The sequence below is a fragment of the Rhodococcus sp. Z13_19A genome, assembly GCF_058133575.1.
Genome location: NZ_JBYUNN010000004.1, coordinates 279280 through 336950, shown reverse-complemented (window position 1 = coordinate 336950; position 57671 = coordinate 279280). Strand labels below are relative to the sequence as shown.

44 protein-coding genes, 1 tRNA gene and 1 pseudogene (2 of these 46 only partly in view) are annotated in these 57671 nt (G+C 70.6%); 21 read left to right on the top strand and 25 right to left on the bottom strand.

All coding sequences use genetic code 11. From position 1 onward, the window contains the following. The 4 genes in view from AC3YNX_RS16555 to AC3YNX_RS16540 are tightly spaced (at most 37 nt apart) and all read left to right on the top strand, a layout consistent with a single transcriptional unit that may run on beyond the window. Positions 1-1673 carry the 3' portion of an SDR family oxidoreductase gene (locus AC3YNX_RS16555; protein WP_489996185.1) on the top strand. Its footprint begins 346 nt before the window's first position, so only the last 1673 of its 2019 coding nucleotides appear in the window; the start codon falls outside the window, past its left edge; its stop codon occupies positions 1671-1673. 37 nt (positions 1674-1710) lie between these two features. Continuing rightward, positions 1711-2826: a LolA family protein gene (locus AC3YNX_RS16550; protein ID WP_206518003.1), complete on the top strand. Its 1116-nt coding sequence runs from the start codon at positions 1711-1713 to the stop codon at positions 2824-2826. After that, on the top strand, positions 2823-3791 hold the full coding sequence (locus tag AC3YNX_RS16545) for an ABC transporter ATP-binding protein (protein ID WP_489996184.1): 969 nt from the start codon (positions 2823-2825) through the stop codon (positions 3789-3791). The genes AC3YNX_RS16550 and AC3YNX_RS16545 overlap by 4 nt, the downstream gene beginning before the upstream one ends. Then, the gene (locus AC3YNX_RS16540; RefSeq protein ID WP_127783519.1) at positions 3788-4594 is read left to right on the top strand and encodes an ABC transporter permease; all 807 of its coding nucleotides are present in this window, start codon (positions 3788-3790) and stop codon (positions 4592-4594) included. Before AC3YNX_RS16545 ends, AC3YNX_RS16540 begins: the two co-directional genes overlap by 4 nt. A 97-nt stretch (positions 4595-4691) precedes the next feature. Here AC3YNX_RS16540 and AC3YNX_RS16535 read toward each other — a convergent pair whose 3' ends face one another. Beyond that, complete coding sequence (locus AC3YNX_RS16535; RefSeq protein WP_164860642.1) at positions 4692-5474, bottom strand: lipase family alpha/beta hydrolase; 783 nt, start codon at positions 5472-5474, stop codon at positions 4692-4694. Between the two features lie 109 nt (positions 5475-5583). Here AC3YNX_RS16535 and orn point away from each other — a divergent pair, with 109 nt between their 5' ends. From orn to AC3YNX_RS16515, 4 genes are all read left to right on the top strand, one after another. Beyond that, positions 5584-6222, top strand: a complete 639-nt coding sequence (orn, locus tag AC3YNX_RS16530) for an oligoribonuclease (protein WP_489996183.1) — start codon at positions 5584-5586, stop codon at positions 6220-6222. Positions 6223-6271: 49 nt separating this feature from the next. Then, positions 6272-6347, top strand: a tRNA-His gene (locus AC3YNX_RS16525). A gap of 145 nt (positions 6348-6492) precedes the next feature. Next, positions 6493-7917: a tyrosine-type recombinase/integrase gene (locus tag AC3YNX_RS16520; protein ID WP_489996182.1), complete on the top strand. Its 1425-nt coding sequence runs from the start codon at positions 6493-6495 to the stop codon at positions 7915-7917. A gap of 69 nt (positions 7918-7986) precedes the next feature. Continuing rightward, the gene (locus AC3YNX_RS16515; RefSeq protein ID WP_489996181.1) at positions 7987-8280 is read left to right on the top strand and encodes a hypothetical protein; all 294 of its coding nucleotides are present in this window, start codon (positions 7987-7989) and stop codon (positions 8278-8280) included. Positions 8281-8749: 469 nt separating this feature from the next. On the opposite strand, the gene AC3YNX_RS16510 is transcribed toward AC3YNX_RS16515, so the two are convergent. The 5 genes from AC3YNX_RS16510 to casB all read right to left on the bottom strand — a co-directional run bounded on the left by AC3YNX_RS16510 (position 8750) and on the right by casB (position 13074). Then, the gene (locus AC3YNX_RS16510) at positions 8750-9589 is read right to left on the bottom strand and encodes a hypothetical protein (RefSeq protein WP_489996180.1); all 840 of its coding nucleotides are present in this window, start codon (positions 9587-9589) and stop codon (positions 8750-8752) included. A 154-nt stretch (positions 9590-9743) separates the two neighbouring features. Beyond that, a complete protein-coding gene (locus AC3YNX_RS16505; RefSeq protein WP_489996179.1) occupies positions 9744-10166 on the bottom strand; it encodes a hypothetical protein in 423 nt (140 codons plus the stop codon). A gap of 5 nt (positions 10167-10171) precedes the next feature. Beyond that, positions 10172-10597 (bottom strand): hypothetical protein, encoded by a 426-nt coding sequence (locus AC3YNX_RS16500; protein ID WP_489996178.1) that lies wholly within the window; start codon positions 10595-10597, stop codon positions 10172-10174. An 816-nt stretch (positions 10598-11413) separates the two neighbouring features. Further along, positions 11414-12529 carry a type I-E CRISPR-associated protein Cas7/Cse4/CasC gene (gene cas7e / locus AC3YNX_RS16495; protein ID WP_489996177.1) on the bottom strand — a complete coding sequence of 372 codons (1116 nt, stop codon included), beginning with the start codon at positions 12527-12529 and terminating at the stop codon, positions 11414-11416. Continuing rightward, positions 12526-13074, bottom strand: a complete 549-nt coding sequence (casB, locus tag AC3YNX_RS16490; RefSeq protein WP_489996176.1) for a type I-E CRISPR-associated protein Cse2/CasB — start codon at positions 13072-13074, stop codon at positions 12526-12528. Before casB ends, cas7e begins: the two co-directional genes overlap by 4 nt. Before the next feature lie 328 nt (positions 13075-13402). Between casB and AC3YNX_RS16485 the strand changes: the two genes are divergently transcribed. Continuing rightward, positions 13403-13675, top strand: a complete 273-nt coding sequence (locus AC3YNX_RS16485; RefSeq protein WP_489996175.1) for a hypothetical protein — start codon at positions 13403-13405, stop codon at positions 13673-13675. Positions 13676-13844: 169 nt separating this feature from the next. Here the strand turns inward: AC3YNX_RS16485 and AC3YNX_RS16480 are convergent, their stop codons facing one another. The 3 genes from AC3YNX_RS16480 to AC3YNX_RS16470 all read right to left on the bottom strand — a co-directional run bounded on the left by AC3YNX_RS16480 (position 13845) and on the right by AC3YNX_RS16470 (position 17705). Next, positions 13845-15857 carry a hypothetical protein gene (locus tag AC3YNX_RS16480; RefSeq protein ID WP_489996174.1) on the bottom strand — a complete coding sequence of 671 codons (2013 nt, stop codon included), beginning with the start codon at positions 15855-15857 and terminating at the stop codon, positions 13845-13847. A gap of 175 nt (positions 15858-16032) precedes the next feature. Continuing rightward, positions 16033-17337, bottom strand: coding sequence for a hypothetical protein (locus AC3YNX_RS16475; RefSeq protein ID WP_489996173.1), 1305 nt, complete (start codon positions 17335-17337; stop codon positions 16033-16035). After that, positions 17334-17705: a hypothetical protein gene (locus AC3YNX_RS16470; protein WP_489996172.1), complete on the bottom strand. Its 372-nt coding sequence runs from the start codon at positions 17703-17705 to the stop codon at positions 17334-17336. The genes AC3YNX_RS16475 and AC3YNX_RS16470 overlap by 4 nt, the downstream gene beginning before the upstream one ends. Before the next feature lie 520 nt (positions 17706-18225). Here AC3YNX_RS16470 and AC3YNX_RS16465 point away from each other — a divergent pair. Next, positions 18226-21264, top strand: a complete 3039-nt coding sequence (locus tag AC3YNX_RS16465) for a hypothetical protein (RefSeq protein WP_489996171.1) — start codon at positions 18226-18228, stop codon at positions 21262-21264. Positions 21265-21480: 216 nt separating this feature from the next. Here the strand turns inward: AC3YNX_RS16465 and AC3YNX_RS16460 are convergent, their stop codons facing one another. Together AC3YNX_RS16460 and AC3YNX_RS16455 are read right to left on the bottom strand one after the other, a co-directional pair. Continuing rightward, entirely contained in the window at positions 21481-22320 is an 840-nt protein-coding gene (locus AC3YNX_RS16460; protein ID WP_489996170.1) for a hypothetical protein, read from the bottom strand. Between the two features lie 276 nt (positions 22321-22596). Beyond that, positions 22597-23529: a hypothetical protein gene (locus tag AC3YNX_RS16455; protein ID WP_489996169.1), complete on the bottom strand. Its 933-nt coding sequence runs from the start codon at positions 23527-23529 to the stop codon at positions 22597-22599. A gap of 649 nt (positions 23530-24178) precedes the next feature. Here AC3YNX_RS16455 and AC3YNX_RS16450 point away from each other — a divergent pair. Both AC3YNX_RS16450 and AC3YNX_RS16445 read left to right on the top strand, forming a co-directional pair. Beyond that, a complete protein-coding gene (locus AC3YNX_RS16450; protein ID WP_489996168.1) occupies positions 24179-24751 on the top strand; it encodes a hypothetical protein in 573 nt (190 codons plus the stop codon). Between the two features lie 284 nt (positions 24752-25035). Next, a pseudogene (locus tag AC3YNX_RS16445) lies at positions 25036-25125 on the top strand (integrase core domain-containing protein); the annotation flags it as partial. A gap of 12 nt (positions 25126-25137) precedes the next feature. Here AC3YNX_RS16445 and AC3YNX_RS16440 read toward each other — a convergent pair. From AC3YNX_RS16440 to AC3YNX_RS16415, 6 genes are all read right to left on the bottom strand, one after another. After that, a complete protein-coding gene (locus tag AC3YNX_RS16440) occupies positions 25138-26172 on the bottom strand; it encodes a serine/threonine-protein kinase (RefSeq protein ID WP_489996167.1) in 1035 nt (344 codons plus the stop codon). Positions 26173-26177: 5 nt separating this feature from the next. Further along, the gene (locus tag AC3YNX_RS16435) at positions 26178-26627 is read right to left on the bottom strand and encodes a hypothetical protein (RefSeq protein ID WP_489996166.1); all 450 of its coding nucleotides are present in this window, start codon (positions 26625-26627) and stop codon (positions 26178-26180) included. 112 nt (positions 26628-26739) lie between these two features. Then, positions 26740-29868 (bottom strand): type I restriction endonuclease subunit R, encoded by a 3129-nt coding sequence (locus AC3YNX_RS16430; protein ID WP_489996165.1) that lies wholly within the window; start codon positions 29866-29868, stop codon positions 26740-26742. Next, positions 29868-31115: a restriction endonuclease subunit S gene (locus AC3YNX_RS16425; protein ID WP_489996164.1), complete on the bottom strand. Its 1248-nt coding sequence runs from the start codon at positions 31113-31115 to the stop codon at positions 29868-29870. Before AC3YNX_RS16425 ends, AC3YNX_RS16430 begins: the two co-directional genes overlap by 1 nt. Then, complete coding sequence (locus tag AC3YNX_RS16420) at positions 31108-32856, bottom strand: type I restriction-modification system subunit M (protein WP_489996163.1); 1749 nt, start codon at positions 32854-32856, stop codon at positions 31108-31110. Before AC3YNX_RS16420 ends, AC3YNX_RS16425 begins: the two co-directional genes overlap by 8 nt. A gap of 554 nt (positions 32857-33410) precedes the next feature. Beyond that, complete coding sequence (locus tag AC3YNX_RS16415) at positions 33411-33995, bottom strand: TetR family transcriptional regulator (RefSeq protein ID WP_489982819.1); 585 nt, start codon at positions 33993-33995, stop codon at positions 33411-33413. Positions 33996-34145: 150 nt separating this feature from the next. Here AC3YNX_RS16415 and AC3YNX_RS16410 point away from each other — a divergent pair, with 150 nt between their 5' ends. Then, on the top strand, positions 34146-35699 hold the full coding sequence (locus tag AC3YNX_RS16410; RefSeq protein WP_127783523.1) for an MFS transporter: 1554 nt from the start codon (positions 34146-34148) through the stop codon (positions 35697-35699). 39 nt (positions 35700-35738) lie between these two features. On the opposite strand, the gene AC3YNX_RS16405 is transcribed toward AC3YNX_RS16410, so the two are convergent. Continuing rightward, entirely contained in the window at positions 35739-39617 is a 3879-nt protein-coding gene (locus AC3YNX_RS16405) for an nSTAND1 domain-containing NTPase (protein WP_489996162.1), read from the bottom strand. A gap of 161 nt (positions 39618-39778) precedes the next feature. On the opposite strand from AC3YNX_RS16405, the gene AC3YNX_RS16400 reads away from it, so the two are divergent. The 5 genes from AC3YNX_RS16400 to AC3YNX_RS16380 all read left to right on the top strand — a co-directional run bounded on the left by AC3YNX_RS16400 (position 39779) and on the right by AC3YNX_RS16380 (position 43806). Next, positions 39779-40084 (top strand): helix-turn-helix domain-containing protein, encoded by a 306-nt coding sequence (locus AC3YNX_RS16400; protein ID WP_241248916.1) that lies wholly within the window; start codon positions 39779-39781, stop codon positions 40082-40084. Then, positions 40081-40425 (top strand): hypothetical protein, encoded by a 345-nt coding sequence (locus tag AC3YNX_RS16395; protein ID WP_489996161.1) that lies wholly within the window; start codon positions 40081-40083, stop codon positions 40423-40425. Before AC3YNX_RS16400 ends, AC3YNX_RS16395 begins: the two co-directional genes overlap by 4 nt. A gap of 242 nt (positions 40426-40667) precedes the next feature. Next, positions 40668-41708 carry an Atu2307/SP_0267 family LLM class monooxygenase gene (locus tag AC3YNX_RS16390; protein ID WP_489996160.1) on the top strand — a complete coding sequence of 347 codons (1041 nt, stop codon included), beginning with the start codon at positions 40668-40670 and terminating at the stop codon, positions 41706-41708. Between the two features lie 52 nt (positions 41709-41760). Continuing rightward, complete coding sequence (locus AC3YNX_RS16385; protein ID WP_489996159.1) at positions 41761-43125, top strand: DNA polymerase IV; 1365 nt, start codon at positions 41761-41763, stop codon at positions 43123-43125. Between the two features lie 366 nt (positions 43126-43491). Beyond that, positions 43492-43806: a hypothetical protein gene (locus AC3YNX_RS16380; protein WP_489996158.1), complete on the top strand. Its 315-nt coding sequence runs from the start codon at positions 43492-43494 to the stop codon at positions 43804-43806. 54 nt (positions 43807-43860) lie between these two features. On the opposite strand, the gene AC3YNX_RS16375 is transcribed toward AC3YNX_RS16380, so the two are convergent. After that, positions 43861-45315 carry an MFS transporter gene (locus tag AC3YNX_RS16375; RefSeq protein WP_489996157.1) on the bottom strand — a complete coding sequence of 485 codons (1455 nt, stop codon included), beginning with the start codon at positions 45313-45315 and terminating at the stop codon, positions 43861-43863. A 119-nt stretch (positions 45316-45434) separates the two neighbouring features. Here AC3YNX_RS16375 and AC3YNX_RS16370 point away from each other — a divergent pair, with 119 nt between their 5' ends. Continuing rightward, positions 45435-46013 (top strand): TetR/AcrR family transcriptional regulator, encoded by a 579-nt coding sequence (locus AC3YNX_RS16370; RefSeq protein WP_489996156.1) that lies wholly within the window; start codon positions 45435-45437, stop codon positions 46011-46013. 36 nt (positions 46014-46049) lie between these two features. Further along, the gene (locus AC3YNX_RS16365) at positions 46050-47195 is read left to right on the top strand and encodes a winged helix DNA-binding domain-containing protein (RefSeq protein ID WP_489996155.1); all 1146 of its coding nucleotides are present in this window, start codon (positions 46050-46052) and stop codon (positions 47193-47195) included. A gap of 9 nt (positions 47196-47204) precedes the next feature. Here AC3YNX_RS16365 and AC3YNX_RS16360 read toward each other — a convergent pair whose 3' ends face one another. Then, a complete protein-coding gene (locus AC3YNX_RS16360; RefSeq protein ID WP_489996154.1) occupies positions 47205-48413 on the bottom strand; it encodes an MFS transporter in 1209 nt (402 codons plus the stop codon). Between the two features lie 228 nt (positions 48414-48641). Here AC3YNX_RS16360 and AC3YNX_RS16355 point away from each other — a divergent pair, with 228 nt between their 5' ends. Continuing rightward, positions 48642-49517 carry a hypothetical protein gene (locus AC3YNX_RS16355; protein ID WP_489996153.1) on the top strand — a complete coding sequence of 292 codons (876 nt, stop codon included), beginning with the start codon at positions 48642-48644 and terminating at the stop codon, positions 49515-49517. Here AC3YNX_RS16355 and AC3YNX_RS16350 read toward each other — a convergent pair. The 5 genes from AC3YNX_RS16350 to AC3YNX_RS16330 form a co-directional block, all read right to left on the bottom strand. Next, the gene (locus AC3YNX_RS16350) at positions 49514-50650 is read right to left on the bottom strand and encodes a zinc-binding dehydrogenase (RefSeq protein WP_489996152.1); all 1137 of its coding nucleotides are present in this window, start codon (positions 50648-50650) and stop codon (positions 49514-49516) included. The genes AC3YNX_RS16355 and AC3YNX_RS16350 overlap by 4 nt on opposite strands. 81 nt (positions 50651-50731) lie before the next feature. Beyond that, positions 50732-52597, bottom strand: a complete 1866-nt coding sequence (locus AC3YNX_RS16345; protein WP_489996151.1) for a S9 family peptidase — start codon at positions 52595-52597, stop codon at positions 50732-50734. A gap of 1 nt (position 52598) precedes the next feature. Beyond that, entirely contained in the window at positions 52599-54383 is a 1785-nt protein-coding gene (locus AC3YNX_RS16340; protein ID WP_489982806.1) for an N-acetylglutaminylglutamine amidotransferase, read from the bottom strand. Positions 54384-54455: 72 nt separating this feature from the next. Continuing rightward, positions 54456-57044 carry a glutamate--cysteine ligase gene (locus tag AC3YNX_RS16335; protein ID WP_489996150.1) on the bottom strand — a complete coding sequence of 863 codons (2589 nt, stop codon included), beginning with the start codon at positions 57042-57044 and terminating at the stop codon, positions 54456-54458. A 96-nt stretch (positions 57045-57140) separates the two neighbouring features. Continuing rightward, positions 57141-57671, bottom strand: partial view of a DEAD/DEAH box helicase gene (locus AC3YNX_RS16330; protein ID WP_489996149.1) — the final stretch only. The gene runs 1182 nt beyond the window's last position; 531 of the gene's 1713 nt are visible here — the last part of the coding sequence; its start codon lies off the right edge, out of view — the gene reads right to left on this strand; the stop codon is at positions 57141-57143.

Below are 57671 nucleotides of genomic sequence, written 5' to 3'. Positions count from 1 at the left end.
GCGCGCGGCTGCACCACGTGTCCTCGGTGGCAGTGGCTGGCGACCACCCGGGCACCTACACGGAGGACGACTTCGACCTCGGCCAGGACCTGCCCTCGCCCTACCACGCCACCAAGTTCGAGGCCGAGAAGCTGGTGCGCCAGACCGCCACCACGCCGTGGCGGATCTACCGTCCCGCCATCGTGGTGGGCAACTCCGTCACCGGGCAGATGGACAAGATCGACGGGCCGTACTACTTCTTCGGTGCGCTGGCCAAGTGGGCGTCGGTGCCCTCGCTGCTGCCGATCGCGCTGCCTGACCTGGGGTCGACCAACCTGGTGCCGGTGGACTACGTGGTGGCGGCGCTGGACCACCTGATGCACCGCGAGGAGGGCGACGGCCAGGCGTTCCACCTGGTCAACCGCCGTCCACAGCCGCTGCGCGAGGTCTACGGCGCCCTCGCCTCGGCGGCGGGAGCACCCATGGCGGTGGCCACCCTGCCGCGCGAGGTGCTGGCGCCGCTGTCCCTGCTGGGCCGGCTGCCCGGCGCCACCGTCGCCCGCGACCTGGTGCTCAACCAGCTGGAGATCCCGCCGGAAGTGATCGACCACACCACCTTCAGCGCCGACTTCGCCAGCCACAAGACCCGCAAGGCGCTGCGCGGCACCGGGATCGCCGCACCCGACCTGACCACCTACGCGGCGGCGCTGTGGAGCTACTGGGCCGACAACCTCGACCCGCAGCGCGCCCGCCGCGACGACCCGGCCGGCAAGCTGGTGGACCGCGTCGTGGTCGTCACCGGCGCCTCCTCAGGCATCGGCAAGGCGCTGGCCATGGCCCTGGCCCGGGAGAACGCCATCAGCCTGCTGCTGGCCCGCCGGGCCGAGGAGCTCGACGAGGTGGTGGAGGAGGTCCGGGCCATCGGCGGCCGGGCACACGCCTACCCCTGCGACATCACCGACCCGGAGTCGGTGAGCCAGGTGGTCAAGCACATCATCGACGAGCACGACCACGTGGACGTGCTGGTGAACAACGCCGGCCGCTCCATCCGCCGGTCGGCCTCGGCGTCGGTGGAGCGGATGCACGACTACGAGCGGACCATGGCGGTGAACTACTTCGGCGCCGTCCGCCTGGTGCTGGCCGTGCTGCCGCACATGGAGCGGCGCCGGCACGGCCACGTGGTCAACGTCAGCTCCATCGGCGTGCAGGCGCTGCCGCCCCGGTTCAGCGCCTACGTGGCCAGCAAGGCCGCCCTGGACGCGTTCAGCGACGTGGTCGCCAGCGAGACCTGGCACGACGGCATCACCTTCACCTCGGTGCGGATGCCCCTGGTGCGCACCCCGATGATCGCGCCGACCTCGCTGTACGACGCCTTCCCCGCGGCCACCCCGGACGACGCAGCCCAGCTGCTGCTGCGGGCCATCAAGGACCGGCCCAAGCGGATCAACACCCCGCTGGGCACCCTGGGCGAGGTGGCCGGCACGCTGGCACCCAAGCTCAAGGACGCGATCCTGCACCAGGCGTACCAGGTGTTCCCCGACTCCGCGGCGGCCCGCGGCGACAAGCCCACGCCCGATCCCGCTGCCACACCGGCCCAGCAGCAGGCCGCGGCGTCCGGCAACGCGATGGGCACCAAGCAGCTGTCCCGGGCGGCGATGGCCTTCGCGCGGCTCATGCCGGGCGTGCACTGGTAGCGCGCGGGCGGGCGGGTTTCTCCGTACCGTCGTGACGGTGCCCACCCCCGCCGTGCTGAACCGCGGTGCGCGCTGGGCGGTGCTCGCCGTCGTGGTGGGCGTGCTGGTGGCCACGCCGTCGCTGGTGGCGCGGCTGCCTGCCCGCGACTCCCCCGCCACCGCCCCCGAGCTGCTGAGCGCGGTGCGTGCCTCGGCCGAGCTGCCCTACTCGGGCTACGCGGAGTCGGTGGGCGGGGTGTCGCTGCCCCAGGCCACCCAGCTCAGCTCGCTGACCGACCTCTTCGGCGACACCACCCGCACCCGCAGCTGGTACCGCGGGCCGCAGCAGTGGCGGGTGGACACCCTCAGCGCCACCGGGGAGACCGACTTGTACCGCGACGCCGGAGGCACCTGGAGCTGGGACTTCGAGAGCGACACCGCGGTGCGCTCGGTGGACCTGGCGGTGCGCCTGCCGCGGGCGGCCGACCTGGTGCCGCCCGCGCTGGGCCGGCGCCTGCTCAGCGAGGCCACCGACGCCGAGGTGACCCGCTTGCCCGCCGCGCGGGTGGCCGGGCGGGACGCCCCGGGGCTGCAGCTGCACCCCGCCGACCCGCGCAGCACCATCGCGGCGGTGGACGTGTGGGTGGACCCCGGCACCGGCATTCCGCTGCGCGTGGTGGTGCACGCCGTGGGTGCGCAGCGGGCGTCACTGAGCAGCTCGTTCCTGGAGTTCACCCCCGCCGAGCCCGCCGCCGGTGTCACCACCTTCACCCCGCCACCGGGAGCCACCGTGCGCACCGAGCAGCCTGACGACCTGGTGGCCGCCGCCCAGCAGGCCGGAGTGCGCACCCCCGACCGCCTGGCCGGGCTGCCGCGCCGCACCGGCCTGTCCGGGGTGGGCGCCGACGGCGGGCTCGGCGTCTACGGCCGCGGCGTCACCACCGTCATCGCGGTGGCCGTGCCCGGGCGGACCGCGCGGCAGCTGCGGGCGGAGCTGACCACCGCGCCGGGCGCGCTCACCGACTCCACCGGCACCACCCTGGCCGTGGACCCGCTCACCGTGCGCCTGACCGCCCCCGGGCCGCGCGGGCTGGCCTGGCTGCTCGTCGGCACGGTGACCGCGGACCCGCTGGCGGCCGCCGCCGCCGAGCTCGCCGCGGTGCGGCTGCGATGACGACCGAGGTGCTCGAGCGGCCGATGATCCAGACCCACGCGCTGACCAAGCGCTACGGAGCGGTGCACGCGGTGCAGGGGGTGGACCTGCAGGTGAACAGCGGCGACATCTACGGCTTCCTCGGCGCCAACGGCTCCGGCAAGACCACCACGGTGCGGATGCTGCTGGGCCTGGTGCTGGCCACCTCCGGGCAGATCGAGCTGCTGGGCGAGCCGATGCCGCGGCGGCGCCGGCACGTGCTGCCCCGGGTGGGCACGCTGGTGGAGGGTCCGGCCGCCTACGGCCACCTCTCCGGGCGGGCCAACCTCACCATGCTGGACGCCGCCGGACCGGGCGGCTCGCGGTCCACCCGCCGCCGCCGGGTGGAGGAGGTGCTGGAGGAGGTGGGCCTGGCCACCGTGGGCCGGCGGCCGGTCAAGCACTACTCCCTGGGCATGCGCCAGCGACTGGGCCTGGCCAACGCCCTGCTGCGCGCGCCGGAGCTGCTGGTGCTGGACGAGCCCACCAACGGCCTCGACCCGCAGGGCATCCGGGAGATCCGCGAGCTGCTGCTCAAGCTGCACGCCGGCGGCACCACGGTGTTCCTCTCCAGCCACCTGCTGGCCGAGGTGGAGCAGCTGTGCACCCGGGTGGGCGTGCTGGACCGCGGCCGCCTGGTGGTGCAGGACTCGATGGCGGCGATGACGTCGTTCACCGGCCGGGTGCTGGTGCACACCCCCGACGCTGCGTGGGCGGTGACGGTGCTGCAGGCCGAGCCCGGCGTGGTGGTGCACGAGCGGGTGGCCGACGAGCACGACGAGTGCCTGCTGGTGGCGCACCCCAGCGCCGAGGAGCTCAACGCGACGCTGGTGCGGGCGGGGGTGCGGGTGCGGGAGCTGCGGCCGGAGCGGCGCAGCCTGGAGCAGACGGTGCTGGCCGCCACCGAGGCCCACGGCGCCCGCGAGCAGCAAGGCGGCGTGCGGTGATCCTGGTGGAGCTCAAGGCGCTGCTGCGGCGCCCGCGGACGTGGGTGATCATCGCGCTGCTGGACGCGCTGCCCACCCTGGTGGCGGTGCTGCTGGCCTACACCGGCATCGGGCCGCGCCCCGGGCAGGGGCCGGCGTTCCTGTCGGCGGTGCTCACCAACGGTCAGCTGTTCCCGCTGGCGGCGCTGGCCATCGTGCTGCCGCTGTTCCTGCCGGTGGCGGTGGCGGTGGTGGCCGGCGACGCCATCGCCGGGGAGGCCCAGGCCGGCACGCTGCGCTACCTGCTGACCCGGCCGGTGGGGCGCACCAAGCTGCTGGTGGCCAAGCTGGTCTCGGTGGTGGTGTTCGTGGTGCTGGCCGTGCTGGTGGTGGCCGGCACCGCGTACGTGGTGGGGGTGAACCTGCTGGGCAGCACCTCCCTGGCCACCGGGCTCTCCGGCACCTCGCTGACCCAGGAGGACATCACCCTGCGCACCGCGCTGGCCATCGGCTACGTGGCCATCTCCATGCTCGGCGTGGCGGCCACGGCGCTGTTCTTCTCCACCGTCACCGACTCCCCGCTGGCGGCCACGCTGGGCGCGCTGGCGCTGCTCATCGCCTCGTCGCTGCTGCTCACCCTGGAGGCCGCCGGCGCGCTGCAGCCGTACCTGCCCACGCGGTACTGGCTCGCCTTCGTCGACCTCTTCCGGGACCCCATCCCGTGGCGCGACCTGGTGCGTGGCATCGGCCTGCAGGCGGTGTACGTCGCCGTCTTCCTGGGCGCGGGCTGGGCCAACTTCTCCACCAAGGACGTCACCAGCTAGGTCCCGCTGGGGGCGTTCAGGTCCCGCTGGGGGCGTTCAGGTCCCGCTGGGGGCGTTCAGGTCGCGCAACGCGCCCACCGGTTGGACGGGGGCGGGCTCAGCCGCGCAGCGCCGCGCAGTCGGTGGCGCCGAGCGTGCGCGGCGGCCCGGGGTCGAGCTGGAGCAGCACGATGCCGCTGCTGACCGGGTCGGTGGGCAGCGCGTCGTGCGCCACGGCGGAGTCGCTGCAGACGCTCTGCACGGTGAGGTTGAGCGCGCCGTCCAGCTCCGCCGAGCTCGGCGGCGTCACCACGCGGTCAGCCGTGGTCCACACCGACACCACGCTCGGGCCCGCCGGTGCGCTCGCGTTGAGCCGGCGCAGCAGGTCACTGTCGGGGTCGAGCTGCTGGCAGGCAGTGGGGCACAGCGACGGCAGCAGCCCGCCGGCCAGCGCGGCGAGGTTGGTGCCGTGGTGGGGCGAGCCCAGGGTGACCAGCCGGCGGGTGACGTCGGCACCGCCGAGGTCCGACAGCCACACCCGCGCCACCACTCCCCCGGCCGAGTACCCGACCACGTCCACCGACTCCGCCCCGGTGCGCTGCAGGGCCGCGCGGGCAGCGGCGTCGAGCACCCGGGCCTGCTCGGTGAGGTCACCGGTGCCCTCGCCGGGCAGCGCGACGACCTCCGCCTCCCGCCCGCTCGCGCGCAGCTTGACGGCCAGGTTCTGCAGGCTCTCGGTGGACCCGCCGTAGCCGGGCACCAGCAGCACCGGTCCCGGCCGGTCCTCCGCCACGGGGGCGCTGTCGTCGGAGCGGGTGAGGACGAGGACGGTCACCACCACGGCGACGGCCACCACCAGCGCGACGAGCAGCAGCAGCAGTCGACGTCGGGCCGGAGCCATCGCGGAGAACACCACCTCAGCGTGGCACGGCCGCCCACGCGCGGCCGTGGCAGGACTGGCCGCACAGCCGTGCGCCGATGTTGTCGGACCTACTGGATAGGGTGGGTGCGTGCAAGACAAACTGGTATGGATCGACTGCGAGATGACCGGCCTCGACATCAAGACCGACAAGCTGATCGAGATCGCGGTCCTGGTCACCGACAGCGAGCTCAACATCCTCGACGAGGGGCTGGACATCGTCATCCACGCGGATGACGACGCGCTGGCCGGCATGCCTGAGGTGGTGCAGAAGATGCACGCCGCCTCCGGGCTCACCGAGGAGGTGCGCGCCTCCACCGTCACGCTGGAGGAGGCCGAGCAGCGGACGCTGGACTACATCAAGCAGTTCGTGCCCGACCCGCGGACCGCCCCGCTGTGCGGCAACTCCATCGGCACCGACCGTGGCTTCATCAGCCGGGACATGGCCACGCTGGACGAGCACCTGCACTACCGGATGATCGACGTCAGCTCGATCAAGGAGCTGTGCCGGCGCTGGTACCCGCGCATCTACTTCGGCCAGCCGGAGAAGGGCCTCGCCCACCGCGCCCTGGCCGACATCACCGAGAGCATCCGCGAGCTCGCCTACTACCGGCGCACCGCGTTCGTGCCGCAGCCCGGGCCCACCTCGGAGGAGGTCGCGGCGGTCACCAAGGAGCTGATGGGTGCTTCTGGGGGAGCCGATTCGGAGTCCGTGGAGGGCACCCGCTAGGATCTTCCACGGCTCACGACGCGGTCCTCGGACAGCGTCAGCGGCCATGGTGGGTGTAGCTCAGTTGGTAGAGCACCGGGTTGTGATCCCGGTTGTCGCGGGTTCGATCCCCGTCACTCACCCCAAGGTCAGAGACGTTTTGTCCCCCAGGATCATCGATCTTGGGGGACAAAACGCTTCTGAGGCTCCCGCCCTCGTATGCGGCGGTGGCGCTCAGGCGAGTGCGGCGGACGGTCGAACCGGTCAGACGACCGGAAGGAACTTCCCGCCATGCCCGCCGTTGCCGCTCCCTACCCCAAGCGATTCTCCGCCGAGCCCCATGGCCGTGGCTGGAGAGCCCGGTGGCAGAACGACCCCACCCTGCCCGGGCCCACGCGCGGCAGCGAGCCCTTCGCCACCGAGGACGACGCACGCCTGTTCATCACACTGGCCAGCAGACACGGCCTCGACCGCGCCCTCACCTACGTGCGGGGCGAGCACCCTCCCGCGCTGATTCCTCAGAGCACGGCAGCCACCGCTCCCTTCGTGGGTTTCAGCGATCTCGTGGAGCTCTTTCTGCAGCAGTGGACCTCGGCTTCAGCGCGCACCCGTGCAGACGGAGCGGCGCTGCTGCGCCACCACGCCCAGCCGTACTTCGGCAACACCGACGTCGCCCTCATCCCTGCCCGTGCACGAACTGCCCATTCCGCGGTGCTCGGCCCCGACGGTCTCCCTCTGTCCGTCGCGAACTTCGTGGGGTGGCTGCAAGACCGTCACGCCCTGGACGCCCAGCGCCGACCCTCAGCCCAGACGCTCTCGCCCAAGACCGTCCAGAACATCGTCTCCCTCGTTGGCCAGGTCTTCCGCTACGCCGTGGATGAGGACGAGCCGCGCATCACGCGGAACCCTTGCCGAACCGTGCAGCTGCCGGGGCGTCAGGACGTCGAGCGCCCGCACCTGGAGCCGTCGGCCTACCGTGCGCTCGCGGGCGCGATCGATCCGCACTTCTCCCCGCTGTTGGCGTTCCTCGTCGGCACCGGCGTGCGGTGGGGCGAAGCGGCCGGCCTGCAGAGGCGGCACCTACACCTGGATCCCGAGGACACCGACGCCTACGTCGACATCCGCCTCGCGTGCCGCAAGGGCGCGCACGGGGGCCGAGAGCTGGGCCGCCTGAAGTCCCGCGCGTCACGACGGACTATCCCGCTGCCGCCCGTCGTGGTCGAGCTCCTGAGGCCGCTGGTGCAGGGACTGGGCCCAGACCACCGTGTGTTCACGATGCGCGGCGGAGGCAACCTGCACCACAGCAACTTCAATGACCGCTTCTTCAAGCCAGCGGTCGCGCAGTGCGGTGGCGCGGTGCCCGCCGGCTTCACCCTCCACGGGCTCCGTCACACTCACGCGACCTGGCTGCTGAACAGTCGATGTGGGGCCTACGTCGCCATGCGCAGGTTGGGGCATGCCGACATCAACACGACGCAGCGCTACTACGGGCACCTGATGCAGGAGACTGACGGTCACGAGCTCGGGGTGATCCACGACCGCATGGTCGGGCACTCCGCCACCGCGCCGCCCACCCGGACGAGCCCAGCCACGGCCAGCCGCGAGACGCCGTGGGTCGCTGCCGCCGATCGCGTCCATCTGGAGAGGGGCGGCGGTGAGCTGTCCGTCGATGAGCAAGGCCTGCCCGAGGTAGCCGACCGCGACCTGCAGCGGTAGTGCTTGCCTGGGCGGCACCTGAGGGTGGTGCGGTTGCCCAGTCCGCCGGTCGCCGCACGGTCTCCGACCATGACCGCGACCCCGCCTTCCGCCCCTCTTCTCCTCACGCCGGCCGCCGCCGCCGCGCTCGCAGGGATCGCCGAGTCACGCCTGCGAACGATGGCCCGAAGCGGGGCTGTGGAGCACGTGCGGTACGGCGGGCGTCGAGAAATTCGGTTCACCCACCAGCAGCTGGAGCGGGCGGTCAGCCTGCTCGTGCAGGAGGGCACGGTGCCACAACAGTGCGCACCCGACGTCGAAGCCCTCGCGGCCGACCCACTGTTCGCCAACCTTCGATCTCTGCGCGCGCCAAGGTCGCAGTGACGACGCGGCAGAACGCGCCAATTCGATGCTGGCAACGCGACCCGGCCGACGCGACACCGTGACCGCAAGACGCTTTCTCAGCGGCTCAGCGGCAGCGAGGGTGTCTTGCCGGGCTCCTGAGCACACCGTTGGCGGTTCCAGGACCACCGCGCAGAGCCTCAAGGCACGCACGCTGGTTGTCGGTGGGGATAGTGGGGCGGGTCAGCAGCGCACGAACCTCATCCCCGAGGTTGGTTCCGGCCTCCCGGTGTGGACCGGGATGTAGACGTGGCCGGTGCGGCCACGTAGTCGCGGTACAAGGCCATCGTGGCCGTGACAGCGTCTGCGTGTAGTGGGTGAGTCCGGCGGCCTCCACGTTTGCGGCGCCGGTGGTGAGCCGGGCAGCTTCGCCTTCCGCACCTGGTGCGGTGCGGGGATCAGCCGGTCGAGGGCGGAGAGCACCATGCCGACGGTGCAAAGCCGTACTGGGTCAGGTGCCGGCGAGGTGGACCGAGTGCTGGCCGGTGAACCAGATTCCGGACGTACGTGAGCGCCGGTAGCGGCCGAGGTGCCCTACCGAGGTAGCAAATACATCCACGTGCCAGGACCGGCCGCCCAGGTCGGGCAATGTGCTCCCGCAGCTCACTAGGGCTGTGTACCAGCCCATCATCGAGTCCACGACGAGCACGGCTCGGCGCTGGCGCTCGTCGGCCCGAAGGAGGAGCGGCGGCCGGGCGCTCTCGCCGCCTCCGAGGAAGGGCCCCTGAATGTGGGTGCGGGCGGTCGGTTCCAGATGCAAACTCGCCGGCCCGAGCGGATTGTTGTAAAGCGCCGCGACGGTGGCGGGAGCTGCCGCGGCTGCGGGCGCACTGCCCCGCCCGGGTACGCGGGCGTAGCCGCACAGCTCGGCGAACTGGGGCAGGAGGGGCCGCTGTTGGAGGTCCAGCCAAGCGCGCAACAGCTCGATCCGGCCGTCGTTCACCCAGACCTTCTTCATCAGGCGCAGGGTGAGGTCGTCGTAGTCGTCGGGGTAGCCGGCGGAGGCCCACCAGGCCAGTCCTCGGGCCGGGTCGGCCCAACCGAGCCGGTACAGCATGAGGTAAAGCGCACCGGTCCAATAGCCGCAGCGCTGCTCCAGCGGGTCCTGCGGGCCGGGCGAGGCCAGCACCGGCTCGTACGTCTGGGGCGAGGCCAGCGCCCGAAACAGCCACGGCGTCGCGAAGTGCCACTCGAGCTGGCCACCGAGCTCATCAGGCCCGGCGGTGGTGATCGGTCGCAGCACCCAGTCCGGCATCGGCACTCGGGTGATGCGCAGGTCGGGCTTGGGCACGGGTCGCTCCCTGGCGCGCTAGACGATCTCGACGGCGGTGAGCGTAAGCGAAACACCCGTTGACTCTGGGCAAGTCGGACGAGCGGCGCGCTCCGGTCGGCCCTGCTGACAGCGGAAAACAAGGAAAAGTTGACACTGAAACAGGCCGGTCGCGTTAGGACCCTTCGACGAGGCGGCGCAGTATGTTAGCCAGCAGGATGACCGCATCGGCGGCGATACCAGCCTCTGTGCGGGTCGGGTCCCCGCTGTGCTTGACCTGCTGGGCGACCTCGATGGCGGCCTTGGCCAGCCGGCGCAGTGGCGCGTTGTCCGGGCCGCTCAGCGCATCGTCGATGTAGCGGTCCAGCCGCTGCTTGGTCTTGGCGACCGGGGGCTCGTCCTCGCCCGGACGCAGGTGGACAGTCGGGTTGTACACCAGCCGGCTCAGTGCCTCAGTTACGTGGACGCAGTCGTTGCCGACCCCGCGGTAGTCCTGTGGGGTGTGTGCGCTGGCGAAATGTCGGCGTAGCTCGTTGAGCTCCACGTCGACCGCTGGCCAGCCGAGGCGGGTGTGCGAGGTGACTGGTGCGGTCAGCACCGAGCTCAGTGACTGGGACTCCAGCTCCCGAGCTGGCGGTGCAGGTCGGCGAACAGGTCGTTAAGCAGCCCGCGGCGCGCGGTGTAGCCGCCTGAGCCGGCCATGCCCTCGCGGATCCAGTGGTCGCGGAAGGTGGAGAAGTCCCGAAACGGTGGGTCGAAGGCGGTGATGCCGATGCGTGTTAGCACCGCGCGCAGCGTTCGCAGCGCGTCGCGGATGTCGACGTTGGAGAATCGTTCGCCGCCGCTCGTGCCGTACTTCTCGAGTTCCTCATGGATGAGCTCGGCAAGGGCGACGGCGACCTCGACGTCGGTGCAGTCCGGCAGCGGGCCGCGTAGCAGCTGAGCGAGGCGGTCCAGGTTGGGCTGCAGGTCGCCGCCGGGCTGACCCCACGGGTCGGGGGCGTCAAGGTAGAAGTCGGTAACGCGCACGTTCGCGACTGTGCCACGGGGCCGCCCGCGTGCCGGGGGCCGCGCCGGTCCTGCCAAGAATTGACCCTTCGGCGGGACGGTGGCGTCGTTAGCGCGGGTCGGAGCCCAACGGCATCTCTACGGAGGCCTGCGGTTCCGGGGCCTCTGGCCTTTCTGTGGTTACCCCGTCGCTCTCTTGTAGTCACTCGGCCACAGTGTGGATACGGCGCACGGGCGCACCCGCGCACCCCTCAGCGACCATTGGTCACCCCCCAAGTGGGGTCCGGCGTACTGGGCGGCGCCGCTCCGCCAGCCCGGTGACCGCGGCACGTCAGTGACCTCGTAGGTGAAGCGGGCCACGCCCGGGTAGGTGCCGACCGCCCGATCGGGTTCAACCTCGAACACCATCTGGGGGCTGCGCCTCGCGCACCCCGTGAAGCGGTGCGGGCGGTGGGAAAGGAGCCGACCACCTCGGCGAGGACGAACAGGAACGTTGAGCGCCCACGCCTTCCGCCCGCGAACACACCTCCCACAGCTCCCCCGTGGGGTCGCTGGCGAACATCGTGAGCTCGGCATCGTGGACTCCGGCAGCAAGCAGGACGAGGCCATGTGGGCAGTGGACGGGACAGCCCGCCGCGGCCCCGTGATCTCGGAGCGGTACTACCGCCTCCAAACTCAGTCAGGGGACGCTCCTCCCCGCGGAACCACGGCCGTAGCACTCAGCGGGGCGCATAGCGCGGAGAGGGCGGGTGTCTGGCTGGTGGGCCGTAGCGCCCTGGTGGCGCCGGCAGGCCATGCCATCTCCGGCCCCGCCAGGCGCAGCACGACAAACGCTCATCAGTCCTCCCCCTGCGCCCATGCGGCGGCGCCGGCCACCAGCTCGTCCAAGGACTGGGCCCCGGCAGTCGGGGTCAGGGACATCAGGGTTTCGGCGCCGAACAAGGACGGGGCGCTCGCAGTCGCCATGACGTGGTAGCTGTGCAGCGCGCTGACGGAGGCGGTGGTGCACCCCTCATGCGCTGTGAGTGGGCGCTCGAACGCCGCGGCGTAGGACAACGCCTGGCGGGACTGGGTCAGCAAGACCGTGGCCGGCAACCCGTGGGGCGCGGCCGCCTTTGCCCTTCCCGCGGGTAGGGACAGCAGCAGGCTGGTGAAGAACGCGTGGAGGCGCTGCGGTGCGTCCTCCTCGTCGATTCCCGACCAAGTGGCACGCAGCTCGTGACGATTGACCGCCGCGTAGCGGTAGAACACGCCGGAGCTGAACTCGGCCGCATCCATGCGCCCGGCGCCGCCGTCGCCGGCGTACTGCATGCGCAGATCATCGTTGGCGGCGAAGTAGTCGATGTCGGTGGTCGCCCCATGCGTGGTGAAAGCGTGCGCGACCTGGACGGCGCCCTCGATCTTTAGCTCGGGGCGGGTAGCGAACATGCGTCCAAACGCTGCGATGGTCAGGCTGCTCGTGCTGTCGGTGAGGAAGCTGCCCGTGGCGGGTAGCTCATACCCTGCGGCGGCGCACGCAGTGCGGGCCAACGTGGCCAGCTCCTTCTCCGCCAACCACACCATGGTGTCCTTCTCCGGCGCCGTTGCAGCGCCCGGCTTCGCCGCCGCCTTCTTCGCCTCCGCCTTGGCGGCATTCTTCGACAACCCGTCGATCTGTGTGCGCAGCGAGTTGCGCAACGCCGCGTTCTCGTCCTCGGTCAAGTTCACGCCCTCGTACTTAAGGAGATTCAGGGCGAGCCCCTCCGCCTCGCCGGGCAGGAACTTCGACCGCGGTGTGCGGTCTCCCGGGGAGTCCGCCTCGTACGCGCCACGAGCCGCATGCTTGAGGGCTCGAGAGGATAGGCGTGCGCGTTGCACGCCGCCGTAGGTCATCTGTTTGGGCGAGCCGTGGCCGTCGCGGTTCATGTTGGAGAACGGGACGGGGTGGATGATGTGGACGTTGAGGAACTTCATGACGCGGTGCTCTCCTGGGTGTGGTTGATGGGTCGGTAGTAGGCGTCGAGCAGTCGGCGGCGCAGCTGGGTGCGCCGTTGGGGGTCGCTGGTGTCCCAGAAGCTGATGTCCCAGTACAGCGCCGTCCAGTTCACGCCGTGGTTCAGCGGCTGTGCTGCGTGCAGCAGGTGCCGGAGGGTGTGAAGCGCGACCGGTAGCTTCTGGGTCTGCAGTGCCGTAATGCGCCGGTCGGTCGCGGTCTCGGGCAACACACCTCGTCCGACGAGGGCGCGGGCCAGTGCCCCAAGCGGAAGGTGCGGGTCGTGCGGCACTTGGTGGTACGTCGCGGCCAGTCCAGCGAAGGCCAGCACCGCGGGGCGGTCGCGGGGTTGCCGGCACAGCTCGGCCAGGAGTGGGTAGGCGTAGTGCTCTGTCGCCGGCCACAGTGCCCGGGAAAGCCGGGCCCGTGCCCTGGGGTTGTCCCGCAGCTCGAGCACGCGCCGCACTGGGTACGGCGCCAGAGCGTCGGCGAGAGGGTCTGCTTCCTGAAGCTCAGTTGATGGCATGGGTCATACAGTTCGGAACGCGCCATGATGCGCACCCGCCGCAGGGGCATCCCGCCGGTTGACGTCCCATTCACCCGCCCCAGCGCCCATGGCCCGGGACGAACACGCGCCGGCGTGGCGGTGGTTGGTCTTGCTCAGGCAACCGTTGCGTTCGCGGCAGCGAGGGTCTCGCCGAGAAGCCGGTGCCCGATGCCCGACGCCCGATGCCCGATGCCCGATGCCCGATGCCCGATGCCCGAAGGCTGCCCGGAGCTTCGTACACCGCCTGGATGAGGTGGGCGAACACCTCCCCGCGTAGGCGCTGTGGAGCTCGGAGGCGAGCAGGTCGGTGATCTGGCTGCCGAGGCAGGTCGCGCCCTGCTATAGCAGCTGGGCCAGCGCGGTTAGAGGCAGCTGCGCCGCCTACCTGACGTCCACCGCTGCGGCGCAGTTCGGCGTGACGTCGGAGATCTCCACCACCACCGGATACGTCCACACCCGGTCGTCGACGGAGGTGCTGTCCGCTGCCGGCTTCTCCGGAGTGCTGCTCGCCGGCGACGCCGCGAAGGCCCACGAGGTCGCGACCCTGGCACAGCAGGCCGTCCACCGACTCGCCGCATGAGCGCGACCCGGGCCCGCCTGCACCTGGCCAGCCTCCAGGTGCCCGCGGAGCGCACCGACCGGCGCGTGCTGCAGCACCCGATGCTGGTGGCCGGCCACGCTGGCGACGAGAGGCGGCCGGTCCCGTCACCTAGCGGGATGGACGCGATGGCCGCTGGTGGACAGGTCGCTCACCACAGGCCAACTTGAGCGGGGACCTTGACCGGCTCGCTCCCAGGTACCAGATTTGGGCGGCTCGCCTTCGCGTCGCGGGGTGGGCGCGTCGCGGCACCGCGGCTGGTCCCCGGCCTGGTCTTGGCGGCGCTTCCTGACGCCCCGGAGGGCCGCCGAACACCGGCCGGGGTGTCGCACTGGACGATGGCCCCGTCAGCACCCAGGCGGTTCCGCTCATCCTCGCGCAGGCCGAGGCCCTGTCCGGTGAGGTGGACCGCGCTCCGCCAGCACAGACGGCCATCCCGGGCTCGGGGGTAGGCCATGCCTGGGCGCACTGCCCGACGCTCGCCGGCATCTCGGCGGCGGGCGGCGGTGTCGGCGAGCAGCCACTGGTAGGCGGCCTGCTCAGCCTGGTGGTGGGCGCGGCGGCGAGCCATGGTCCCTGCAACACCGAGCTCGGCAGCGGCGTCATCGAGCTCACGGGGGCTGCGCCGCCAGCCGCCGTCCGGTAGCCGGTCCACGAGGCCGGCAGCGCTCAGGCGACGCAGGTGACGACTGACCGTTCGAAGGTGCAGGCCGAGGCGAGTGTGCAAGCCTGCCACGTTGGTGGGCTCGTGGGTGAGCTCATCCAGCAGCCACCCGGCGATGGGACCGAGCCCTTCCTGGGTCATGGCGTCGTGGCAGCGGGCGGTCAGCGGTGTGCGTATAAGGGGCGTAGGGAGTTGTGTCCCACCTGGAGCAGATTCGTCCACGACACTCACCAACTCCGCCACCGCCAGCCCCTCGGGAACATGGAGGCGGTACGTGCGGGCGTCGGTGACCTCCCGCCCAGCGTTGACGCTGAGCCAGCCTGCCTGGGTGAGCCGCAGCAGGGCTCGTGCGCACGCCGACGATGAGGGTCCTGCCGTGCTCGAGAGCCAACGGCAGCTCGCCGAGACTTCCGGGTTGCCGCGCTTGTCCGCGACGTGCAGCAGCGCGTCCAGCACTGCCCGGTCCACGTAGCCGCGCTGACCGCCCCACGGGCAAGCAGCGACAGCGGCAGCCACGGCCGCCACCTGCCGCAGCCCCTCGGAATCGCCACGCAGCGCGGGACTGGTGAGCGCGTATTCGATCCGCTTAATCCACATGCGCTTCGCTGCGTCGTTGATGTCCTGGCGTGGCAGGAACCGGTTTCCTGAGCGCCGACGCCGTAGGTGGTCAAGACCCTCATGACGGTCATCGTTCACGGCCACGAGGTACTCGGGGAAGGTCCAGCCCGCCTGGACCATCGCCAGGGTGACTGCCGCGGTGACGGCTGACCTGTCGTGCTGGTCGCCGGGCTCGCCACCGCTGAGCAGGAGCGCCTGCATGGGTACGGAGAGCTCCCGGCGCTCGCTGCGCAGGCGTGGGGCACCACCCACCACGGGCAGCGCGGCGAGGCGCCTCTGCACATCACCGGTCCGCACTGTCCTTGTGTCCGGGTGGTACTCCTGCGCCCACCGCACCAGCTTCTGCCACGCGGCCGCCGAGTTGCGCGCGGCCAGCACAGCCCGGGCAGCAGCTGGCTCCCCCTCCAGCACCGCGCCGCCGGCGATCCGGTGCGGTGACCCCGGTGGTCGGAGGGCGCCCGTGCTTTGGTTCAGCAGGAGGCCGATGTCGAGTCCCGGTGCTACCTTCTTCAACGCTCGGGCGACCGATGCCATCTCCTCCAGCGGGACCGGCTGCGCCAAGGTCGCCCACAGGTGGCGGCGCCCGCTCGGACCCGACCGCGCGCTCACCCAGCCCAGCCCGGCCGCATCGAGGCACTCACCCAGTGCGCGTACCTGCTCGCTGCATTCCGCGTCGTCGTGGACGTCGACGTCCAGGCCCAGCGTCCAGAACCCAGCGTCGTTGGCCAGGTGTACCGCGTACGGCAATACCGGGCGGCGGGCCGGCCAGGCGCGCTCCTTGTAGCTGTTCAGCACCTCACCCTGCTGGGTGACGGCGATGCGCAGGTTCCGGCCGGGGGCGCTCAGCAGGTGGGCTACGTCGTCTGTCCAGGATTCGGTCACGTGCTGTGACCGTCCGGGTCAGCACGGACCTGTCAGGCAACACATACGGCGCGCGCAACGGAACCGGTGTTGGCAGCACTCGCGGCCGTCTAGTTCCCCGGGCTTCGCCGGCCCGGTGTCGGCTGTGAGCACACGACAAGCGGGGAGAGGCTGGTGAGCCTCTCCCCGCTTGGGGTCATGCGTGCAGTGCCGTGAGCCCTGCGGTGATCGAGTCGTAGAGACGCTGCTTGACCCGCCCCCCGGTGGCCTTGAGGTCAACCAGGTTCTTGCTCGCCTGGTCGGCGAGCTTGGCCACCTGGTCGAACTCCTGCAGGGACCTCATGGCGGCCTGCAGCTGACTGTCGACCTTGGCCAGATCGGGTCCAGCACTGGTGTCCTTCTGCCTCCCGTGGAGAATCAGTTCGCGGACGACGAGAAAAGTGAGAGTCACAGCCTGCTGGTCACTCGCGGTGACCACGTAGGACAACTCGTCGACCCGGGCGAGCGGTCCACCGCCAGGAACCTCCTCGCAGGTAGGGACCAGGGCGATGGCGGCGACCGCATCCCGAGTGGTGCGAGCGGCGTCGAGCTCGCGCTTGAACGCCGCCGCTGAGAGGGGTCGGGTCCGCTTCTTCGCCTCGAAGACGATCCGCAGCTCCTTTCCCCGCCCGGCGACCGCAGCGCTCAGGGTCGCTACGGCGTCCCCGGTGCGCCGGGTGCCGCCTGGGGCTGGGGTGGACCCGCACTCCTCGAGTCGATCGCCAGCCGCCGTGACTACGTCGTTGGCTAGGGCGATGGCAGCCGCTTCAAAATCGGCTCCGATTCGCCTGGACGAGGCGCGCCCGGCGGTTCTCGCCGCATCCGCGGCCGCCAGCAGCGCCCGCACCTCGGAGAGCTGACCGCTGATCTCCTGACGACTGCTGGAGATCAGCCCCGTCAGATCGTTGCGCAAGGCTTGCACCGGGGAATCAGCGTCCAACGTCACCGACCGCCGCATGGCCTCAGCGTGCTGGTCCAGTGCGCACCGCAGCTCCTGCAGCCCGGCGCTCTGCACCTGCTGGGTGGCCTGAGCCACGGAAGCCTTGATGGACGCACTCTCTCCGGCCAGCACGGCATCAATCCGCGCCGGCAGTGTCTTGAGGACGGACGTGGCAACGTTCTGCACGCTCGCCTCTCCGGCCTGAAGCCGACCCACCACCTCGGTGAGCCCGACGAGGGCCTGCTGCGACCTCTTGTCGACGTCGCGAGCAAGGCCATCCAGCATCCGCTGAATCGAACCCGTGTCCACACTGGCAGCACTCATAGTCACCGCGATCAGGCCGACCGGCAACGCACGCCGCAGCAGATCCTCGACGTCGCCGCCGTCGGCGATCGCCGCCCGAACCAGCTCTGCTGACGCGCGGTCCGTGAGTGTCCAGTCGGTGATGCGGATCGTGGTGCCGGTGACGCTGACGGTGTTGTCCTGGGCGCCGGCTGCCGGCGCCAGGATGGTGGCGGTCATCGCCGACCACCGGGGACTCGAGCCGACAGCGCGAGCCGTGGCCCCGGTTCGGCGCTCACCCGCCGACACGTCAAGCACGACGCAGGGTCGCCGTCGCCGGCGTGCAGGTACTGCGACTCCCACTCCACCAGCGCCACGATTGTCGTCGTGGCGCCGTGGCGCTTCACGAGGGCGTCTTCAACGCTGTTGAGGCGGGAGCGGAGCTCGGTGGCCCCGAGGAGGTTGTGGGCCTCGGCCACGACCGTCTGGCGGGCGAGACCCACCCAGAGCGTGACGAGGCGGTTGTAGTCCGCGGCGTGTGCCGCGGAGCGTGATGAGGATCGTGCGGCCTTCGACCGGGTGGTCGTCAGCGGCTGGGGTGATGCCATGGTGTTTCTCCTCCAGCAGATGACCGCGGTGTGGAGGCTGCTGCCCCCACGATCCGCGGGGGCCTTCTTTTTCTGGTGACCCGTCCGTACTGCTCGGGGCGCACCACTGCCCCACAAGGGTTAGAGCGCAGTTTCTTTCCGGCACGAACCACCGGGTGGTGCGTGCCGCACTGGCCCGAGGCCGTTGCGGCTGCGCCCTTGGGTTCTGCGTGTGCGCGCCAAGGGGTGCGGGGATGCCCACGAACCCCTCTGGCACGTCGCCCGCGACATCGCCCTCTGCCCTGTCCGCCTACCGCGCTGAGCTGGCCCGACTGCGTGCGATGACTGCGCTCGTCGCAGCGGGTGCCGACCCGGCGTCGGCACCGGTGTACGTCCGCATCCACGCCGTTCCCAACGTTGTGGTCCCGGTGCAGGACTCGTCGTCCATTTCAGTGAGTGACGACTCCTCCATCGCTGCGACTGCCGCTGACGGCGCCCTCGGCACGGTGGGTCGCGCACCCACTACTCCCGGAGGAACTTCATGACCCAGTACACCGACCGCAAGGTCTACCGGCCTCTGGCTGCCCTGCTCCCCGCCGGCGCGCCGTACACTGCCGACATCACCCGCTTCTCGGTGGTGGGTGACCGGGCAGGCATCGCCGCCCAGCGTGCCGCACACGTCTCCATCTACGGGGCCGACACCGCGATCCAGACCGTCAACGCCTGGCCTGATGAGGCATGGGACCCGACGCACCCGGAGGTGGGGGCGGCATACAGGGTGACCTGGATCCGCTTGCGGGATCTGCACCACACCGCCACGGGAGCCGACCCGATCGCCGCGGTCGCGATGGTCGGTGACCACCTCATCGTCAGCGTCACGCTGTCCTCCACGCTGCGCCACATCGTGCGCGAAGACGGTGAGGACGAGAACGGCTACACCAGGTTGCTGCTCGCCCTGATCAACCACTTTCCGTCGCTGCGGCAGCTGCGGTGGGCCGATGACGTGACCCGCGCCGGACGCGACGCGGCGGACTGGGCGGCGCTGAAGAGCAAATGCAAGATCCGCGACGTACGGATGATCCTCGGCGGACAGGTCTATGACCTGAAGAACGCCTCCGACGAGCTGAGTCTCGGCGCTCTCGGCTTGGTGAGCAGCAGCGATGACCCTGCCCGGCGGCGCAGGCTCACCGGCAAGCGCCTGCTGAAGTACCGCACCGGTGGCGCCGCGATCGCCGAGACCCAGATGCCCCACGGCTGGAACCACGCACGTGACGAGCACGGTCGCCAGGTCAGGGATGGTGACCGGGGTCTGCTCCCCCACGCGCAGGACGACCGTATCGAAGCACTCGGCGAGCTGTACGCGATGACCGCTGCGGGCGCCGGGTGGCAGCAGATCGCCGCCAAGGCCATCGAGCTGGAGGCCGCCGGCAAGCTGGAGCGACGCTCTCACACCACTTTTGGAGCGACTTACGCTGACACCCGCGCGAACTACTCGTCCCAGTACGGCATAGCCAAGAGCCTGTTCCTCCGCTCGAACTTCAAGCCGGCCGTGCCCCCTACCCCGGAGGCTATCGACCGCTACGAAGCCGGGGACGATCCCGCCAGCCTGTTCGAGGCGGACACCAGGCTCTTCATCACCAAGGTCGAGCTCGTCCGCACCGGGCGGTACTTCCGCCGGCTGAACAACGACATCCGTGGACGCGGCATCGTCCTGGACGGTGTCCCGGCGATCTATGCCGATGACCTGGATGAGTACGGGCACTTCGACGTGCTCTCCGAGCCCTGGCCGTGGCCGCGGGACGCGAGCGGGCAGGTGGTCCCCCGCTTCGGGATCTCCGATGAGGTGTGCCGCAAGGTCGGCGCCCGCCTGCTGCGTGAGCTCCGCGCACCCCGACAGCAGACCGGGGGCCGCGCCCATGCCGTCACCGAACGCCGCGTCCTGCAGCACTTCAACAACTGGCTGGTCCCGCCCGACTCCCCCCACGCTCGCTACCCCGATGAGCCCACCGAGTACGGCATCGAGGCTCGGCAGAACATGAACGGGAAGGAGAACTTCATCGTGTTGTTCCGCCGCGAGAGCGTCGGCACCTGGGCGCGGGGGCGGAAAGGCTGGACCTGGATGGGGACCGGCGAGCGGCGCCCGGACCACATCGCCGCGACCGGGAGCCTGCGCGAGCTCACCGCTTCGGTCGCCGTGGCGCTCAACGACGCGGTCGAGAAGATGCTCGATCCGACCAGCATCGTGGAAGCGCACGACCTCACCGACACCACCGGCTCCCTCGATCGCACCGCGGGGCTACGCGCCCGCATCGACAAGGCCCGCACCGAGCAGGCCCAGGCGGTCCAGGACGCCATGAACCTTCGGCTGCAGGCCGCCCGCTGCGCCGGAGCCGGTGACTTCGGCGGCGCTGACCGCTACGACGCGATGGCCACAAACCAGGACCACGCCGCCAACACTGCAGCCGCCGCGGTCGCCAACCTGGAGCAGCAGCTCACCGACTACAGCGCACAAGCGCAACCACCCCAAGAAACAGAAACCAACATCACCCTCGCCGCCTACCTCGTCGCCGGGCTGGAGACCGCAGCGCGATCCAACGGCCGCGGACCTGTCCGCCTCGGGCAGGTCGCCGACGACATCCTCCGGGACTGGACCTTCACCTGCGACAACGCTGAGCTGAAATGGTCAGCAACCGCAGCCCTTCCGCTGCGCGAGGGAGGCGAAGCAGTCCTTCCCCTGTCCGGGGTCATCCGCAACGTGCGCGGCCGCCCCGGCAAGGCGATGGCAACCACCGAGATCGCCGTCCGCTACACCATGGCCGAAGGCCGCGACCTGCAGGACGTCGCCGACACTCTCGAGCTCGGCCGGCTCACCCTGCTCACGATGCGGATCATGCCCTGGCTGGTGCAACAGGGCATCACCTCCCGCGGCGCGAAGAACGCCCTCATCGATCACCCCATCCCGGGGGTCCGGCGGGTGGTGCATGCAGCGGTCACCGGCTCCGACGACCCAGCCACCGCGGCGTGGCCCCGCCCCTGGAAGGACCTCGTCGCAGCCACCTACACCAACCCAGACCTGGCCTGGGGTGACGCCGCCTGCCCCGACGACATCAGGTGGGTGCACCAGCTGCTGGCCACGCTGGATCAACCTCTGCTGCAACACCGTGGGCTCAGCGTCACCGACGCTGCCCTGGCCCTGGGCGTGACCGAGCGCCTTGTCCACGGACTCGTCCAGCCCCCCGCTCGTGGCGCTGGGTTCACCCGCCCCCGGTACCTGCGTTACTTCCCCGGCAGCGGCCGCAAGCGGATCCAGCTGATCCCCTGCCCTCACGGATGCGCAAGCTCCTGGGCCACCCACGCCGCGCTGCTGCCCGAGGTCGGCGCCTCCGGCTACGGGGTGCTGTGCCCCATGTGCCGCCGTGCTCCCAGCACAGACGACCCACAGTGGGCGCGGATCGCCTTCCCTCCTGCCTACCTCCAGCCCGTCACCGGAAATGGACAGGGCGGCTCCCTACGACTGGAGCCACAAACCGTCGTTGCACCGGCAACCACCCGTCTGGACCTCGGTGACCATGTCGCATGACTGTTGGCGGGAGCGCTCACCCCACCATCTGAGGTCGCCGAGCGTGGAACGAAGCCAGCGCCGGAGCTTGTCGTGCGTGACGATGGCGAACTTGGCGAACTTGGCCGGCAGGTTCTGGTAGTGCCCACCGGTCGGGCCTTCCGCGACCCGGTGGCGGCGCCACCGGGGCGTCGTGGCCGGCGGGGTGACCTGGGTCGTCACAGGCGGAGTGGTGGGTCAGGTGCCGGCGAGGTGGACCGAGTGCTGGCCGGTGAACCAGATTCCAGTCGTGCGTGAACGTCGGTAGCGGCCGAGGTGCCCCACCGATGTAGCGAATACGTCCACGTGCCAGGACCGGTCGCCCAGGTCGGGCAATGTGTTCCCGTAGCTCACTAGGGCTGCGTACCAGCCCATCATCGAGTCCACGACGAGCACGGCTCGGCGCTTTTGCTTGTTGGTCCGAAGGAGGAGCGGCGGCTGGGCGCACTTGTCGCCTCCCTCAAAGGGCTCGCCAAGGTGGCCGGCATGTTCAAAATGCAGACCCGCCGGCCCGTACGGATCGTGGTAACGCGGATCGTCCTTAAGCGCAGCGACGTCGGCGGGAGCGGGAGCACTGTCCCGCCCGGGTGCGGGGGCGTATCCGCACAGCTCGGCGAACTGATGCCCGAAGGGCCGCGGCTGGGGCGCCAGCCAGGCGCGCAACAGCTCGATTCGGCCGTCGTTCACCCAGACCTTCTTCATCAGGCGCAGCGTGGGGTCGTTGTCGGGGTAGCCGGCAGAGGCCCACCAGGCCAGTCCTCGGGCCGGGTCGGCCCACCCGAGCCGGTACAGCATGAGGTAGAACGCACCGTGCCAGTAGCCGCGGCGCTGCTCGTGCGGGTCCCGCAGGCCGGGCGCGGCCAGGACCGGCTCGTACGTTAGGGGCGAGGCCAGCGCCCGGAACAGCCACGGCGTCGCGAATTGCCACTCGAGCTGGCCACCGAGCACGTCGTGATACTCATGCGCGAGGCTGGGGGCCGTTCGCAGCACCCAGTCCGGCATCGGCACTCGGGTGATGCACAGGTCAGGCTTGGACACGGGTCTCCCTGGCGCGCTTGATTATCTCGTTGGCGCGAGCGTAAGCGACCCAGCCGCTGATCCTGGAGAACGCAGACAAGCGGCGCGCCCCGGCCGGGGTTGCCGTGGAGGGCCGCCGGTGGTGGGTGGAGGCGGACGAGCACGGTGTGGTCATCGTGCAGGAGATCGCACGAGGCGAGACCAGCCCGCCCAGCTGAGCCGTGACCTCCCAGCCGCAACGGCCTCAGCAGGTCGCACCCGCGTTGGAGAGACCACGCGGCAGCGCCACCACCATGCTCATTCCCCTGAGCCACCCCCGTGTGCTGTGGTCCGGCGGGAGTATCGGGTCGGGATGACCAGCGTCGGCCGGGTCTGACCAGCAGTATGTGCGTATCCGAGGCGACTAATCTCCTGCTGCAGCTGGGCGATCTCCGCACGGGCCTGCAGTGCTGCGTCCCGGTGGGCGTCGTCGGCACGGCGCACCGCTGCCCGCAGCTCCTCCTCATGCACGGCGCTGGCCTGCCGCTGCTGCTGTGCCAACGCCTCTGCCGCCTGCAGGTGCACTGAGGCCAGCGTCTCGCGGAGCGCCCTTCCCTCTGCCAGCGCGGCATCGCGGGCAGCCACCGCATCCACCAGCTCGACCTCCATGTGGACACGCTGCTGCACCGCGGTGTCGCGCTCGGTGCGCGCCTCCTCCACCTCGCTGTGAGCAGCAGCCAGTTCCACCTCTAACCGTCTGCTCTCCCCCACCGCCTCGTCCCGCTCGTCCACGGCTTCAGCCAGCTCGTCCGCTCGGGCCGCCATACGTGTCTCCAGCTCGGTCACATTGGCAGCTCCGTCGGCGACGGTTTCCTCCAGCACCTGCACCTGATCCTCCAGCTGCCGGACCGCCCGGGCGTGCGCGGCGACCTGCGCCTTCACTGCGTCCGGATCCGCTGCCTCGAGGTCGAGGCGCATCAACGTCGCCAGGTCGGCGGCATCGGTTGCGATCGCGGCAAGCGTCTCCGCCAGCACGCGGCCGGGCGTTGACGGGGTTAGCTCGAGCCTCGCCAGCACGCCTCGAGCGTCCTCTGCCCGGGCCGTGGCCGCCTTCTCCGCCGCCGCCCGGCGGCGAAGCGCACGCTGCCTGTGCCGCTCGCGCTCACGTTGATCCGTACCTGCGTGTGAATGGATGCCGTCCAGCACCTCGCCACACTCACACGGGCAGGCATTCGGGGTCGTCTTGCCCATCGAAGCTCCTTCACACGGTGACCCGTACGGCGTTGCCGTACGGGTACACGTACGGCTGTCCCGTACGCGTTGCTTCGCACCGTGCCGGGCTCGAGGGCCACGGCAATCAACTCGAACTCGCCCTCCCCGGTGTACGTGCCCGACTGAGAGGGATGCCCTCCGGCACCACACCCGCGAAAGATGGGGCAACGGAGGTCTGGTTGAGATCGCGACGGCACATTCGAAGCACTACCACAGCATTCCCGTCCCACGGTCGGCGATCACCGCCCACGTAGACACCGTGCGCCAAGTCGAAGTCTCCGCCGGGTGCCCACCATCGACCAGCACGGTGTGGGCAGTGCCCCGCGGGCATGCGAGCGGCCTCATGCCTCAACCAGCCCGACGTGAGGTGCTTGCGCGGACTGGAAAGGTCCGGACTGTACGAGTCATGCGAACACCACCCGCTCCGCACACACGGGGTCCACCCACAGCCTCCGCCTCATTGATCCGCGACGAGGAACGCTTGCCCAGACCGCAACCATCCGGGCCGTACGAGCGATGGGTACACCACCCTCCCCCCACACGGGTCTCTTCCAGCACCACCTACCCCGCGCACGCGGGACCACCACCACTTCCCCCCAGACACCGCGAAGAGATAAGGAACCTTTCCATGCCCTACCCCATGTCTACGAACCCGGAGAAGACAGCCCTGGGAGCTCAGTCCGACGGACAGTCGGTCTGCTCAACGAACCACACCTGCGCAAACGCCGTCGGGGCCACCGACAGCCCGGTAGGGATGTGGTTGAGCGACCGGGCGGCCCGTATGGGCCGTATCCGACTCGACGAACAAGTCCGCACGGAACTGCACCTGCACGGCGCCCTTCTACGGGAGGAACTAGCCAATCAACGGTGGACGCTCACGGAGCTTCACGCTCTTGCCTCCACCACCCAAGGAGTAATCCTCGACGCAGGTGTACCAATCGGTGGGTTGAACGTACTGGCCGTCGGACTCCTGAACTCGTTTGACGACAGCGAGGTAGGCGCCGTACTCACCTACGGAGAAGTCTTCGTACAGAAGGTGAAGGCCCTCGGTCCGTCAGCCGATCATGCGTTGACAGACGCCCTGAGCCGGTGGTGGTCGAGGATCGACCGCGAGCACAGTGTCGCGGGGTGGGCGGCCGTCGGCGTGGTCGTCGTTGACGAGGCCGACAACTCAATGATGCAGGCAGTCCCGGGCGACTGATGTTGATGCGAGGAGGGACCTCCGGGTTAGGTCTGGGGGACGCCAAGCACCCGCACTGACTCAGGAGGTCCCTCATGGTCCACAGCAGTGCGCCCCTGACCGAGAAGGGTCGGCTGCGGCTGGCAATCTGGGTGCTTCTTCGCCGGCCACGGCATCACCGTCGAGGCCCTGCCACTCTCGGTGAGCACACGGTCGGCAAGCTCGAACGACTTAAACCGCATCCTGCTCGAGAAACGGGCCTAAAACGGCTTCACACCTCCGAGAAGACACGCTGAGCCGCCCTCTCAGACTGGCGGCGCCACTACAACCACCACCGACCCCACACCGCCCTGGGCAACCTCCCAGCCATCACCGTCTCCGGGCAGTACACCTAGGCCGGAGTCGACCTAGCCTCCCTGAACGGCGATACGTTGCAGCACACCCGCCGCGGCCCCCAGGGCGCTGTCTCGGTCTGAATACCGGCCTCCGGCTGACCTTACGGATCGGAAGGTCTTGCCCGACAGTCTCCTCTCGACCCGGAAGTCCCATGCGCTGCCCTTCGCCGCGGTAATTGCTGCCCGCCAGGACTTCGAGCCATCCAGGCTCTCCCCTTCCCAGGCAAGGTCTGTCGCGGCCGGGACCGACGCGCTCCAAGAGACGGATGGCCTTGCCGCTTCGACGGCGTGGCGCATCTCCCTAGCCGACTCGAACCGCTTCCCTGGATCAAGGTGCATCGCTCGTCGAGCGACTCGGCGGAGGGCTTCGTGAACATGGATCTCGAATGTGTTGCGTGGCGGGAGGGCACCGGAGGTAATTGCGTCTCGTAGATCGTCCGGGGCGGCTCGAGAAGCGCCGAGAAAGCTATCCCCGTTCAAGAGCCGATACAACGTCACGCCCATGGCGTAGATGTCTCCGGCACAGGTGTCGATGTAGCCGGGATGAGGAAGCACCTCCGGCGGCAGGTGGGGAATGTAGCCGATGGGCGCCTGTGCAGCCTGGTTGCTCTGGCACGCGAGCCCGAAGTCCGAGACCTTCACCTGCCCGGTTGGCCCCACCATGAGGTTCGCCGGCTTGAGATCCCGATGCAGCATGCCCCGGGTGTGTAAGTACTCCAGCCCGCGACAGGCGTCCTCGATTGCCGAAGTGGCGACCGCAACCGCCAGCGGCCGGCTGCCGTACTTGTCCGTGACGCTGCCGTCCGGCAGGTACTCCATCCGTAGGACGGGAGTGCCGCCCTCGACGTCGGCCGAGAAGACCTGAACCACGTGGTCATGCTCCGCGCTGAGCATGCTGCGGGCCTCAGCGAACGGGTCCAGGGGGCCATTCACGGAACCTGGTCCGTTGAGGTACTTAGTCGCGCACAGGCGATCGAGACCGACGTCGCGCTCGAGCCACACCTCGCCAAAGTGGCCCGCGCCGAGAGAGCGGACGCGATGGTACATCCGTGTTACTCCTCAAAGGCGACCAGCGCCGCGGTCACCGGGTCCTGACGGGACTTCGGAGTCGCCGCGACTACGGGGACCGCCAACACCGCCTCCTGGAGGTGCGCACCGTTCTTGGCGGAGAACGCCGACCGCATAGAGACTGCCACGACACGGCGGCACGACACGCCTTCGGCCGCGACGGCCTCCTGAACGACGCCCTCCACCTCGGCCCGAGGCAGAGAGTTGCCCTGGCCGCCCGGCTCCACCGCTCTGAGCACGACTACGTCTACGGCGTACTTCCGTAGCAGTTCATGGATCTCCTTGCGCACCCACACCAACTGCTGACCCCGGCCACCCGCTGGTGCCGTCACGCGCTTCGAGTCCACGACCGTCGCGGTGGCACGATCGTCACCCTCCACGACTGCCCAGTCCAAGGTGTCCTTGCTGCACTTTACCCCGAGCGCCTGCGTCATCCTTGCCTCCCCTCGGTTCCCGCCGCCGAGGCCCAGCGGCACCGAATGTGAGAACGGACTGCCCACGACGGCGGGCCAACCATAGCGGAGGACATCCTCCTTCCGACGAGCGTCACGAACCGGCGAACTCGGCGATCGCCGCCTCGTAGAACGCGTCCGCCAGGGCGAGGATGACCCCGCTGATGCCGGGTCCGTCGCTGAAGAAGTAGTCGGCCATCGTGTTGTGCGCGCCCTGGTTGTCGATGACTGCCTCAGTGACCGCCGACTGGAAGTCCTGGGACTCGATGAACTGCTTCTTGGAGTTCACCTGGGTCTGCTTGATCAGGTCGGGGTAGGCCAGCAGCCGCTGGACGAGGCCTTGGACGAACTCCCGAACCTGGGACTCGGTGAATGCTTCGGCACCGAAGAGGTCGTTCATCTTGTCGATGACGACCTGAAGGGCGACGTACTTCGGCTCCTTCTTGGTGCCAGTGCCGGCGGCACTGATGCCCTTGAGCTGTCCGTCGCCAGTCAGTGAGATGTCGACGGCGACGCCCTTGGTGTGCTTGACCCCGACCAGGACCACGTCAGAGAGATCGACCTCCGCCGCCCACGACGTCTCGTCGATGACCCGCTCCAGTAGGCGCAGGTAGATGGAGAGCATCTGCAGATAGGGGTCGCCGTAGTCGATGATCTGGCTCATGAAGTCGTAGAGCCGCACGTAGGTGGAGACGTCCTTGCGGAACAGGTCGAGCTCGCTGAGGGTGACCTTGTCGTCCTCCTCGAGCGCCCGGGCATAGCGGTGAGCGAAGTCGTGCTGGGCCGGGCTGATCGCTGCGGAGAGTGCGTTGTTGCCCTTGTGGGTGACCCACAGCCCGGCGACCTTGCGGACATCGTCCTCGGTGTAGATACCGGTCTGGGCCAGCTTGGTCGACAGGTGGACCACCACGTAGGGGTCGGTCTCGGTCTCCAGGGTGGCGTTCTTGTAGTACGGCTCGAAGGCGGTTTTGATGTCCTCGGGCTCGTTGACGAAGTCGATGACGAACGTCTTGCGCTTCAGCTCGCCACCGGCGGTGCGGTGGGTGCGGTTGAGCCGCGACAGGGTCTGTACGGCGGCCACGCCCGACAGCTTCTTGTCTACGTACATCGCCGAGAGCAGCGGCTGGTCGAACCCGGTCTGGAACTTGTTGGCGACCAGCATGATCTTGTAGGTCTCGCCCTTGAAGGCCCCCGCCAGGTCGGCTCCGGCACCGGGGTTCATGTTGGCCTCGGTGAAGTCGTCATCCTTGCTGGGGGTTGGGCCCCAGTCGGCTGCCCAGACCTCGTTCTCGTCCATCCGCACCGCGCCGGAGAACGCCACCAGAGTCCGGTAGCTGTAGGAGGCGTCCTCGGCAGAACGCTTGGCGATGTAGGTGTCGATCGCCTTCTTGTACTTCACCGCGGCCTTGCGGGAGTCGGTCACCACCATCGCCTTGGCCTTGCCCTCTAGCAGGTGGGCGACGTTGGCGTGGAAGTGCTCGACGATGATCTGCACCTTCTGGCTGATGTTGGTGGGGTGCAAACGCACCCACCGCATCAGGCCCTTGCGCGCTGCGCCCTCCTCGACATCACCCTCACTGTTGGCGTTGCCGGCGATCTTCAACGCAGTCTCGTAAGCCTGGTAGCCCTTCAGGACGTCGAGGATGTAGCCCTCCTCAATCGCCTGCTTCATCGAGTACAGGTGGAACTCGTGCGGCTTGCCGTCGGAGCCCTTGCGACCGAACAGCTCCAGGGTCTTGTTCTTCGGGGTGGCGGTGAAGGCGAGGTAGGAGATGTTGGGCGACTCCGCCCGGTCCGACATCTCCGCAGCCAGGATCGATTCGACGTCGACCTCGCCGCCGTCCTCGATCTCCTTGAGCTCGTCAGCGGTCAGGACCTGCTTCAGCTTGGAGGAGATCTGCCCGGACTGCGAGGAGTGCGCCTCGTCGGCGATGACGGCGAAGCGCTTGCCCTTCAGTCCGGAGTCGGCCTGAATCTCCTTCAGCGCGTGCGGGAAGGTCTGCACTGTCACCGCGATGATCAGCTCCCCGTTCTTCAACGCGGTGGCCAGCAGGCTGGACTTCGACTTCGCACCGGCCTTGTGGACGTCCTCGGGGCTGATCGTGGCCACGATCTTGCCGGTGCCGTCGATCTGGCGGATCGCGTCCTGAAGCTGCCCGTCGAGGACGGTACGGTCCACCACCACGATGACGGAGTCGAAGACCTTGTCGTTGTCGACGTGCAGCCGGGCGAGGCGGTGCGCGGTCCAGGCGATGGTGTTGGTCTTTCCCGACCCGGCGGAGTGCTCGATCAGGTACCGCTGCCCGACGCCTTCCTCTGCCACCGTCGCCACGACGTTGGTGACCGCCTCCCACTGGTGGAACCGGGGGAACAGCATGCTCGTGCGACGCACCGAGACGCCGGTGGCGACGTCCCACTCCTCCTTGGTCTCAACGATCATCAGCCGACCGATGATGGTGAGCCAGGCGTCCTTCTCCCACACCCGCTCCCAGAGGTACGCCGTGGCCGAATGCCCGTCCGAGCCGGGCGGGTTGCCAGCGCCAGCGTCGTAGCCGACGTTGAACGGCAGGAAGTGGGTCTTCTCCCCCTCCAGCCTGGTGGTCATCGCGGCCAGGTCGTTGGACACCGCGAAGTGCACCAGCGCCCGGTGCCCGAATGACAGCAACGGCTCGGGTCGACCGTTGGTCACCGGATTGCGACTCTTGCGGTACTGCTGGATCGCAGCGTCTAGCGACTGGGTGAAGTGCGTCTTCAGCTCCACCGTCGCCACCGGCAGCCCGTTGACGAAGAACACCAGATCGATGCTGCGCTGGTCGGCGGTGGAGAAGTGTACCTGGCGCATCACCCGCACCCGCATCGCCGCGTAGTGGGCGTTCGTGGTCTCGTTCAGCGTCGTCTCGGGCCTGAACTGGGCCATCTTGAGCCGGCCGCCGCCGATGTACTGTACCCCGTTGCGCAGGATGTTCAACGTGCCGCCGCCGTGCTCCAGCGGCTTGTCCAACGCCGTGGTCAGCACGTCGAGGAACTTCGCCGGCGACCCGGCCGCCTTCAACGCCTTCTCGTAGGCCGTCGGCTGGGTTGCCTCCAGCCACGCGAACAGGTCCTCCGGGAAAAGCGCCCGCTCCCGTTCGTAGCCAGCGTCGCTCGTCGAGTACAGCCATCCGTGGGCCGCAAGGTGTTCGCAGATCTCGGTCTCGAAGACAACCTCGTTGTGGTCGCCCATCACGCCACCTCACGCGCGTCGGTCTGACCCGTCACCGCCGCCGTGATCAACGCCGCTCGTCGCTCCTTCGAGAGCTCGATGAACTGCTCCGTCTCGTTGATGAGCGTGTCAATCTTCGCGGTCTGCTCGTCGAGGTACGCCGCGATGCGGCGCTGTTCATCGAGCGGCGGGAGCGGGATCGGCGTCCGCGCGAGGGTGCCGAGGTTCAGACGACGGAACGTCGCTCCCATGATCTGGTAGTCCCAGTAATCGGCCGTCTGACGTGACAGCAATGCCCACACAACAAACCTGGTGTCTGCCAGTTGCGGCACCAGAGCGACGCGCACTGTGTCCTGCGTCAGGTTCGCCCCCGCCAGGTCATCAGAAACCACAGCGACCTTCCCGTACGCAGGACCGATCGAGACAACGACGTCCCCACCTGCCAGGACCGACCGTCGATACGCGCTCGCAATCTCGCCTGAGGTCGTTCGTAGTGCGTCCCTTTCCGGGGAGGCCCCTTCACCCGTGATGTCCGACGGACCGATGTAGGGAACGCCACCGTCGAGCGGCTCACCCGCTTGAAGGATTCCGTAGGTCATCGGACGCTGGCGGTCAACGAGCCGCCGAAGGTGGGTCCTGTCGTATCCCTCCAGCGCCTCGGCGACCGTCGCGATTCTTCGCTCGCGGAGCATTACGACGAGGCGCTGCTGCTCGTCGATGAGCGTGTCGATGCGGGCAGTCTCGCGGTCGAGGTAAGCGGCGATGGCTCGCTGCTCCTCGTGTGCAGGAAGCAAGAGCGGGAAGTCCAGCAGGTTCTTGTCGCTCAGGGACGGCACAGCCCCTGGATTCACCAGGTAGTCGAACCTGACCTGCGACATGGCCCAGTAAAGAAAGCGCGGGTAAACCTCGCTAGCTGGGGCCAGTCCGGCCATGTTGTTGTCGATGCAGGCTTCGACCGGAAGTACCCGAACCCTCCCAAGCATGAGCGCGGCACCGACCTTCGCGTACACCAGGGTGCCCGCTGGGAAGATCGTGGCGCCCAGAGACTGGGCAGCCTCTTTGGTAATCGAGTCGTCAGCAGTTCCAAGAACGCCGTCAGCGTATGCCTGGCCGAGGTGTTTCACTTTGTAGAAGGGCACGTCGAGGTCGACCTGCCCCTGGAACGAGGGAGGAAAACCTGAACCGGATCCAGTGCGTCCCAACGTGCGGATGCGTCGGAGTCCCCACCCGGGGACTGCGGGTGTCATCCACGGTGCAAGCTCAGTCACCTTCAACCTCCCGCAGCAGGTCGAGGATCTTGGCGACCTGCTTCTCCAGGTCGGCGTCGATCTCTTCGAGTGGCCGGGGTGGGACGTACTTGTAGAAGTGGCGGGTGAACGGGATCTCATAGCCGGCTTTGGTCTTGGTCCAGTCGATCCAGGCGTCCGGTACGTGTGGCTCTACCTCGGTGTCGAAGTGTGCCTGGATGACTTCGACCTTGCCAGCCGCACCGGCGGTGGAGCCGCCGTAGGTGAAGGGAACGTTCTCGGTGTCGCGCTTCTTGCTATCGGCCTTGGGCATGCCCTTGCGGTCGAGGACCGGGTTGCCCGCCTCGTCGAGCAGAGGACGTTCGACGGTGACTGTCCAGTAGCCGAACTCGTCGTTGCGCAACACCTTGGAGTGGTCGGCTTCGGCGTCGGTGAAGTCGGCGTATAGCTGGACCACCTGGGCGCGATCAAGATCGCTGATCTCACGGTTCTTCGAACCGAGGCTCTTGCGCATCTTGGTCCAATACGAGGTGCCGTCGATGAGCTGGACTATCCCCTTGCGGTCCGGGTGCTTGGAGTTGTCCAGGATCCAGATGTAGGTGGCGATCCCAGTGTTGAAGAACATGTTGGTCGGCAGCGCCACGATCGCCTCGACGAGGTCGTTCTCCAGCAGCCACTGGCGGATGTTGGAGGGACCTGAACCGGCGCCTCCGTTGAACAGCGGCGACCCGTTCATGACGATCCCGACCCGGCCGCCGCCGTCCTCGGGTGCCCGCATCTTGTGGGCGAGGTGAAGCAGGAAGAGCATCTGCCCGTCAGAGGTGGCGGGGAGGCCCGGGGCGAACCGTCCGTAGGGACCGGCCTCGTCACGCTCCTTGGTGATGGCCTTGGCGTACTGCTTCCAGTCCACGCCGTAGGGCGGGTTGGACATGCAGAAGTCGAACCTCCGGCCCGCGAAGGCGTCGTCGGTGAGGGTGTTGCCGAAGGCGATGTTGGTGGCATCGTGGCCTTTGGCCAGGAGGTCGGACTTGCAGATCGCGTAGGACTGCGGGTTGTACTCCTGGCCGAAGAGGGTGAGCCGTGCGTCGGGGTTCTGGGCGAGCAGGTGCTCCTCGGCCAGGGAAAGCATGCCGCCTGTGCCGGCGGTGGGGTCGTACAGCGAGCGCACGATACCGGCCTCGGTCAGGGCGGCGTCCTTCTCGGCGAAGAGGAGGTCCACCAGCAGCTTGATCGCGTCGCGCGGCGTGTAGTGGTCCCCCGAGGTCTCGTTCGCGGCCTCGTTGAACTTACGGATGATGTACTCGAACGCGTCGCCCATGTCGGAGTTCGACACCTTGTCCGGGTGCAGATCGATGGCCCCGAACGCCTTGACCACCTCGCGCAGAAGACCCGCCTTCTCCAGGGCGAGGATCTCCTTCTTGAACTCGAAGTAGTCGAACACGTCCACGTCTGCGGAGAACCGGTCGACGTAGTCGGCGAGGTTGTCCGCCAGGCCGTCGGCGTCAGCCAGGAGGTTGGGGAAGGAGTAGTTCGAAGTGTTGTAGAACGACCTCCCGGTGGCCTTATTGACCTCCACCTTCAGCCGGTTCGGGTTGTCGTACTTGGTGGCCAGCTCTCGCACGGTGGCGCGGTCGGGCTCGAGGATGCAGTCGAGGCGCCGCAGGATCGTGAACGGGAGGATCACGGTTCCGTACTGGTTGGGGCGGTAGGGGCCGCGGAGCTGGTCGGCGATCGACCAGATGAAGCTGCCGAGCGTGCTCACAGAGCTCCTCACTACTGACGACAAGTGACGGCAGTACCCCGCCACCGCGGTCAGCTGTCCAGCTCACCGAGCGCGGTGCCGCTTCCCCACCGCGGGCACGGCAATCATGCTCCACTGCAAGAGAATTCGGCTGCACCAGACGTGTGACGGTGTGTCACGAGCGCCCCTGGGTCAGGTGAGTTCGGCCGCTCCGCCGGGTGCGGCATCATCTCGCGCAAGGCCACCATTGGACGGCCATGCCATGACCGTGCCTGGGGGTCTCTGCGCTGCCAGATGGTGGCGTGGGACGCGCGCCTCTGTGACCGCGGGCCGTAATGGCGGCGGGCCTGGACTTTGGGGTGACTGAGCCCTCACCCGCGCCGTGCCGTTGGGGGACAACTGGGGGACAACTGCACGGATTCGTCGCGGATCTGCGCCGGATCTGCACGGGTGGGTATGCTCTGACCTGCATCGCCGCAGGTCAGGCGGTGTTCAGGGACAGGTTCGATCCCCGTCACTCACCCCACACAGAGAAGCCCCTGACCCGCAGCAATTCGGTCAGGGGCTTCTCTCGTTCACCGGGCCGTGCTGGTGCCCCCGTACACCCCACGGGACAGGGTGGTCATGATCGCCTCCACGATCTGGTGCCGCGTCATCTCGCCGGCCTTGGCGGTCTCCCACCCGGCGTAGAGCAAGCCCCAGAAGGCGCGACGCACCCACGCCCGCGACAGGTCCGGGTTCAAGTTCGCCTCCGGGCGGGCCAGCACCTCGTCGATGGCCTCCTCCATCGCGGCCAGCTCCGCGGCGAGGTCGGGATCGGAGTGGATCAGCGGCTCGGCGTAGAGGTACATCAGGATCGAGCCGAGCTCGAAGTGCTCGTCCACGATCCGGCGCAGCACCGCCTCGACGGGGCCGGTGTGCGGGTCGGCCCGCTCGATCGCCTGCCTGCTCTGGTGGACGACGTGGCGGGCCAGGGCGTGGACCAGGTCCGCCCGTTCCGGGAAGTACCGGTGCAGCGTGGTGCGTCCCACTCCCGCAGCGGCGGCCACGTCGGCCAGGGACGCCTGGGCGTCCTGCGCCAGCACCACCACGGCGGCCTCCAGGATGGCCGCGCGCGTGCGCGCCCGGGTACCCGTCTCGGTCTGCTGCCCCGTGCTCATGCCGACAGGGTACTGAGCAGTCCCTTCATGGAGCACTGGTGGACAGAAATGGAACATATATGTTCCAATTGAGGCGTAGGCCGACCTCCGCTGGCCTGCCGCTGCCGGTCAGCGGCAGGCGGCTGCTCCTCAGCATTCGTGAAGGCGTTCATGACTCACCTGACTTCGGCTCCCCGAGCAACCGCCCGCAGCTGGGTTGCGCTGGCCGTGCTGGCCCTGCCGGTGCTGCTGCTGGCCATCGACGCCACCGTGCTGATGTTCGCGCTGCCCGGTATCGCCGCCGACCTGTCGCCCTCGGCCACCGAGCAGCTGTGGATCCTGGACATCTACTCGTTCATGCTCGCCGGGCTGCTGGTCACCATGGGGGCCCTCGGCGACCGGATCGGCCGCAAGAAGCTGCTGCTGATCGGGGCTGTGCTGTTCACCGTCGCCTCGGTGGCCGGTGCCTTCGCCACCAGCCCGCTGCACCTGATCCTCGCCCGAGCCGCGCTCGGCCTCGCCGGGGCGACCATCATGCCGTCCACCCTGTCGCTGATCCGGGCCATCTTCCTGGACCGGGCGCAGCGCCGGCTGGCGATCGCCGTGTGGGCGACCATGGGCAGCCTCGGCGCGGCGGCCGGCCCCGTCGTGGGCGGCTGGCTGCTCGAGCACTTCTGGTGGGGCTCAGCCTTTCTGCTCAACATCCCGGTGATGGTCGTGCTGGTCATCCTCGGACCGATCCTGCTCACCGAGAGCCGGGACCCGAACCCTGGGCGACTGGACCTGCTCAGCGTCGTGCTGTCGCTGGTGGCCATGCTCAGCACCGTGTACGGGCTCAAGACGCTGGCCGCCGGGCACAGCACGAGCACCTCTTTGGCGGCGGTGGTCCTGGGACTGGTGGCCGGAGCGGTGTTCGTGCGTCGACAGCTGCACCTGCCGTCCCCGCTGCTGGACGTGCACCTGTTCCGGGTCCGGGCCTTCCGCGGGGCGGTGGTGGGTGACCTGCTGTCCATCTTCGCCCTGGTGGGGTCGATGTTCGCGCTCACCCAGTACCTGCAGCTGGTCGCCGGGATCGGCCCGATGCAGGCCGGGGTGTGGCTGCTGCCCGCCATGGCGATGGCCGCCGCCGCGGGCTTCCTCGCTGCCACCTTGGTCAAGCGGATCAGCGCCGCGGTGCTGGTCACCCTCGGCCTGGTCGTGGCCGCCGGCGGGTTCGCGGTCCTGTTCACCCTGACGCCCGGCTCCGGGGCGGTACCCGTGGCTGTCGCGATGTGCCTGATCTGTCTGGGCACCGGGGTGGGCATGACCTTGACCAACGACATCATCATGAGCTCGGTGCCGCCCGAGCGCGCCGGTGGAGCCGCCGCCATCTCCGAGACCGCCTACGAGCTGGGCACCGCCCTGGGCACTGCGGTGCTGGGCTCCATCCTGGCCGCCGTCTACCGCACCCACCTGGTCGCCGAGCCCGCGGCCAGCGCCCAGGTCTCCCCGGGTGCCCTGGAGCAGGCCGGCTCCACGATCGCCGAGGCGTTCTCCGTCGCCGCCGAGCTCCCCGCCGCGGCAGGGCAGGCTCTGGTCACGGCGGCCCAGACGGCCTTCACCGACGCGCTGGTCGTCACCAGCGTCCTCGGCGCCGTGATCATGCTGGTCGCTGCCGGCTGGGCCGCGACCACCCTGCGCGGCGTCTCGGCCACCGCCGACCTCACCGAGCGCGCCGACCACTGAGCATCGGGGCCCTGAGCATCAGGGCCCTGGGAGCTCGGGTCAGTCGCACAGCCGCTCGTAGAGCACCCCGGGCAGGTAGCGCTGCCACTCCTGCTCGGTGATGGCCGCTCCCCCGCTGCGACAGACCTGCTCGGCCGCGCTTGCCGGCTCGGTGTGCCACAGCCGCACCACCTTGTCCGGTCCGCTGCCGGCGACCGTTGCGTCGTCGCGGCCGAACTGCGCGTCGTTGACCCGGCCGGGGTACGCGGTCAGGACGGCGTGCTGGGTGGGCTGAGCAGGCTGTGTGGTGTCCCACACCCACAGCGCCCCGCCCCCGAGCCCGGCGGCCAGCCGGTGCCCGGTGGAGCTGAAGGCCAGCGAGTACACCGCCCCGGTCAGCTCGCTGATCCGGGCGAGCTCGCGCGGTCGCTCCGGCTCGGCCACGTTCCACAGCCGGATCGTGCGGTCGGCGCTTCCCGCGGCCAGGGTCGTCCCGTCGGCGCTGAACGCCACCGCCTGCGCGGTGCCGCTGAAGCCGGAGACGGTGGAGACCTCCCGGGGCGACGCCGGGTTGCTGACGTCCCACAGCGTCACCGCGTTGTCCGCGGTCGCGGCGGCCACCAGTCGCCCGGACGGGCTGAACGCGAGTGCCTGTGGGTAGTTGGTGGTGCTCAGCGCGCTGGCCAGACGGATGTTGCCGCGGTCGGTGAGGTCGTAGACGTTCACCACCCGCCCGTCCTGGGCGGCGACCGCGGCGAGCCGACCGTCGGGGCTCAGGGTCACCACCCCCACCAGGCCCTCCACCGCCTGCACCGGTGGACCCACCGGCTGCGGTCGCTCCCGGTCGGTGAGGTCCCAGAACCAGACGCCACCGCTGCTGGTGCCGCCGGCGGCCAGGGTCCCGTCCCGCGACAGCGCGGCCGCGCCAGACAACCGGTTGCCGGCCGCAGGGGTCAGGTCGGGCAGCCGCCGCGCGTGCTGGGGGTCGCGCAGGTCCCACAGGTGCAGCGAGGGGTCGCTGCCGCCGGTGCCCACCAGCACGGTGGCGCCGTCGGCGCTCACCGGGTTGACGAACACCGTGTCCCGCGCCCCGGGGAGCACCGGCCCCGGGATGGGCCAGACCCGGGTGGTCCCGTCGACGTCGGAGGTGACCAGCGAGACGTCACCCTGGCCCGGCCGACCGGGGCTGAACTGCACCGAGGTGATCACCGCCGGACCCGGCAGGGTCTCCAGGAGCTGGTCGGTGCCGGTCTGCCAGATCCGGGTGGTGTCGTCCGAGCTGCCGGCGGCCAGCATGGTTCCGTCGCTGCTGTAGGCGACGTCGTTGACGTAGTTGGTGAACCCGGTCAGCGGCGCCTGCGCCTGGGGCGCCGACGGGTCGGTGACCAGCCACCGCTCCACGGTGCGTCCGGTGGTGGCGGCGGCCAGCGTGCGGCTGTCCGGGCTGAACGCCAGGCCCAGGAAGTGCTTGGCCGAGCCGTCGGGGGCGACCTCGTGCCGGGGCCGCTCCAGGGCCGCGACGTCGGTGGCGTCCCAGATCCGCAGTGACGACTCCCGGCCCCCGGTGGCCAGCAGCCGACCGTCGGGGCTGAAGGCGACCACCGTGCGTCCGCCTCCCGGCTGCGGCAGCGGCGCGAGCGCCACCGGGTTCGCGGAGTCGCGCAGGTCCCAGCGCAGCAGCACGGCGGTGGCGGTCCCCCCGACCAGGTGCTGCCCGTCCGGGCTGAACTGCAGGCTCTCCAGCACCTGCTCCTCCCCCGTCAGGGTGGCGACCCTCCGCGGGGAGGCGGGGGTGGAGACGTCCCACAGGGAGGTGCCGCCGCCACCGCCCACGCTCAGCAGCCGGCGGTCGGGGCTGAGCGCTAGCGCGAACAGCGGGGTGGCCACCTCCACCGCCCGCAGCTCACCCAGCCGGGTGGGCGCCGCCGGGGACGCCGCCAGGGCGAAGAGGCGGACGACGCCGTCGGCGCTCGCGCTGGCCAGCAGCGAGCCGTCGGCGCTCACCGCGGACACCGTCCCACCGCCAGGCCCCAGCACCCGCGACGGCGTGTGCGACGCGGTGGAGTCCAGCAGCGCCGAGCGCGCCTCCAGGGTGGGGCTGACCCGGAACGCCGCCAGCGCGAGCTGTGCCGACAGCGCCGGGTCCTTGTCCCGCATGCCCACCGACGCGGTGGCGACCTGTCGGGACGTTGCCTCGTCCCTGGCGTGCTCGGCCGCCGTCCGTTGCTGGTTGGCACTGGTGCGCGCCACCATCGCGGTGGTCGCCGCCACCATGGCGACGACGAAGAGCACGGCCAGGCCGCTGACCAGCCACCGCAGCACGGTGACCCGTCGGCGGTCGCGCTGCTCCTGCTCCGCGGCGTGCGCGGTGCTCGCGGCGAGGAAGGCCCGCTCCAGCTCGGTGAGGTCGGCGTGGTGGTCGCCCGTCTCCACCCAGTCCCCCAGCACCGTCAGCCGACTGCCGCTGAGCAGCGCACCCGTCTCCCGGCCACTGTCCTGCCACAGCTGCGCGGCCTGCACCAGCTGGCGCTGCAGGATCAGGCCGGCGCGGTCGGCATCCACCCACTCGCGCAGCCGGCCCCAGGCCCGCAGCAGGGCCTCGTGGGACACCTCCACGTACTCCGCGTCGACGGTGAGCAACCGCCGCCGCGCGAACTGGTTCACCACCGTCCGCACGTCCTCGTCGTCGCCCACCGAGAGCTCGGTGCGCCGCGCGCGTCGCTTGGCCTCGCTGTCCTCGGCGACGCTGATCAACCGGAGGAAGATGCGCCTGGCCGCGACCTGCTGGCGCGGGGTGAGCTCGCCGAAGGCCACCTCGGCGCTCTGCTGGACGGCTCCGCCGATGCCGCCGGTTGCTCCGTAGTCGGCTGCCGTCAGGGACCGCTGCAGCTCCGCCGCACCCCGGGGCGATCGCCCCTGCGGCCATCGCGCCTGGGCCCGCGTCCAGGTGCTGAGCAGCGCGTGCGACAGCAGGGGCAGCGATCCGGCGGCCATGGCGGGCCGCGGGTCGATGTCGTGCATCAGCAGCTCCACCAGCGCGTCCTCCACCACGGTTCCGGCCTTGGTGGCGGGAGCAGTGATGATGCTGCGCAGCTCGTCCTTGGCCATGGGTCCGACCACGAGCGGTCCGGCCGCCAGGACCGGAACCAGGGTGGGCTCGGACGCGGCCGAGGCGTAGAAGTCGGCGCGCAGCCCCAGGACCACCACCAGGTGCTCGGGGAGGTCGACAATGGCGTGCAGGAACTGCGCGCGCAGATCCGCATCAGCGCACAGGGTCCACAGCTCCTCACACTGGTCCACGACCAGGACTCGGCGCTCCGTGCCGGCGTGGTCAAGAATGGCGTCGAGTGCCGCCACCGGCTGTGCGCCCGGGGTGATCACAATGGCGGAGGACACCTGTGGGGAGAGCTCTCCGGAATTGACCTTGGCGACGAGTCCCGCCCGCAGCAGCGACGACTTTCCCGATCCCGACGGGCCGATCACCGTGACGACGCGGGGCGTGCCCTGCTCGGCGGCGTGGCGCACCCGATCGACGAGCTGCTCGGTCAGGGTCTCGCGCCCGAAGAACCAGGCCGCGTCAGCCTCCTGGAACGCCTCGAGCCCCCGGTAGGGCGAGGCCGTGCTGCTCGACCGTGGACCGTGGTCCTGCCGGGCTCGGGCGATGGCCTCGTGCCAGGCCTGGTGCGCCGACTCCGCCACCACTCCGCAGGCGACGAGCACTGCGGTGAACATCCCGAGACTGGCCTTGGTCGGGACGTGCTGTCCGGAGCTCCATCCGGCGATCGTCCCCTGCGGAACGCCGGAGATTCCGGCCACCGCGCGCACGCTGAGTCCGGTTTGCTCACGCAACGCAGTTAATGCTGCGGCCAGCTCGTCCTTGGTGCGTATTGCTGCCGGATCGGGGCCCTGCGTCAGCGCGTCATCCACCCGTGTCGTCACGAGGCGGCACTCTATCGCCGCAGGTCAGGGGATTTCGGTGTATTGACTATGTATCGCCTTGGTCTCGTCCGTGCCCGTGCGGTACGCGGTCGGTCACGATGAGTTCGCTGCCATCGCAGCACGGGTCGGGGCCCGTTCCTCCACCGGAAGGCTCGCCACCAATGATGCTCACGTCCGCACCTCCGCCTGCCCCCGCCGTCGACCGAGGCCCGGCCGGCCCCTGCCGAGAGTCGCTGCTGACCCGCCCCGCACTGAGCAAGCGGGAGATCGAGGTCGTCCTGGCCTGGCTGCGCTCAGACTCCAAGATCACCGCGTGCCGCCGGCTCTACATCTCCGTGGGCACCATGAACACCCACCTCTCCCGCGTCCGCGCCAAGTACGCCGACGTCGGTCGCCCCGCACCCACCAAGGCCGCGCTGCTCGCCCGGGCGCTGCAGGACAACCTCACCACGCTCGAGGAGTGGTGACCCGCTGCCTCGTCGCAGCGTCACCGGCGGCGCCGCTGCAGCAGGGACTGGTCTCGCACGAGGGGGCGACGCCATTCCCGGGGCTGCAGAAAAGGCGCTGCGCGAGGGGTTTGGGTGTCGTTGCTGTCGATCGAACAGCAGATGGCGCAGGAGAGCCGGAAAGGGCACCGTTCTTCCTGTCGATCACCAGAGCGTCCACCGCTGAGGAAGAGGAATGCACCGCCATGGCACCAGCACAGGAAAGGCTGATCGTCAACGAGATCACCGCGGACTTTCGTGGTGGGTGGGAATGCTTGATGTTCGTCAGTGGCCGCATGCTGGACGAGCAGCGCCGCCCATGACTTGTCCGGCGGATGGCTGAGCGCTCCGCTGGATGATGAAGCCGGGGCCGGAGGGGAGCCGGCCCGGGTGCTGTGCCGATGGGGGCATCGGCACAGCATCCTGACGGCACCTCCATCCCGCACGCCGGGACGGAGGTGCCGTTCGGTGTTCTCTGCCGTTCTGTGTTCACCGTGTCCGGGCGCCCACACGGTGCGTCCGTAGACTCCGCGCGTAGCCGGTGAATCCCTGGGAGGCCTGCCCCGTGCGTCTTGGCATCGACAGCTTCGTCTCCGCGGTCACCGACCCGGAGACCGACCAGGTGGTCAGCCCCGTCGACCGGGTGGCGCACCTGCTGGAGGAGGTCACTCGCGCCGACGAGGTGGGCCTGGACCACTTCGGCATCGGCGAGCACCACCGGAGCGAGTACTACGACTCCGCCCCGGCTGTGCTGCTGGCCGCCGCCGCAGCGCGCACCTCGCGCATCCGGCTGAACAGCGCCGTGGCCGTGCTCAGTGCCGCCGACCCGGTGCGCGTGTTCCAGGAGTTCGCCACCCTGGACCTGGTCTCCCGCGGCCGCACCGACCTCGTCGTCGGGCGCGGTTCCTTCACCGAGGCGTTTCCGCTGTTCGGGCTGAGCCTGCGCGACTACGACACCCTGTTCAGCGAGAAGCTCGACCTGCTGCTGAAGATCCGGGACTCGGTCACCGTCACCTGGTCGGGCGAGCACCGCCCCGCGCTCACCGGCCAGGCCGTGTACCCGCGCCCCGTGCAGGACCCGCTGCCCATCTGGCTGGGCGTGGGCGGCACCCCGGAGTCGTTCGCCCGCGCGGGACTGCTCGGTCTGCCCCTGATGGTGGCCATCATCGGCGGGCAGCCACGGCAGTTCGCCCCGCTGGTGGACCTCTACCGGCGCGCAGGCGCGCAGGCAGGGCACCCACCGGAGCAGCTGAAGGTCGGCGTGCACGTCTTCGGCTACGTCGCCGACACCGACCAGCGAGCCGCTGACGAGTTCTTCCCGGGCTGGCTGGAGATCTTCACCCGCATCGCCCAGGAGCGCGGCGGGGCCCGGCCGAGCCGGGCCGGCTACGACGCCACCTGTGGCCCCAGGGGCGCCTACTTCATCGGCGCCCCGGACACGGTGGCGGCCAAGCTGCTGCGGCTGTCGGCGGACCTCGGCGGGGTCGACCGCGTGTCCCTGCAGATGACCAACGTCCGGCTGGCCCACCACGCCCTGCTGCACGGCATCGAGCTGCTGGGCACCGCGGTGGCCCCCATCGTCCGCGAGGCGCTCGGCAGCGAGTAGACCGTTCGAGGAGGCGGGGCAGACAGGGAGAGGCAGGACGGTGGACTCGGGCGTGCTGATCGTGCACGTGGACGCCGATGCCTTCTTCGCCAGCGTGGAGCAGCGCCAGAAGCCCTCGCTCGCCCACTCCCCGGTCATCGTCGGCGGGCTCGGTCCGCGGGGTGTGGTGGCCACCGCCAGCTACGAGGCCCGGCGCTTCGGCGTGGGCTCGGCGATGTCCACCGCCACGGCGCTGCGCCGGTGCCCCAGCGGGATGTTCCTGTCCCCGCGGATGCGGGCCTACCGGGAGCACTCCGCAGCCATCATGGCGGTGCTGCGGGAGCGGGCGGACGTGCTGGAGCAGGTGAGCATCGACGAGGCGTACCTGCAGGTGACCCTGGACGGCGACGACCCGCGGGAGGTGGTGGCGGCCCTGGCCGAGCAGGTGTGGCTGCGCACCGGGCTGCGGGTGTCGGTGGGTGCGGGCGCGTCCAAGCTGGTGGCCAAGCTGGCGGCGGGCGCGGCCAAGCCCCGCGGGGTGCGGGTGGTGACGCGCGCCGAGGAGCAGGCGTTCCTGGACGCGCTGCCGGTGTCGGCGCTGCCCGGGGTGGGGCCCATCGCGCAGACCAAGCTGGCCGAGGTCGGGGTGCGGACCGTGGCCGAGCTGCGGGTGCAGCAGCCGCGGTCGATGGAGCGGCTGCTGGGGGTGGCCGCCGGGCACGCGGCCCTGGCGCTGGCGCACGGGCAGGACACCCGGCCGGTGGCGCCGGGCGGGCCGGCCAAGTCGATCAGCGCCGAGCGGACCATGGACTTCGACGTGCCCGCCTCCCGGCTCGACCCGGTGCTCGACCACGTCCTCGCCGCGGCGCACACCCGGCTGGTGGCCGCCGGCGTCGCGGCCCGCACCGTCACCGTGCGATTGCGGGACGCACAGTTCGTCACCATCGGCCGGTCGGTGTCGCTGGGCAGCGCGTCGGCACAGCTGGGCCCGCTGCGCGCCGCGGCCCGCGACGCCCTGCAGGCCAGCATCAGCGCCCTCGGCCTGGACGCCGAGGAGGAGTCCGGTGCCGGGGCGCGGCTGCTCGGGGTGGCGCTGTCCGCGCTCACCCAGGACGCGCAGCTGAGCCTGCTGCCCGACGAGGACACCGCCACGGCGGACACCACGCTCCCGGAGACGGCCCCGGCGGACGCTCCCGCCGCGGCGACCCCGCCGCAGTGGCCGGTGGGGGCGGACGTGGCGCACGACGAGCACGGCCGCGGCTGGGTGGTGCGCCACGTGGACGCCGAGCACGCCCCGTCCGGGCACGCCGAGGTGGTGGTCCGGTTCGAGGAGGCCGACTCGCGCACCGCGGTGCAGCGCCGCTTCGCCGTGGACGACACCCAGCTGCGCGCGGTGGACCCAGCGCCAGTGCGCCCACCGCAGCAGTCGCGCACGTAAGGGGCCACCCGGAGCTCGCGGCTGCTCGACAGGTGGCCTGGGGCGGCCACCCGGAGCGGGCGGGGGATGCTCGACGGGTGGCCGGTATGGGGGCTGGCCCGTCAACCGCCTCTCGGCGAGTGGCCGCTCGTAGCGGCTGAAGGTGAGGCCCGGGGGTGAATCGGACCAGCCGATCGGTACAACGCTGCGAGGCCCGGAACATTCCCGCCCCGGGTCACCCGTTCAGCAGGTCAGCGCAGGGCCGGCGGTGCCGGACGAACAGCCCGGTGTGCTCGCGCGGACCACGGCAAAGGCTCCGAGGATGGTGGCGGCGTAGCCGGGCCCCGCCTGCACCGGCGACCCACCCCGAGGCGCATACTCGAACACATGTTCGAGTCATGGCCGCCGCAGTTCGCCCCGCCGTGTCGCCGGGAGGTCCAGCCGCCCCGGCCGGTGCTCGTCGACCTGGGGGCGGTGCTGCCCACGCCGCCGCCCACCAAGGGGGCGCTGCCCATGCGGGTGCGCGCCGGCGGGCTCAGCTTCACCGGGCAGACCGAGGGGGCGCTGCTGGCGTGGGCGCGCACCACCCAGGGCGCCTGGCTCGGCTTCGTCCGCTTCACGGTGCGCACGGCCAACGGCCAGGGCAGCGTGGAGGTGCAGCAGTGGGTGCCCGACCAAGCGCTGCGCCCTGCAGACGACTGAGGCGCCGCGACGGTGGCTCGCCGCTGCGGCGCCTCAGTGGCTCGGGGGCAGTGGCTAGCCGGGAACGCCGATCGTGGCCCGCTCTTCCTTGCGCACCTTCTGGTGCGGGATGAACAGCGCCACCACGGCAGCCAGGCCCGACATGATCGCGCACGCCAGGAACAGCTGGCGGTAGGCGGTGAGCGAGGGCACCGCGATGCTGCCGATGGCCACGGTGCTGGCCGCCAGGATGCTGCCGCCGACCGCGCTGGCCAGGGAGCTGCCGACCGAGCGGACCAGGGTGTTCAGCCCGTTGGCCGCGGCGATCTCGTGCGACGGGGTGTGCGCGTTGATCAACGAGGGCATGGCCGCGTAGCCGATGCCCGTGCCGATGCCGACGATGGTGGTGCCCGCGATCACCTGGAACAGCGACCCGGTCATCACCATGCGCAGCAGCCAGCCCACGGCCACGATCACCGCGCCCAGGGCCAGCGTCTGCGGGCCACCACGCACGGCGACCAGCTTGGCCGAGATGGGCGCGAAGAACAGCATGCACAAGCCGCTGGGCAGCAGCGCGAGTCCACCCACCAGCATGGAGGAGCCGAAGCCGTAGCCGCTGGACTCCGGCGCCTGCACGTAGGAGGAGGTGCCGATCAGCGAGGCGTACAGCGCGAAGCCGAACAGCGCGGAGGCGATGTTGGTCAGCAGGATGGGCGGGCGGCGCAGGGCCACCAGGTCGACCAGCGGGTCCTTGGCGCGGTGCTGCCACCAGCCGAAGACCGCGAAGAGCACCACCGAGAGCGCCAGCAGGCCGATCACCTTGGCCGAGCCCCAGCCCCACTTCGACGTCTCGGCCAGCGGCAGCAGCAGCGAGACGAGGGCGCCGGCCAGCAGGACGGTGCCCAGCGCGTCGATGCGACCGCCACTGCGTGCACGCGCCTCCGGGACGAACGCCAGCACACCGGCGAAGGCGATGGCGCTGCCGCCGGCCATCATCCAGAACAGGACGTGGAAGTCGGCGTGGTCGGAGATGTAGCCGGCCAGCGGAAGGCCCAGTGCACCGCCCACACCCAGCATGGCGCTGACGATGGCGATGCCGGTGCCGGCCCGCTCCTTGGGCAGCAGCGTGCTGAGCAGGCTGATGCCCAGCGGGACGGCCGCCATGGAGATGCCCTGGATGGCGCGGCCGAAGATGAGCAGGGCGATGTTGCTGGTGACGGCGGTGATCAGCGAGCCGAGGACCAGCACGCCCAGGGCGATGAGCAGCATCCGCCGCTTGCCGAACATGTCCCCCATGCGGCCGAGCACCGGGATGGAGATGGCGGCGACCAGCAGGGTGGAGGTGAGCAGCCACTGCACGTTGTCCGGCGAGGTCTCCAGCTGGACCGGGAGCCGGGCCAGCACGGGGATGAGGATGGACTGCGACAGCGACACCACCAGGGCGCCCAGTCCGACGAAGAACAGCCAGGCGCCGGTCCGTCCTGGTGGAGCCTCGCTGGAGGTGCCGGTGGGGGCGGCGTCAGCGGTCATTCGCGGAGATCTCCTCATCGTGGGGTCGTGCACGCCTGCCGACGTGGCCGACCGGGGAGTCAACACTGTTGACCTGGAGGTGTCAACAGTGTTGACAGACGCTCGGGCATAATGGGCAAATGTCCGATTTACCTGGTCAGCGAGCCGCCGGGCCCCCGCGGGCCACCCGGGACCTCATCGCGCAGCACGCGGCCGAGCTGTTCGAGGACCAGGGCTACGCCGCCACCTCGATCCGCGCCATCGCCCGCGCCGCCGGGGTGGACCCGGCACTGGTGATGCGGCACTTCGGCTCCAAGGAAGAGCTGTTCGTGCACGTGCTGGGCTTCGAGAAGTACTTCGGCCCCAAGCTCGACGGGCCGGCGGAGACGCTGGGCGCCGGCCTGGTCGACTACGTGCTGTCCCCGGACCACGGGCACATGCGGCGGACGTTCCTCGCCCTGGTGCGCGCCTCCGACCGGGCGAGCGTCCGGGTGGGTCTGCAGAAGGCCATCCGCAGCTCCTTCGTGGACCAGCTGGCCCCGCGCCTGGCCGGCCGGGACGCGGAGCTGCGGGCCAACCTGATCTCCGCCCAGCTGGGTGGGCTCATCCAGAGCTGGTCCATGAGCGACCTCGACCACCTCCCCGACGGGCACCGGCGCCGCATCGTCGAGCACTACGGCCGCGCCGTGCAGCAGCTGCTGGACGCCCCACCCGACTGACGGCCCCCAGCGCTGCGCCGTGGCACCCTCGAGCGCATGAGCACGACCTCGGGCAGCCCCCTGGCCGTCACCCGCGCGCAGGTGCTGCGCTCTCGGGTGCGCACCCAGCAGCTCGACCGCGAGCCGGCCAGCGCCTCCGTGGCCACGACGGACGTGCTGGACCTGGGCGTGCAGGACACCGGAACCGGCGGTGCCGCGTGGTCGCTCACCAACCGCGGGTGCGCGGTCCCCAGCACCGGTGACGACGAGCTCGCGCTGGCCTGGACGGTGCGCGGCGCCCCGCACGCCTACCGGCGCACCGACCTGCCCGACGTGGAGCTGGCGCTGCGCCCGTGGTCAGACCGCGACGCGGGCAAGCGGATCTTCGACGCCAGCAAGCCGTTGACGGCTGCAGGCATCGGCACCCTGGACGCCCTGGCTGCAGTGGCCACCGAGCTGCGCGACCTCGTGGACGCCCCGATGGTCAAGGGCGAGCTGTCGGGGCGGCTGGCCGAGCGGATGCCCGAGCCGTACCTGCGCTGGTGCACGCCGTGCAGCGCCACCCACCTGCACGAGATGCCGTTCCGGCTCGCGGCGCTGCACGCGGGCCTGGAGCTGGCGGCGGGCACCTCTCCCCCGGTGCTGCGCCGGGTGCCGGGCTGGCCCGCCGACCAGGTCGCCAACCTGGACGCGGCCGCCGTCCCCGACCGGCTGCACCTGGTGCGGGCGTTCCTGCACCACCTGGGCCCGGCGACCCCGGCAGAGGTCGCGGCCTACCTGGACGCCCCGCTGGCCGACGTGCGGCAGCAGTGGCCCGACGACGTGGTGGCCGTGCAGGTTGACGGCCAGGCAGCGAGTTCGTGGGTGCTGGCCGCCGACGCCGATGTCCTCCGTGGTGCCGCCGAGGACCAGCCGTCCGTGGTGCGACTGCTGGGCCCGTTCGACCTGTTCCTGCAGAGCCGCGACCGCGAGCGGGTGGTGCCCGACGCGGCGCACCGCAAGGACCTGTGGCGCACCCTCGGCCGGCCCGGGGCGGTGCTGGCCGACGGCGAGGTGGTGGGGACGTGGCGCCCCCGCGCGACGGGCCGACGGCTGCGCCTGGAGCTGTCGCCGTGGCAGGAGTGGAGCACCGGAGTGCGAGCGGCGGTGGAGCGCGAGGCGCAGCGGCTGGCCGAGCACCGTGGGCTGGAGCTGGTGCCCTGACCGGACGGGTCAGCTCCCGACAGACACCGGCTCCTCGGCCTCGGCCGCCACCAGCGCAGGGGTGCGCTCGCGGCGGTTGAGCACCAGCGAGAGGATCAGCAGCGCGAGCCCCACCGCGACCAGCCCAGCACCCACCAGGTTGGGCGCGCGAAAGCCTGCCCCCGCGGCGATCACCAGTCCGCCCAGCCAGGCACCCAGGGAGTTGGCCACGTTGAAGCCGGACTGGATGGCCGAGGAGACCATGGTGGGCGCGTCCTCGGCCTGCCCGATGATCCGTGTCTGGATGGCCGGGCCCATGCCCATGCTGAACAGGCCCACGAAGAACAGCAGCGTCACCGCCAGCCACGGCACGGACGCCCCCAGGCTCAGCAGCACGAGCACCACCATCAGCCCGACCAACCCGGCCACCAGGGTGCGCTCGGGGGCCCAGTCGGCGAGCTTGCCGCCCAGGTAGGAGCCGATGGTCATGCCCACACCCACCACGATCAGGATGCCGGTGATCGAGCTGGGCGCGAAGCCGGCCACGTCGGTCATCATCGGCGTCACGTAGCTGTAGCAGGCGAACAGCCCACCGAAGCCGAAGGTGACCACCGCCAGCGACAGCAGCACCTGCGGCCGGCGCAGCGCAGCCAGCTCGTGGCGCAGCACCGGAACCTCGTCGTCGGGAGCGCGCTCGACGGTCGGGACGAGCACCGACACCGCCACCATGGTGGCCACCCCGATGACGGCCACGGCGGCAAAGGCGTAGCGCCAGCCCAGCGACTGTCCCAGCAGCGTGGCGCCGGGCACGCCCACCACGTTGGCGATGGTGAGGCCCAGGAACATCATGGACACCGCCCTGGCCCGGCGACCGGGCTCGACCATGCCGGCCGCCACCACCGCCCCCACGCCGAAGAACGCACCGTGCGGCAGCCCGGCGATGACGCGGGCGGTCAGCAGCAGCTCGTAGGTGGGGGCGAGGGCGGAGAGCAGGTTGCCCGCCGCGAACAGGCCCATCAGCCCGAACAGCACCGTCTTGCGCGGCAGCCGCACGGTGGCCGCGGTGAGCACCAGCGCGCCCACCACCACCCCGGCGGCGTAGCCGGAGATGAGGTGACCCGCCGTGGGGATGGAGATCCCGACGTCCGCAGCCACCTCGGGCAGCAGACCCATGATCACGAACTCCGTGGTGCCGATCGCAAAACCGCCGAGAGCAAGCGCGAGCAGCGCGACAGGCAAGAGATTTCCTCCGAAGGACGAGCGAGAGTCGGCAGCCGGACGAGCGGCGCAGCAGGACCTGTCTCAGGTTAGGCGCCGGGCCCCGCCAGGGCCCCCCAGTGCTGCCAACATCACGTCCTGAACCGCCACCATCACGTCCCGCCACGCCTGGCTCTGGTCCCAGAATCCCGGCCACCGGGCACTCGCAATGTTCGCCACCTCCGCGCCATTCCGTGAGATGGTGACGAAATGGTCGAGAACGCCGGGCTCCCGCACCAGCACCTCAGCTGCGAGCAGCAGCTGGTCGACGCCTGCACCGCGCTGCTCTCCGGAGCCGGCTCCGCCCAGCAGTTTCGGCACCACTTCGCCGGGGCAACGGTGTACGTGGAGCGCTCGCCGGAGGCCGACCTGATGGTGCGCACCGTGCCCGGCATGGGCAGCTGGGTGCTGGCCTTCTCCTGTCCGCAGCGCCTGGAGGGCTACGAGGGTCCGTGCCGGTGGCAGGTGCTCACCGGTGGCGAGCTGCAGTCCCAGCTGCCGCCGGACGTGGGCATCCTGGTCGATCCGGCCGACCCGCACACCGTGGCCCTGCCGCCACCGCGCTCGGGCGCCCGCCGGTGGGCCGGGCCGCTGGAGGCGATGGTGCTGCTGCGCCCGGCCCTCAACGACAACGAGCCGCTGCTCTACGCCGCCACCAGCCCGGCGGCCGGTGCGCGCGAGGCGCAGCTGGGCGAGGTGGAGCGTCGCCTGGGCCATCCGCTGGAGCGGCTGCACCGCGAGCTGCTGGCCTGCGTCAACGGCTGGCGCGGCTTCACCACCTTCGTGGACCTGCTGAGCACCGACGAGCTGGGCCGCGGTGCACGCTGGGAGAGCGAGCGCACCCGCACCGCGCAGTGGTTCGCCGGTCGCGACGGCAGCGTCGATCCCGCCACCGTCTACCTGCTGGGGGCCAGCGAGCCGGAGGAGTCGCTCAACCAGCTGTTGCTGTGGCGCCAGGGCCCGCTCTCCCCCCGCGGCGGTCGCCCGGTGATCTGGCTGGACGGCGACCACGCCGACCACTACCCCGACCTGTACGAGCTGCTGGTCGCCGAGCTGGCGGCCCAGCAGGACAGCCTCACCCGCTAGCTGTTCGGGGTGATCAGGTACTTCGCGCCGGTGGACTGCGACCCGTAGCCGGCCATCTCCGACAGCTGCAGCGCCTGGGCCAGGGAGACCTCCTTGGCGTAGCGGCTGGCGAAGGTGGTGGTCAGCTCCGCGGCCACCCGCTCCTGCAGGCGGCGTCGCACGTCGTGGCCCACCCGCTGCAGGAACGGGAACAGCAGCCAGCCGCCCATCCCCCACGCGAAGCCGAAGTTGCGCCGGATCTCGGTGGGGCGCGGGTCCAGCGCGCCGTAGATGTAGACCTGCTTGTGCACGTCGGTGCCGTAGCGGGAGTACTCGGTGACGTTGCGGTTGAGGGCCTGCTCCATGCAGGTGAGGATCTGCCCCGCCCCGTTGCCGCCGCCGATGGCGTCGAAGGCGATGGTCGCCCCGGTGGCGGCGATCGCGTCGGTGAGGTCGGACATGAAGCTGTCCGAGGTGGAGTTGCAGACGTGGGTGGCGCCGAGCTCGCGGAGCAGGTCCTCCTGCTCCTGCTTGCGGACGATGTTCACCATCCCGATGCCGTCGGCCAGGCAGATCTTGTTCAGCATCTGGCCCAGGTTGGACGCCGCGGCGGTGAACACCAGCGCGGAGTGACCCTCGCGGCGCATCGTCTCCACCATGCCCAGCGCGGTCAGCGGGTTCACGAACGCCGACGCGCCCTGCTCGGCGGTGACACCCTCGGGCAGCGGCATGCACTCCACGGTGCTGACGCAGCGGTACTGGGTGAACATCCCGCCGCCGATCATCGCCACCCGCTTGCCCAGCAGGGCCTGGGCCTGCGGGCCGGACCCGGCGGCCACCACCGTGCCCGAGCCCTCGTTGCCCACCGGCATGGGCACGTCCACCCGCTGGGCCAGGGCCCGCATGGCGGCGCTGGACAGCTCGGCGGTGACCACCGGCCGGGACTCGGTGCCCGAGGCCTGCGCGGTGCGCATGTCCGCACCGGCGAACAGCAGCCCGAGGTCGGAGGGGTTGATGGGCGCAGCCTCCACCCGCACCACCACCTCGTCCTCACCGGGTGCGGGCACCGGCACCTCCTCCAGCGACAGCTCCAGCCGCCCCGCGCTGCTCACCAGGGAACGAATCTCCAGGGTCGTGCTGGGCAGGTCGGTCATGGCGGGTGCTCCGATGCTCGGGGGAAGGGGGGCGTGCCCTCCACCCTCACACCCGTGGGTGCGCGCCGCCAGCGTTGCTGCTCAGCCGGCGTGCTGGGTGACCCAGCGGACCACCGCGTCCACCAGCGCGGCCCGGTTGGCCCGGGTGACGATCTCGTGGCCCTCGTCGGCGAACAGCAGCAGCTCGGCCTGCCCGCCCTGCCGCTGCACCGCCGCCACCACCTGCTCCGACTCCGACACCGGCACGTTGGTGTCGTGCGCGCCGTGCACCACCAGCAGCGGCGCGGTGAGCTTGGCGATGTGGCTGATGGGTGAGAGCTCCTCCAGCAGCTGGCGGTCGCGGACCGGGTGGCCGTACTTGGGGTAGGCCGCCTCGGCGATCCACGGCTCGGTGTTCTCGTAGAAGCTGGCCAGGCTGCTCATCCCGCAGATCGCCACCCCCGCGGCGAACAGCTCGGAGTGGAAGGTCAGCGAGGCCAGCGTCAGGTAGCCGCCGTAGGAGCGGCCCGCGCACGCCACCCGGGCAGGGTCGGCGATGCCCTCGGCCACCAGGTGAGCCACGCAGTCGGCCACGTCGTCGATCCCGGCGAAGCGCTTGTCCCCCTCGTCAGCGTGCACAAACGTGCGCCCGAACCCGCCGGAGCCACGGACGTTGGGCGCGAAGACGCTCACCCCCGCGTCCACCAGCGCGGGGTACAGCTCGCTGTAGGTCGGCCGTTCCTGTGCCTCCGGACCACCGTGGAAGTACAGCAGCACCGGGCCGGGACCGGAGTGCGCCGAGCGGTAGAGCCAGCCCGACAGCGGGGTCCCGTCGGTGGCGGTCAGCTCGCACAGCACCGGGGAGTGCACCGGCACCGGCGCTGGGTCCACCGGCTCCAGCGGGCCCCACTCCCCCGTGCGCGGCTCCACCAGCGCCACCGACGGCGGCATGCTGGGACCCTGCACGGTGACCGCGAGCATCGAGCCGCCCGCGCTGACGCTGAGGTCGGCGGCCACCAGCCCGGGCAGGTCCACCGGCGGGTGCAGGTGGCCGTCGGCAAGGTCGAGCACCTGCAGCTCGCTCACCCCGCCCACGTTCCACAGCAGCGCCACGGTCGAGCTGTCGTCGCTGACGACGAACTCGTCCAGGTCGCAGTCCGCCCGCTCGGCGAGCACCCGCCAGGAGATGGCCTCGCCGCCGCCCTCCCAGAGGGCAACCTCCAGCAGCCGGGCGTGCTCGCAGCCGTGGTCGCTGCGCACCAGGGCCCGGACGCGACGCCGGGCCGGCGGCTGGTCGGGCCCGTTCCAGCGGTACTTCTCCGGCCGCCCCGGGCTGTGCCGCTCGTCCAGGATGATGCCGACGTCGGTGGTGGAGCCCGGGTCGCGGGGCAGCAGCGGCAGGGCGGCACCGCCGCGCAGCATGAGCAGCTCGCGGTCACCGCGCGGCCCCACCCGCAGCAGCGCCGTGCCGTCCCAGGAGTCCACCAGGTGCCCACCCCGGCGGCGGTCGAGCACCTGCACCGCCTGGGTGTGCGGGTCCACCAGCCGAGCCTCGGCCACCCCGTCGGCGTCGATCGCCGTCACCGCCACCCGGGTGCCGTCCCAGCCGGCCAGCTCCATCGAGCAGTCCTCAGCCGTGCCCAGACGGCGGGCGGCGCGGTCGTCCGGATCGGTGGTCACCACCCACACCTGGGTGCGGGTGGCGCCGTCGGGGGCCATCTGGCAGGCGAGCCAGCGCCCGTCCGCGGAGTGGATGACCTTGGTGATGGGCCCGGACACCGGCAGCTCCACCCAGCGGGCGTGGGTGGTGGTGCGCCCGGACAGGAAGCGCTGCTCCGCCCGGGGGTAGCCACCCTCGTCGACGATGCAGGCGAACGCGGTGGCATCGGGCGAGAGCGAGGCGTGCGAGGTGAACCGGACCCGCTTGGTCAGCCCCGCCGGCTCCGGCAGCCCCACGAACGTCGTCACGCTAGAACCTCTCCATCGTCTGCAGCCACATCTCCAGCACCGCCACCTGCCACAACGAGCTGGACCCCAGGGTGGTCCGGTCCTCGTTGGGGGTGGCCAGCAGCTTCTCCAGCGCCTCGGGACGGTAGAGCGCCCGGTCGCGGGCGCTGCGACTGCCCAGGGCGTCGTGCACCAGCTCCAGCACACCGCCGTCGAGGTGCCGGATGCCGGGCACCGGGAAGTAGCCCTTGGTCCGGTCCACCACCGCCGCCGGCAGCAGCGCCCGGCTGGCGTCCTTGAGCACCCCCTTGCCGCCCGAGGCCAGCTTCAGCTCCGGCGGGCAGGTGGCGGCCAGCTCCACGAACTGGTGGTCCAGGAACGGCACCCGGGCCTCCAGCCCCCACGCCATGGTCATGGTGTCCACCCGCTTCACCGGGTCGTCCACCAGCATCACCGTGGTGTCCAGCCGCAGCGCGGCGTCCACCGCGGTGGACGCACCCGGGCGCTGCTGGTGGGCGCGGACGAAGTCGGCGCTGACGTCGTGGTCGAGGTGGTACTCCGCCGACAGCAGGGAGCCGATGGCGTCGTGCGGGCGGTCCACGAACACCGCCCGGTAGGCCTCGCTGGCCTGGGCCCGCGGCACCCCCAGCAGCGGGGGGTACCAGTCGTAGCCGCCGAGCACCTCGTCGGCGCCCTGACCGGACTGCACCACCTTGACGTGCTGGCTGACCTCCTGCGACAGCAGGAAGAACGCCACGCAGTCGTGGCTGACCATCGGCTCGCCCATCGCCGCGATCGTGGGCTCCACCGCCGGCAGCAGCCGCGCGGAGTCCACGTGGATCTGGTGGTGGGCGGTGCCGAAGGTGTTCGCAACCAGGTCGGAGTAGGCGTACTCGTCGCCGGACTCCCCGCCCGCGGAGTCGAAGCCGATGCTGAAGGTGGCCAGGTCGCGCTGGCCCTGCTCGGCCAGCAGCGCCACCACCAGGCTGGAGTCGATGCCCCCGGACAGCAGCACCCCCACCGGCACGTCGGCCACCATCCGGCGGGACACGGCGGTGCGCAGCGAGTCCAGCAGCGCCTGCTGCCAGTCGCGGGCGGACCAGTCGGCCCGGTCGGGGCTGGGCGCGAAGACGGGGTCCCAGTAGCGGTGCTCGCTGCTGGTGCCGTCGGGCTGCACCACCCGCACGGTGGCCGGTGGCAGCTTGCGCACCCCCCGGTAGATGGTGCGTGGGGCGGGCACCACCGAGTGGAAGCTGAGGTAGTGGTGCAGCGCCACCCGGTCGAGCTCGGTGTCCACCCCGCCCCCGGCCAGCAGCGCCTGCACCGACGACGCGAAGCGCAGCCGCCCCGGCGACTCAGCCAGGTACAGCGGCTTGATGCCGAGGCGGTCGCGGGCCAGGGTGAGCACGCCGCTGCGGTGCTCGAGCACGGCGAGGGCGAACATCCCGACGAAGTGCTGCACGCAGTCGCTGCCCCAGCGGTGGAAGGCCTTGAGCACCACCTCGCTGTCGGAGGTGGAGGCGAAGCGGTAGCCCTGCCCGGCCAGCTCCGCGCGCAGCTGCTGGTAGTTGTAGACGCAGCCGTTGAACACCAGCGACAGGCCCAGCTCCTCGTCCACCATCGGCTGGCTGCCGCGGCTGGACAGGTCGATGATGCACAGCCGGCGGTGTCCCAGCGCCGCGGCGCCGCGCACGTGCACGCCGCCGCCGTCGGGGCCGCGCGTGGTCATCGCCTCGGTCATCCGCTCGACCGCGCCCACGTCGGGGCTGGAGCCGTCGAACCTGATCTCGCCGCACAGGCCGCACATGTCGATCTCCTCGTCTCCTGGTGGTGACTGGTCCAGCCCGGAAGTCCGCAGCCCTGAGCTGCCCTGGGCTGCTCAGCCCTGGATCCAGGTGTCCTTCCCACCGCCGCCGCGCGAGGTGTTCACGATCTTGGTGCCCGCGGGCGCCACCCGGGTGAGCGCGGCCGGCACCACGTGCGCGTCCACCCGGTCGCCGTCGGCGCGCAGGTGCACGAACGCCCGCAGGTCCACGTGGTGGGGGTAGAAGCCGGTGCCGTCGAAGGTGGGGTGGGTGGACAGCGGCACCACCTCCTGGGCGATGTAGCGCTCCGGGTGGGTCATCAGCTCCACCCGACGCTCGGCCAGCTCCTCGTCGGTGCACTCCGGCCCGATGGTGATGCCCGCACCACCGAAGCCGTCGATGGGCTTGACCACCAGCTCCGCGAGCCGGCCGAGCACCTCGTCGCGCTGGGCGCGGTCGGCGCACACCATGGTGGGCACCTGGTCGAGGATGGGCGCCTGGCCCAGGTAGTAGTCGATCATCGCCGGGACGTAGGGGTAGATCGCCTTGTCGTCACCCACCCCGTTTCCCAGCGCGTTGGCCAGGGTCACGGTGCCGTTGCCCAGCGCCTCGGTGAGCCCCTGGCGCAGCGGCTGGCCGTCGTGGCCGAGGGAGGACAGCAGCATGTCCTCGTCCATCCGCACGTAGAGCACGTCGATGCGCCGGGACTGGCGCCCGTGGTGCAGGTGCAGCACTCCGTCGTTCACCGAGAGGTTCTCCGTGCGCACCAGCGGCAGCCCGGTCTGGTCGGCGATCAGCTTGTGCTCGAAGTAGGCCGAGTCCTGCCAGCCGGAGGTGAGCACCGCGGCGGACACCGCGTCACCGGCCCGCGGGGGTGCGGCGGCCAGCAGGGTGTCCCGGATCATCCCGGCCACCGCGTCGTGGGAGAGCACGTCGGCCGGCATCTCCAGCTCGGGGAGAGTTCCGCACATCAGGCTGCGGTTGGCCAGGGCGTAGGCGACGCCGGAGGGCACCCGCAGGTTGTCCTCCAGCACCAGCCACGAGCCGGGTCCGGTGCACACCAGGTCGACCCCGCTGAAGTGGGTGCGCACCCGCCCGCGTGGGGCCAGCAGCCCGCTCTCGCGCAGGCCCGGCGCCCGGTCGAGCACCTCCGGCGGCAGCACCCCGTCGTGCACCAGCGTGCGCTCGCCGTAGACGTCCTCGATGAACGCGTTGAGCGCCAGCGTGCGCTGGGCGAGGCCGCGCTGCAGCAGCTCCCAGTCGTGGGCGGGCACCAGCCGCGGCACCACGTCCAGCGGGAAGATCTGCGGCTGGCCCTCCCCGCTGACCCGGAAGGTCACCCCGTCGATGCTCTGCTCCCGCTCCACCTCCGCCTGCCGCTTGCGCAGCCCGGCCGGACCGAGCCCGGCGGCGAGCTTCAGCACGTGCTGGTACTCCGGCCGCACCTCGCCCCGGTGGTCCACGGCCTCGTCGTGCACGTCCACCACGGGGGGGCTGCCCAGCAGCTGGTAGCCGTGCAGCAGCGTGCCCTCGGGGTCGGAGATCTCCGCCTGCGGGGTGAGCAGGCACGCCGTCTCGGCCATCAGCAGGTCCACGACGTCGGTGAGCAGGCCGCGCCGGCGCAGGGTGCGGCGCTGACGGGAGGCGGAGCTCCCCACGTGCACGGCGCTGCGGGCCAGCTCGGAGATGGTGTCCCAGTCGCCGGTCTGCACCAGCTGCGGACGCAGCATCCGCACCAGCGAGTCGACCACCTCTCCGGCGGGACGGGGCGTGCCGGTGACCACGTCGACCAGCTCCCCCTCCAGCCCGGAGCGGGCCGCCCGCCACAGCGCGGCGCGGTTGAGCGTGGTGGAGACCTGCAGCGGCGGGACACCTGCCCGCAGGTCTGCCACCTCGCGCTCCACCAGCGCGCGGAAGAGGCCGGCGATGAGCACCACCGAGTCCACCGACGGGCAGCCGTCGCAGATCCGCAGCTCCAGGGTGGGCAGCCGGGTGGAGGGGCGGACGTCGAAGTAGACCATCCCCGGGTCGGTGATCACCCCGCTGGAGACCAGGTCGCCGACCAGCGCGTCGTACTCCGCGGCCGAGCCGGCGCCGCTGCTGGCGCCGGTGGTGGGCCAGCGCAGCCACACCAGGGTGCGGGCGCTGGCGTAGCCGGTGTCCGAGCCGTCGGCCCAGAACGGCGAGCTGGAGCTGAGCGCGAGGAAGACCGCCAGGTAGGGCGCCACCCGGTTGGCCACCACCACCGCCTCGTCCCGGTCGGGCAGGTCCACGTGCACCTGGGTGCCGCAGATCAGCTGCTCGCGGGCCAGCAGCTGGTAGTCGGCGAGCATCCGCCGGTAGCGCGGGGTCTGCGTCACCTGCATCTCCGAGGGCACCGACAGCGGCACCGCCCCCGCGGCCACCACCCCCATGCCCAGCTCGGCTGCCGCGCTGCACAGCATCCGCCGGTGACCGACCAGGTCGGCGCGCAGCGCCTGCAGGTCGGCGAACGCGCCGCTGTTCACCTCGACCACGCAGCGCTGCAGCTCCTCCACGTAGACCTGCGGAGGAAGCGTGGCCAGCAGCTCCGGCGCCCGCGCGGTGAGTCGTCGCGTGCGCGCGTCGACGAGGTGGAACTCCTCCTCGACGCCCATCTTCCTGATCCCCCCAGATGCAGTCATGCGGCCAAACGTAAGTGCGCCACGTGACGGACCGGTTACAGCAGCGTGACGCCCACGGCGCGACCCCACCGGACCTCGACCAGCCCGGGGACCGGTTCAGCTCAGGGCGTCGTCGGGCAACCAGTCCGCGCCCAGCAGCTCGGCGATGGAGTGCAGCGCCGTGGTGTCGGCACCCACGCTGTCGCTGCTCTGGCGCAACCGGTCCAGCATCACCGCGGCCACCTGCTCCTCCACGGTGCTCACCCCGTAGCCGAGGTACCACGGGCACACCTGGTGGTCGCGGTGCGTGCGCCCCAGCGTCTGGCGCGCCTCGATGCCCGAGTACGACGGCTGGTGGATCAGCCCCACCCGTGGGGTGGCGCTGGCCCGCGTGCCGTCGGCCAGCAGCTCGTTGGCGTGCAGGCTGATCGAGGAGCTGGTGTTGAACACCACGACGTCGGCGGCACCGCGCTGGAACAGCATCCGCTCGTGCTCGCGGTCGGCGTCCGGGCCGAAGATGCGGGCCACCTGCAGGCCCCGGTCGGTGAGCAGCTCGGCCAGCGGCTCGGCGGCGGTGCCCACGAAGTTCACCGACACCGCCACCTGGTAGCCGCGCTCCACCTGGGCGTGCACCCACTCCGCGCTCGC

What these genes read in the sequence shown, in the direction of transcription:
- AC3YNX_RS16370 (WP_489996156.1), top strand. Translation starts at nt 45,435, where the DNA reads ATGTCCGATTTACCTGGTCAGCGAGCCGCCGGGCCCCCGCGGGCCACC.
- AC3YNX_RS16475 (WP_489996173.1), bottom strand. Translation starts at nt 17,337, where the DNA reads ATGACCGCCACCATCCTGGCGCCGGCAGCCGGCGCCCAGGACAACACC.
- AC3YNX_RS16350 (WP_489996152.1), bottom strand. Translation starts at nt 50,650, where the DNA reads ATGACCGACCTGCCCAGCACGACCCTGGAGATTCGTTCCCTGGTGAGC.
- AC3YNX_RS16380 (WP_489996158.1), top strand. Translation starts at nt 43,492, where the DNA reads ATGTTCGAGTCATGGCCGCCGCAGTTCGCCCCGCCGTGTCGCCGGGAG.
- AC3YNX_RS16515 (WP_489996181.1), top strand. Translation starts at nt 7,987, where the DNA reads ATGACCGCGACCCCGCCTTCCGCCCCTCTTCTCCTCACGCCGGCCGCC.
- AC3YNX_RS16450 (WP_489996168.1), top strand. Translation starts at nt 24,179, where the DNA reads ATGCCCTACCCCATGTCTACGAACCCGGAGAAGACAGCCCTGGGAGCT.
- AC3YNX_RS16535 (WP_164860642.1), bottom strand. Translation starts at nt 5,474, where the DNA reads ATGGCTCCGGCCCGACGTCGACTGCTGCTGCTGCTCGTCGCGCTGGTG.
- AC3YNX_RS16465 (WP_489996171.1), top strand. Translation starts at nt 18,226, where the DNA reads ATGACCCAGTACACCGACCGCAAGGTCTACCGGCCTCTGGCTGCCCTG.
- AC3YNX_RS16415 (WP_489982819.1), bottom strand. Translation starts at nt 33,995, where the DNA reads ATGAGCACGGGGCAGCAGACCGAGACGGGTACCCGGGCGCGCACGCGC.
- AC3YNX_RS16435 (WP_489996166.1), bottom strand. Translation starts at nt 26,627, where the DNA reads ATGACGCAGGCGCTCGGGGTAAAGTGCAGCAAGGACACCTTGGACTGG.
- AC3YNX_RS16470 (WP_489996172.1), bottom strand. Translation starts at nt 17,705, where the DNA reads ATGGCATCACCCCAGCCGCTGACGACCACCCGGTCGAAGGCCGCACGA.
- AC3YNX_RS16545 (WP_489996184.1), top strand. Translation starts at nt 2,823, where the DNA reads ATGACGACCGAGGTGCTCGAGCGGCCGATGATCCAGACCCACGCGCTG.
- AC3YNX_RS16355 (WP_489996153.1), top strand. Translation starts at nt 48,642, where the DNA reads ATGGTCGAGAACGCCGGGCTCCCGCACCAGCACCTCAGCTGCGAGCAG.
- AC3YNX_RS16455 (WP_489996169.1), bottom strand. Translation starts at nt 23,529, where the DNA reads ATGGGCAAGACGACCCCGAATGCCTGCCCGTGTGAGTGTGGCGAGGTG.
- AC3YNX_RS16400 (WP_241248916.1), top strand. Translation starts at nt 39,779, where the DNA reads ATGATGCTCACGTCCGCACCTCCGCCTGCCCCCGCCGTCGACCGAGGC.
- casB (WP_489996176.1), bottom strand. Translation starts at nt 13,074, where the DNA reads ATGCCATCAACTGAGCTTCAGGAAGCAGACCCTCTCGCCGACGCTCTG.
- AC3YNX_RS16410 (WP_127783523.1), top strand. Translation starts at nt 34,146, where the DNA reads ATGACTCACCTGACTTCGGCTCCCCGAGCAACCGCCCGCAGCTGGGTT.
- AC3YNX_RS16430 (WP_489996165.1), bottom strand. Translation starts at nt 29,868, where the DNA reads ATGGGCGACCACAACGAGGTTGTCTTCGAGACCGAGATCTGCGAACAC.
- AC3YNX_RS16340 (WP_489982806.1), bottom strand. Translation starts at nt 54,383, where the DNA reads ATGTGCGGCCTGTGCGGCGAGATCAGGTTCGACGGCTCCAGCCCCGAC.
- AC3YNX_RS16520 (WP_489996182.1), top strand. Translation starts at nt 6,493, where the DNA reads ATGCCCGCCGTTGCCGCTCCCTACCCCAAGCGATTCTCCGCCGAGCCC.
- AC3YNX_RS16440 (WP_489996167.1), bottom strand. Translation starts at nt 26,172, where the DNA reads ATGTACCATCGCGTCCGCTCTCTCGGCGCGGGCCACTTTGGCGAGGTG.
- AC3YNX_RS16375 (WP_489996157.1), bottom strand. Translation starts at nt 45,315, where the DNA reads ATGACCGCTGACGCCGCCCCCACCGGCACCTCCAGCGAGGCTCCACCA.
- cas7e (WP_489996177.1), bottom strand. Translation starts at nt 12,529, where the DNA reads ATGAAGTTCCTCAACGTCCACATCATCCACCCCGTCCCGTTCTCCAAC.
- AC3YNX_RS16365 (WP_489996155.1), top strand. Translation starts at nt 46,050, where the DNA reads ATGAGCACGACCTCGGGCAGCCCCCTGGCCGTCACCCGCGCGCAGGTG.
- AC3YNX_RS16335 (WP_489996150.1), bottom strand. Translation starts at nt 57,044, where the DNA reads ATGACTGCATCTGGGGGGATCAGGAAGATGGGCGTCGAGGAGGAGTTC.